The 56,769-nt window shown below is 71.2% G+C and carries 56 protein-coding genes and 5 tRNA genes (2 of these 61 running past the window's edge); 11 read left to right on the top strand and 50 right to left on the bottom strand.

Translation table 11 applies throughout. From position 1 onward, the window contains the following. From BA175_RS07125 to BA175_RS07185, 13 genes are all read right to left on the bottom strand, one after another. Positions 1-19, bottom strand: partial view of a YraN family protein gene (locus BA175_RS07125; RefSeq protein ID WP_069170455.1) — the start only. Its footprint begins 341 nt before the window's first position; the window shows 19 of its 360 coding nt (coding positions 1-19); its start codon is at positions 17-19; its stop codon lies beyond the left edge, outside the window. Between the two features lie 305 nt (positions 20-324). Beyond that, positions 325-633, bottom strand: a complete 309-nt coding sequence (locus tag BA175_RS07130; protein WP_003965949.1) for a DUF2469 domain-containing protein — start codon at positions 631-633, stop codon at positions 325-327. Between the two features lie 63 nt (positions 634-696). Further along, positions 697-1,185 carry an NUDIX hydrolase gene (locus tag BA175_RS07135; RefSeq protein ID WP_069170456.1) on the bottom strand — a complete coding sequence of 163 codons (489 nt, stop codon included), beginning with the start codon at positions 1,183-1,185 and terminating at the stop codon, positions 697-699. Next, a complete protein-coding gene (lepB, locus tag BA175_RS07140; RefSeq protein ID WP_069170457.1) occupies positions 1,175-1,969 on the bottom strand; it encodes a signal peptidase I in 795 nt (264 codons plus the stop codon). Before lepB (BA175_RS07140) ends, BA175_RS07135 begins: the two co-directional genes overlap by 11 nt. A 50-nt stretch (positions 1,970-2,019) precedes the next feature. Further along, positions 2,020-2,943, bottom strand: coding sequence for a signal peptidase I (gene lepB, locus BA175_RS07145; RefSeq protein WP_069170458.1), 924 nt, complete (start codon positions 2,941-2,943; stop codon positions 2,020-2,022). Beyond that, entirely contained in the window at positions 2,861-3,919 is a 1,059-nt protein-coding gene (gene lepB, locus BA175_RS07150) for a signal peptidase I (protein WP_069170459.1), read from the bottom strand. The genes lepB (BA175_RS07145) and lepB (BA175_RS07150) overlap by 83 nt, the downstream gene beginning before the upstream one ends. Then, complete coding sequence (lepB, locus tag BA175_RS07155) at positions 3,912-4,682, bottom strand: signal peptidase I (RefSeq protein ID WP_069170460.1); 771 nt, start codon at positions 4,680-4,682, stop codon at positions 3,912-3,914. Before lepB (BA175_RS07155) ends, lepB (BA175_RS07150) begins: the two co-directional genes overlap by 8 nt. 45 nt (positions 4,683-4,727) lie before the next feature. Continuing rightward, positions 4,728-5,078: a 50S ribosomal protein L19 gene (gene rplS, locus BA175_RS07160; protein ID WP_069170461.1), complete on the bottom strand. Its 351-nt coding sequence runs from the start codon at positions 5,076-5,078 to the stop codon at positions 4,728-4,730. A 124-nt stretch (positions 5,079-5,202) separates the two neighbouring features. After that, on the bottom strand, positions 5,203-6,024 hold the full coding sequence (gene trmD, locus BA175_RS07165) for a tRNA (guanosine(37)-N1)-methyltransferase TrmD (protein ID WP_069170462.1): 822 nt from the start codon (positions 6,022-6,024) through the stop codon (positions 5,203-5,205). Beyond that, entirely contained in the window at positions 6,024-6,671 is a 648-nt protein-coding gene (gene rimM, locus BA175_RS07170) for a ribosome maturation factor RimM (protein ID WP_069170463.1), read from the bottom strand. The genes trmD and rimM overlap by 1 nt, the downstream gene beginning before the upstream one ends. 105 nt (positions 6,672-6,776) lie before the next feature. Then, positions 6,777-7,016 (bottom strand): RNA-binding protein, encoded by a 240-nt coding sequence (locus BA175_RS07175; RefSeq protein WP_014153811.1) that lies wholly within the window; start codon positions 7,014-7,016, stop codon positions 6,777-6,779. Positions 7,017-7,018: 2 nt separating this feature from the next. Then, positions 7,019-7,459 (bottom strand): 30S ribosomal protein S16, encoded by a 441-nt coding sequence (rpsP, locus tag BA175_RS07180; RefSeq protein WP_069170464.1) that lies wholly within the window; start codon positions 7,457-7,459, stop codon positions 7,019-7,021. 155 nt (positions 7,460-7,614) lie between these two features. After that, positions 7,615-8,208: a hypothetical protein gene (locus BA175_RS07185; RefSeq protein ID WP_069170465.1), complete on the bottom strand. Its 594-nt coding sequence runs from the start codon at positions 8,206-8,208 to the stop codon at positions 7,615-7,617. Between the two features lie 552 nt (positions 8,209-8,760). On the opposite strand from BA175_RS07185, the gene BA175_RS07190 reads away from it, so the two are divergent. Then, positions 8,761-9,630 carry a methyltransferase domain-containing protein gene (locus BA175_RS07190; RefSeq protein WP_069170466.1) on the top strand — a complete coding sequence of 290 codons (870 nt, stop codon included), beginning with the start codon at positions 8,761-8,763 and terminating at the stop codon, positions 9,628-9,630. Between the two features lie 107 nt (positions 9,631-9,737). On the opposite strand, the gene ffh is transcribed toward BA175_RS07190, so the two are convergent. The 5 genes from ffh to nsdA form a co-directional block, all read right to left on the bottom strand. Then, positions 9,738-11,288, bottom strand: a complete 1,551-nt coding sequence (ffh, locus tag BA175_RS07195) for a signal recognition particle protein (RefSeq protein WP_069170467.1) — start codon at positions 11,286-11,288, stop codon at positions 9,738-9,740. A 229-nt stretch (positions 11,289-11,517) separates the two neighbouring features. Further along, complete coding sequence (locus BA175_RS07200; RefSeq protein ID WP_069170468.1) at positions 11,518-13,968, bottom strand: [protein-PII] uridylyltransferase; 2,451 nt, start codon at positions 13,966-13,968, stop codon at positions 11,518-11,520. Positions 13,969-14,023: 55 nt separating this feature from the next. Beyond that, entirely contained in the window at positions 14,024-14,362 is a 339-nt protein-coding gene (locus BA175_RS07205) for a P-II family nitrogen regulator (protein WP_069170469.1), read from the bottom strand. Further along, on the bottom strand, positions 14,359-15,705 hold the full coding sequence (locus BA175_RS07210) for an ammonium transporter (RefSeq protein ID WP_069170470.1): 1,347 nt from the start codon (positions 15,703-15,705) through the stop codon (positions 14,359-14,361). Before BA175_RS07210 ends, BA175_RS07205 begins: the two co-directional genes overlap by 4 nt. Positions 15,706-16,054: 349 nt before the next feature. Further along, entirely contained in the window at positions 16,055-17,530 is a 1,476-nt protein-coding gene (gene nsdA, locus BA175_RS07215) for a transcriptional repressor NsdA (protein WP_069170471.1), read from the bottom strand. 461 nt (positions 17,531-17,991) lie between these two features. Between nsdA and BA175_RS07220 the strand changes: the two genes are divergently transcribed. Then, the gene (locus BA175_RS07220) at positions 17,992-18,639 is read left to right on the top strand and encodes a bifunctional DNA primase/polymerase (protein ID WP_069170472.1); all 648 of its coding nucleotides are present in this window, start codon (positions 17,992-17,994) and stop codon (positions 18,637-18,639) included. 74 nt (positions 18,640-18,713) lie between these two features. Here the strand turns inward: BA175_RS07220 and ftsY are convergent, their stop codons facing one another. From ftsY to BA175_RS29335, 5 genes are all read right to left on the bottom strand, one after another. Beyond that, on the bottom strand, positions 18,714-19,919 hold the full coding sequence (gene ftsY / locus BA175_RS07225) for a signal recognition particle-docking protein FtsY (RefSeq protein WP_069170473.1): 1,206 nt from the start codon (positions 19,917-19,919) through the stop codon (positions 18,714-18,716). A 391-nt stretch (positions 19,920-20,310) separates the two neighbouring features. Further along, positions 20,311-21,729, bottom strand: a complete 1,419-nt coding sequence (locus BA175_RS07230; protein ID WP_069170474.1) for a sugar porter family MFS transporter — start codon at positions 21,727-21,729, stop codon at positions 20,311-20,313. A 260-nt stretch (positions 21,730-21,989) separates the two neighbouring features. After that, the gene (locus tag BA175_RS07235; RefSeq protein ID WP_069170475.1) at positions 21,990-25,757 is read right to left on the bottom strand and encodes an AAA family ATPase; all 3,768 of its coding nucleotides are present in this window, start codon (positions 25,755-25,757) and stop codon (positions 21,990-21,992) included. 281 nt (positions 25,758-26,038) lie between these two features. Then, positions 26,039-26,251: a hypothetical protein gene (locus BA175_RS07240; protein WP_069170476.1), complete on the bottom strand. Its 213-nt coding sequence runs from the start codon at positions 26,249-26,251 to the stop codon at positions 26,039-26,041. Positions 26,252-26,688: 437 nt separating this feature from the next. Then, positions 26,689-26,970 carry an acylphosphatase gene (locus tag BA175_RS29335; RefSeq protein WP_079159436.1) on the bottom strand — a complete coding sequence of 94 codons (282 nt, stop codon included), beginning with the start codon at positions 26,968-26,970 and terminating at the stop codon, positions 26,689-26,691. 154 nt (positions 26,971-27,124) lie between these two features. On the opposite strand from BA175_RS29335, the gene BA175_RS07245 reads away from it, so the two are divergent. Further along, the gene (locus BA175_RS07245) at positions 27,125-28,072 is read left to right on the top strand and encodes a CAP domain-containing protein (protein ID WP_069170477.1); all 948 of its coding nucleotides are present in this window, start codon (positions 27,125-27,127) and stop codon (positions 28,070-28,072) included. A 196-nt stretch (positions 28,073-28,268) separates the two neighbouring features. Further along, entirely contained in the window at positions 28,269-28,676 is a 408-nt protein-coding gene (locus tag BA175_RS07250; RefSeq protein ID WP_069170478.1) for a winged helix-turn-helix transcriptional regulator, read from the top strand. Between the two features lie 34 nt (positions 28,677-28,710). Here BA175_RS07250 and mutM read toward each other — a convergent pair whose 3' ends face one another. The 9 genes from mutM to BA175_RS07295 form a co-directional block, all read right to left on the bottom strand. Further along, positions 28,711-29,568, bottom strand: coding sequence for a bifunctional DNA-formamidopyrimidine glycosylase/DNA-(apurinic or apyrimidinic site) lyase (gene mutM / locus BA175_RS07255; RefSeq protein WP_069170479.1), 858 nt, complete (start codon positions 29,566-29,568; stop codon positions 28,711-28,713). Between the two features lie 78 nt (positions 29,569-29,646). Next, complete coding sequence (gene rnc / locus BA175_RS07260) at positions 29,647-30,471, bottom strand: ribonuclease III (RefSeq protein WP_069170480.1); 825 nt, start codon at positions 30,469-30,471, stop codon at positions 29,647-29,649. A 19-nt stretch (positions 30,472-30,490) separates the two neighbouring features. Continuing rightward, a complete protein-coding gene (gene rpmF / locus BA175_RS07265; RefSeq protein ID WP_003965982.1) occupies positions 30,491-30,664 on the bottom strand; it encodes a 50S ribosomal protein L32 in 174 nt (57 codons plus the stop codon). 2 nt (positions 30,665-30,666) lie between these two features. Next, complete coding sequence (locus tag BA175_RS07270) at positions 30,667-31,275, bottom strand: YceD family protein (protein WP_069171991.1); 609 nt, start codon at positions 31,273-31,275, stop codon at positions 30,667-30,669. 203 nt (positions 31,276-31,478) lie between these two features. Continuing rightward, a complete protein-coding gene (locus BA175_RS07275) occupies positions 31,479-32,615 on the bottom strand; it encodes a cell division initiation protein (RefSeq protein WP_069170481.1) in 1,137 nt (378 codons plus the stop codon). Positions 32,616-32,712: 97 nt separating this feature from the next. After that, positions 32,713-33,192, bottom strand: a complete 480-nt coding sequence (gene coaD / locus BA175_RS07280) for a pantetheine-phosphate adenylyltransferase (protein WP_217493218.1) — start codon at positions 33,190-33,192, stop codon at positions 32,713-32,715. A 26-nt stretch (positions 33,193-33,218) separates the two neighbouring features. Beyond that, positions 33,219-33,803 (bottom strand): 16S rRNA (guanine(966)-N(2))-methyltransferase RsmD, encoded by a 585-nt coding sequence (rsmD, locus tag BA175_RS07285; RefSeq protein ID WP_069170483.1) that lies wholly within the window; start codon positions 33,801-33,803, stop codon positions 33,219-33,221. Between the two features lie 87 nt (positions 33,804-33,890). Then, entirely contained in the window at positions 33,891-36,143 is a 2,253-nt protein-coding gene (gene recG / locus BA175_RS07290) for an ATP-dependent DNA helicase RecG (RefSeq protein ID WP_069170484.1), read from the bottom strand. A gap of 52 nt (positions 36,144-36,195) precedes the next feature. Continuing rightward, positions 36,196-37,821, bottom strand: a complete 1,626-nt coding sequence (locus BA175_RS07295; protein ID WP_069170485.1) for a DAK2 domain-containing protein — start codon at positions 37,819-37,821, stop codon at positions 36,196-36,198. Positions 37,822-38,078: 257 nt separating this feature from the next. Here BA175_RS07295 and rpmB point away from each other — a divergent pair, with 257 nt between their 5' ends. Then, complete coding sequence (gene rpmB / locus BA175_RS07300) at positions 38,079-38,264, top strand: 50S ribosomal protein L28 (protein ID WP_003965989.1); 186 nt, start codon at positions 38,079-38,081, stop codon at positions 38,262-38,264. A 112-nt stretch (positions 38,265-38,376) separates the two neighbouring features. Here the strand turns inward: rpmB and thiD are convergent, their stop codons facing one another. Both thiD and BA175_RS07310 read right to left on the bottom strand, forming a co-directional pair. Further along, positions 38,377-39,195: a bifunctional hydroxymethylpyrimidine kinase/phosphomethylpyrimidine kinase gene (gene thiD, locus BA175_RS07305; protein ID WP_069171992.1), complete on the bottom strand. Its 819-nt coding sequence runs from the start codon at positions 39,193-39,195 to the stop codon at positions 38,377-38,379. A 10-nt stretch (positions 39,196-39,205) separates the two neighbouring features. Next, a complete protein-coding gene (locus BA175_RS07310) occupies positions 39,206-40,177 on the bottom strand; it encodes a thiamine-phosphate kinase (RefSeq protein ID WP_069170486.1) in 972 nt (323 codons plus the stop codon). A 317-nt stretch (positions 40,178-40,494) separates the two neighbouring features. Between BA175_RS07310 and BA175_RS07315 the strand changes: the two genes are divergently transcribed. Continuing rightward, a complete protein-coding gene (locus BA175_RS07315) occupies positions 40,495-40,728 on the top strand; it encodes an Lrp/AsnC family transcriptional regulator (protein ID WP_069170487.1) in 234 nt (77 codons plus the stop codon). Positions 40,729-40,748: 20 nt separating this feature from the next. Beyond that, complete coding sequence (locus BA175_RS07320; protein ID WP_069170488.1) at positions 40,749-41,237, top strand: DUF3515 domain-containing protein; 489 nt, start codon at positions 40,749-40,751, stop codon at positions 41,235-41,237. A 164-nt stretch (positions 41,238-41,401) separates the two neighbouring features. Here BA175_RS07320 and BA175_RS07325 read toward each other — a convergent pair whose 3' ends face one another. The 3 genes from BA175_RS07325 to BA175_RS07335 are packed head-to-tail and all read right to left on the bottom strand — an operon-like array spanning position 41,402 to position 44,386. Continuing rightward, entirely contained in the window at positions 41,402-42,592 is a 1,191-nt protein-coding gene (locus BA175_RS07325; RefSeq protein WP_069170489.1) for a D-alanine--D-alanine ligase family protein, read from the bottom strand. A gap of 34 nt (positions 42,593-42,626) precedes the next feature. Then, on the bottom strand, positions 42,627-43,637 hold the full coding sequence (locus tag BA175_RS07330; RefSeq protein WP_069170490.1) for an NAD(P)H-dependent glycerol-3-phosphate dehydrogenase: 1,011 nt from the start codon (positions 43,635-43,637) through the stop codon (positions 42,627-42,629). After that, positions 43,634-44,386: a lysophospholipid acyltransferase family protein gene (locus BA175_RS07335; protein ID WP_069170491.1), complete on the bottom strand. Its 753-nt coding sequence runs from the start codon at positions 44,384-44,386 to the stop codon at positions 43,634-43,636. Before BA175_RS07335 ends, BA175_RS07330 begins: the two co-directional genes overlap by 4 nt. A gap of 139 nt (positions 44,387-44,525) precedes the next feature. Between BA175_RS07335 and cofC the strand changes: the two genes are divergently transcribed. Continuing rightward, positions 44,526-45,230, top strand: coding sequence for a 2-phospho-L-lactate guanylyltransferase (gene cofC / locus BA175_RS07340; RefSeq protein ID WP_069171993.1), 705 nt, complete (start codon positions 44,526-44,528; stop codon positions 45,228-45,230). A 174-nt stretch (positions 45,231-45,404) separates the two neighbouring features. Continuing rightward, entirely contained in the window at positions 45,405-45,608 is a 204-nt protein-coding gene (locus BA175_RS07345) for a hypothetical protein (protein ID WP_069170492.1), read from the top strand. Between the two features lie 80 nt (positions 45,609-45,688). On the opposite strand, the gene BA175_RS07350 is transcribed toward BA175_RS07345, so the two are convergent. The 4 genes from BA175_RS07350 to leuC form a co-directional block, all read right to left on the bottom strand. Beyond that, entirely contained in the window at positions 45,689-46,342 is a 654-nt protein-coding gene (locus BA175_RS07350) for an HU family DNA-binding protein (protein ID WP_069170493.1), read from the bottom strand. A 143-nt stretch (positions 46,343-46,485) separates the two neighbouring features. Next, positions 46,486-46,713 carry a hypothetical protein gene (locus BA175_RS07355; protein ID WP_069170494.1) on the bottom strand — a complete coding sequence of 76 codons (228 nt, stop codon included), beginning with the start codon at positions 46,711-46,713 and terminating at the stop codon, positions 46,486-46,488. A gap of 104 nt (positions 46,714-46,817) precedes the next feature. Beyond that, entirely contained in the window at positions 46,818-47,426 is a 609-nt protein-coding gene (gene leuD, locus BA175_RS07360) for a 3-isopropylmalate dehydratase small subunit (protein WP_069170495.1), read from the bottom strand. Between the two features lie 2 nt (positions 47,427-47,428). Continuing rightward, positions 47,429-48,856, bottom strand: coding sequence for a 3-isopropylmalate dehydratase large subunit (gene leuC, locus BA175_RS07365; RefSeq protein WP_069170496.1), 1,428 nt, complete (start codon positions 48,854-48,856; stop codon positions 47,429-47,431). Between the two features lie 175 nt (positions 48,857-49,031). On the opposite strand from leuC, the gene ndgR reads away from it, so the two are divergent. Further along, positions 49,032-49,748 (top strand): IclR family transcriptional regulator NdgR, encoded by a 717-nt coding sequence (gene ndgR / locus BA175_RS07370; protein ID WP_030928691.1) that lies wholly within the window; start codon positions 49,032-49,034, stop codon positions 49,746-49,748. 170 nt (positions 49,749-49,918) lie between these two features. On the opposite strand, the gene BA175_RS07375 is transcribed toward ndgR, so the two are convergent. From BA175_RS07375 to BA175_RS07415, 9 genes are all read right to left on the bottom strand, one after another. Then, positions 49,919-49,991 (bottom strand) — tRNA-Glu (locus BA175_RS07375). An 18-nt stretch (positions 49,992-50,009) separates the two neighbouring features. Beyond that, a tRNA-Gln gene (locus BA175_RS07380) sits at positions 50,010-50,081 on the bottom strand. 12 nt (positions 50,082-50,093) lie between these two features. Beyond that, a tRNA-Glu gene (locus BA175_RS07385) sits at positions 50,094-50,166 on the bottom strand. An 85-nt stretch (positions 50,167-50,251) separates the two neighbouring features. After that, positions 50,252-50,324: transfer RNA gene (locus BA175_RS07390), tRNA-Glu, on the bottom strand. Positions 50,325-50,342: 18 nt separating this feature from the next. Continuing rightward, positions 50,343-50,414, bottom strand: a tRNA-Gln gene (locus BA175_RS07395). Positions 50,415-50,498: 84 nt separating this feature from the next. Further along, entirely contained in the window at positions 50,499-51,218 is a 720-nt protein-coding gene (locus BA175_RS07400) for an HAD family hydrolase (protein ID WP_069171994.1), read from the bottom strand. A 136-nt stretch (positions 51,219-51,354) separates the two neighbouring features. Continuing rightward, positions 51,355-52,827, bottom strand: a complete 1,473-nt coding sequence (gltX, locus tag BA175_RS07405; protein WP_069170497.1) for a glutamate--tRNA ligase — start codon at positions 52,825-52,827, stop codon at positions 51,355-51,357. After that, positions 52,820-53,596, bottom strand: a complete 777-nt coding sequence (locus tag BA175_RS07410) for a fumarylacetoacetate hydrolase family protein (protein WP_069170498.1) — start codon at positions 53,594-53,596, stop codon at positions 52,820-52,822. Before BA175_RS07410 ends, gltX begins: the two co-directional genes overlap by 8 nt. A gap of 232 nt (positions 53,597-53,828) precedes the next feature. Then, positions 53,829-54,011, bottom strand: a complete 183-nt coding sequence (locus tag BA175_RS07415) for a hypothetical protein (protein ID WP_069171995.1) — start codon at positions 54,009-54,011, stop codon at positions 53,829-53,831. 608 nt (positions 54,012-54,619) lie between these two features. Here BA175_RS07415 and BA175_RS07420 point away from each other — a divergent pair. Then, positions 54,620-56,769: the 5' portion of a sensor histidine kinase gene (locus tag BA175_RS07420; protein WP_069170499.1), read on the top strand. Its footprint extends 1,708 nt past the window's final position; 2,150 of the gene's 3,858 nt are visible here — the first part of the coding sequence; it begins with the start codon at positions 54,620-54,622; its stop codon lies beyond the right edge, outside the window.

Raw genomic sequence — 56,769 nt, forward strand, 5'->3', positions numbered from 1 at the left:
GTGCCCCCCGTGCGTTCATATCGGCACCACCTCCGGCACCGACTCTGACGCGACCTGCCCGATCTGTTGGATCTTGGTGGACAACCCCGCCGTTGTGGATATCCCGGCCACCCGGACGAGTGAAAACGGACCAGAACGGCACCACGGATGCACGGTTCAGCCGGCAGGACGACAGGGCCGCCGAGTGGAAGGGCGGCCGAGCGAGACAGCCGGTAGGTAGGTAGGTAGGTAGGTAGGTAGGGCGGGCGGGCGGTAGATCGGTACAGCCGGTGAGGCGGTACAGCCGGTGAGGCGGTACAGCCGGTGAGGCGGTACAGCCTCCGATCAGCCGCCCGGCAGCTCGAGGTCGCTCTTGTTGAGCTCCTCGATATTCACGTCCTTGAACGTGAGGACGCGGACCTGCTTGACGAACCTGGCGGGCCGGTACATGTCCCAGACCCACGCGTCCGCCATGGAGACTTCGAAAAAGACCTCGCCCTGGACCGAGTGCACCTGCATCTCGTAGTCGTTGGTGAGGTAGAAGCGCCGTTCGGTCTCGATCACGTATTTGAACAGACCGACGACATCGCGGTACTCCCGGTAGAGCTTCAGCTCCATCTCGGTCTCGTACTTCTCGAGGTCCTCGGCGCTCATGGCATGTTCCCCTTCAGCCGTGCGTCCCCCTATTGTGCGCCAGCCTCACACACCCCTGACCGATTAGACGATTTCCGGGGCGAGAACCAGCGGAACGTGCGGGGGACCCTCGTCCAGCAGCGTGCGCACCAGCTCGGCGAGCCTGGTCGGATACACCGTCTCACGCGTCGCGGAGAGTTCGGCGGAGGTCCACCACCTCAGACCGGCGACGCTGCGCCGCTCCAGTTCGGTGAGGCCCCTCTGGTCGGTGGCCGTCTGTGTCGTGCGGGCCAGGAAGTACCACTCGTCCTGGTCCCAGCGCCGCCCGTCGAAGGGGAAGGAGCAGACGCGCGTCCACAGCACCGGGCCGAGGGCGACGTCCGTGATCCCGGTCTCCTCGGCGAGCTCGCGCAGCGCCGCCTCTTCCCGGCTCTCCTCACCCTCCAGGCCTCCGCCCGGTGTGAACCACCAGGTCGTCGCCGGATTCCGGGGTTCGAAGCCGTTCAGCAGCAGAACCCGGTCATCGGGGTCCAGGAGCACGATCCGCGCGACCCTCCGCGTCTCAGTGAGCACCGGTGGACACCCCCGGCCGCTTCTTCCCGCGTGCCGACCGGGCCGTGAGCGGTCCGAGGGCGGCTCCGCCCAGGATGAGCAGCAGGCCCACCCCCACCGCGCCGAGCTGCAGCGGCAGCGGACCGCTGGAGGACACCCCGCCGGGCAGGGCGGCGAAGGCCGCGGGCCGGTCGATCATGCCGTTCACCGGCCAGGCCACCGCGTCGACCCGGGCCTCGACGGCGCTGCGCGGCACCGAGCCCTGCCCCGGATCCGTGAGGTGGACCCGGGAGTCGAGCGATTCGCCGCGGTCGTCCCCGAGCAGGAAGAGCTGCCCCTCGGGCACCTCCGCCGTGAAGTCCTGGCTCGAGGCCGGGCTGCGCTTGCCGGCTGTCTTCCCGTCGCCGGCCGTGCCGGTGTCCCCACCACCCCACACCCGCAGATACGGTTCCGCGACGGGGGTGCCGTTGATCGTGAGACGGCCTTCGCGGTCGCAGCAGGCGACCTTGTCGCCGCCCACGCCGACGACCCTCTTCACCATCGGCACGTCGCCCCAGGCCTTGTCCGTGAAGACGACCACGTCACCGCGGCGCACCTCGTCGCCGTCCACCCGCTCCGCGAGCACCCGGTCCCCGGCGTTCACCGTCGGCGTCATCGACCCGGTCGGCACGGCGTACGCCTTGTACACCACCGCTCCCCAGGCGAAGCCGCCGAGGAAGAGCACACAGCCGAGGGCCACGGCCAGGTTCGACAACGTGGTGCCGAGCCGGCCGCGGCCCTCTCCCGTACGTCCTGTTCCGCTCATCCCAGCGCTCCCCCATCGGAGATCGACAATCGCTGATCCGAGTGGGCACCCTACCCGGCGGTACGCCCGCCGGTCAGCCTCCGGCGACGCATGAGCACGAGGGGAAGCGCTCCGGCCGCACCGAGTACGGCCGGCACGGCGGCGGCGGCCGCGTTCAGGCCCGGCTGGTCGAAGGTGCTCGGGATCGGCAGGGTCGCCCAGCGGTTCACCGGCCAGGCGATGACGACGGCCCGGCCGACCACCTCGTCCGTGGAGACGGTGCCGTGCCCCGGAAGTTCCTGGTGGTACCGGGAGTCCAGGGAGTTCTGGCGGTGGTCGCCCATCACCCAGATCCGCCCCTGGGGGACGTGGATCGGCCCGAAGGGCTGGTCGTCGCACGCGCTGTTGCCCTCGAAGATGAAGGACTTGTCGTCCAGCGCCTTGCCGTTGACCGTCACGGGGCCGTTCTTCTTGCACTCCACGGTGTCGCCACCCACCGCGATGACCCGCTTGATCAGGTCCTTCTCCTCCGCGGAGGGCATCAGCCCGATGAAGCTCAGAAACTTCTGCACCGCGTTGGGCTCCGGCGTCGCGGTGTCCTCGAGCCAGCCTCCCGGGTCGTGGAAGACGACGACCTCGCCGCGCTCCGGCTCCGAGCCGAACCACGGCGTCAGCTTGTCCACCAGCACCCGGTCGCCCCGCTGCAGCGTGTTCTGCATGGAGTCCGAGGGGATCGAGAACGCCTGGACCAGGAAGGTCTTGATCAGCAGCGCGAGTACGAGCGCGATACCGATGAGGAGCGGCAGTTCCTTCCAGAACGAACGCGGCCTCCGCTGGGCGGAACCGGCGTCTCCCGAGGGGTCGCCGCCCGGGTCGTCACCGGGCGGGACAGCACCGCCCGCGGAGCCGCCGTCACCCGCCGCCGCCTGCGGATCCCCGCCGTTCGAAGGCCGGTCCTCGGGCTCGTCGTGTCCGGATCGTGCGCCGACCGCCAAATCCCCCACATCCACTCCTCACTCCGTGCCACTGCCCACGCCGGAACCGGCGCAGGCCCACCACTCCCATAACGAGCGGGAGTTCCGCAGGGGTCGGGAGCAGGACCGATCCGTTGCGATCCTGGGAGGACACACTATTCGACGGGTCGGGGGCCGCCGTCGTCCCGGCGCGCCCGTCGGGCACCGATGCGAAGGTCGCGGGCTCCTCCAGCCTGCGCCAGTGGGCGAACGGCCAGGCGATGAGGACGGCCCGGCCCACGACCTCGTCCTGGGAGACCGTGCCGTTGCCCGGGTCGTCGAGGTGGAAGCGCGAGTCGGCGGAATTGGACCGGTGGTCGCCCATGACGAAGAGCCGGCCCGGCGGAACCTTTACCTCGAATTGGAGAGTGGACGGTCCGCTGTCCGGATGCAGGTACGGCTCGTCGAGCGCCGTGCCGTTGACCGTGACCCTGCCGTCCGCACCGCAGCACTTCACGGTGTCGCCCCCGACGGCCACCACGCGCTTGATCAGATCCTGTTCGTCGTCGGAGGGCAGCAGACCGATGAAGGTCAGCAGCTGCTCGGCCTGCGCGATGCCGGCCGGCGGCTTGCCCGTGGGGGCTTCCTCCTTGGGCAGCCAGCCGCCGGGGTCCTTGAAGACGACGACGTCACCCCGCTGAGGTTCGGAGCCGAACCACGGCGTCAGCTTGTCCACCAGTACGCGGTCCCCGATCCGGATGGTCTGCTCCATCGATCCGGAAGGGATCACGAAGGCCTGGACCAGGAAGGTCTTGAGCACCAGCGCGATCACCAGGGCCACCAGGACGAGGAGGGGAATCTCACTGAGCGCGGACCGGCGCCGGCGGCGCTTCACCTTGCGGGCCAGCTTGCGGCGCTCGGCCCTGGTCGGCAGCGATCGGGCGGAGGTGGGCCGCGTTCCGTCGGACAGCGGCAGGTCCGCCTCCGGCCCTCCGCGTCTGCGGCCCCGGTTACCCATGCCCGGCGCCCGTGTGCCGCACGGCGGCGAAGGCGTCGGTCCCGGCGAGGCCGCCGAGCCTGCCGAGCGGCCAGCCGAGCCAGTCGACCCGCCCGATCACCCGGTCGACGGGCACCATGCCGCCGCCGGGCTGCCCCAGGTGGTCGCGGGAGTCCCGGGACCTGCTCCGGTGATCGCCCATCATCCACAGCGTGCCCTGAGGGACCACGATGTCGAAGGGCACGTCGGACGGCCTGTCACCCGGGTACAGATAGTCCTCGTCCAGCGGGCTGCCGTTCACCTCGAGCCTCCCCCGCCGGTCGCAGCAGACCACCCGGTCGCCCCCCACGCCCACCACCCGCTTCACGAAGTCGGTCTCGGCGGCCTCGGTCAGCCCGAGGGAGGCGGCCGCCCCGCGCAGCAGGGCGGTGACGGGGTTCTCCGCAGGGGGCTCCCGCACGAAGGAGCCTGTGCCGTCGAAGACGACCACGTCACCGCGTTCCGGCTCGGAGCCGAAACGGTACGCCAGTTTGTTGACGAGTACACGGTCCCCGACCCGCAGCGTGGGTTCCATCGAGCCACTGGGAATGAGGAAGGGCTGCAGCACGAACGCGCTGAAGAGCAGCAGGGTGACCGTGGTGAGCGCGCCGAGGGAGGCGGCGCGCCCCCAGGACATCGAGGCGGTGATCCGGCCCGGGAGATGCGTGGAGCGCGACCCCTCCTCCTGTCCCTCGGGGGGGCCGGAGGAGCGATCGCGCTCCGTGTGCTGTGCTTCCGTGTCCATCGGGGCCGCATCCTATCCGGCCGCGCTGTGGACGCCGGAGGTGAATCAGCGGTCGCGCTTCTCCTTGATCTTCGCGGCCTTGCCGCGCAGCTCACGGAGGAAGTACAGCTTGGCGCGACGGACGTCACCGCGGGTGACGAGCTCGATCTTCTCGAAGATCGGGCTGTGCACCGGGAAGGTGCGCTCGACGCCGACGCTGAAGGAGACCTTGCGGACCGTGAAGGTCTCGCTGACGCCCGAGCCCTGACGGCGGATGACGATGCCCTTGAACTGCTGGATACGGGAGCGGTTGCCCTCGATCACGCGCACGTGGACGTTGACCGTGTCACCGGGGCGGAACGCCGGAAGGTCGGTACGGAGCGAGGCGGCGTTGACGCCATCGAGCAGGGAAGTCATGTTGTCTGCTTTCTTCGCCGATGCCACAGGTCATCGACGGGAGAGAGTGAGGTTCGGATGCTGATCACCTCGGGCGGGCGGCTTTCCCCCTGTGGCAGGGGCGCACACCGGACGTACAGCGGGCCTATTCTTCCACGGCCTCGGGCCTGCGCCAAAATCGCCCGCCGGGCTCCGGCGACCAGCCGAGGATGGAGAGGATCTCGCGGTCCTTCTTGTCGAAGCCGGCCGCTTCGCAACGCTCGATGAGATCGGGCCTGTGGAGGGCGGTACGGCGGAAGGCCTCGTCCCGGCGCCAGCGGGCGATACGGCCGTGATGGCCGCTGAGCAGCACGTCCGGGACACCGCGACCGCGCCACCGGGGCGGCTTCGTGTAGACGGGGCCCTCCAGCAGGTCGGCCATGGCTCCGGGCGCGAAGGAGTCGTCCCGGTGCGACTCGGCGTTACCCAGGACTCCGGGCAGCAGCCTGGCCACGGCCTCGGTGATCACCAGGCAGGCGGCTTCCCCTCCCGCCAGGACGTAATCCCCGATCGACACCTCCACGACGGGCATCCTGGTGGCGTACTCGTCCATCACGCGGCGGTCGATGCCCTCGTACCTGGCGGGGGCGAAGATCAGCCACGGCCGCTCGGACAGCGCGACGGCCAGCTCCTGGGTGAAGGGCCGCCCGCTGGGTGTCGGCACCACGAGGACCGGGGCGTGCGCGCCGGCCTCGTAACCGTCGGCCAGGACGTCGTCCAGCGCCTCACCCCAGGGCTCGGTCTTCATGACCATGCCGGGGCCGCCTCCGTACGGGGTGTCGTCCACGGTGTTGTGCCGGTCGTACGTCCAGTCCCGCAGGTCGTGGACGTGCACGTCGAGGCGGCCGCCGGCGCGCGCCTTGCCGACGAGCGAGACGTTGAGCGGTTCCAGGTACTCGGGGAAGATCGTGACGACGTCGAGCCGCATCACGCGTCACCCTTCCCGGCCACGCCGGAGGCGCCCCCCGGCTCCGGGCCCGCGGGGTCCCCCGGCGCCTCGTCGTCCGCCCCGCCGGGAGGTGTGTCCTCGCTCTCCGCGTCACGCGCGGAGGCGACCACGGCCTCGCTCTCGTCGATCAGACCGGGCGGCGGGGTGATGACGGCCCGCTGCTCCTCGAGGTCGATCTCGGTGACGATCTCCTCGACGAAGGGGATCATCACCTCGCTGCCGTCCGGACGCTCCACGATGAACAGGTCCTGGGAGGGCAGGTGGGTGATCTCCGTGATCCGGCCGATCTCCGTGCCGTCCGCGAGCACCACGTCGAGGTCCATCAGCTGGTGGTCGTAGAACTCGTCGGGGTCCTCGGGCAGTTCGGCCGGGTCCACCTCGGCGATCAGCAGGGTGTTGCGGAGTGCCTCGGCGGCCGTACGGTCGCGTACTCCCTCGAACCGCAGCAGCAGCCTGCCGCTGTGCACCCGCCCCGTCTCGATCGTCAGGGGTCCGGTCTCCGGCGGTTCCGTGGCCAGGACGGCCCCGGGCCCGAGCCGGAGTTCGGGCTCGTCGGTGCGCACCTCGACGGTGACCTCGCCCTTGATGCCGTGGGCGCGACCGATCCGCGCCACTACCAACTGCACGCTGTTCTCCCGTTGATCATGTACTGAGGAGGCGGTGATGTACGGACGACAAAGGCCGGGGACGGCTCGAAAGCCCTCCCCGGCCCCGGCCGGTGTTCAACTCTTTCAGCGAACCTGGTCCACATCGACGAGGTCGACACGGATACCACGTCCGCCGATGGCACCCACGACGGTACGCAGGGCGCGCGCGGTGCGGCCGTTACGGCCGATCACCTTGCCGAGGTCGTCGGGGTGGACCCGGACCTCCAGCACCCGTCCACGGCGCAGGTCACGCGAGGCGACCTGCACATCGTCGGGGTTGTCGACGATGCCCTTCACGAGGTGCTCAAGAGCCTCCTCGAGCATGCTCAGGCCTCGGTCGACTCGGTGGACGCGGCAGCGTCGGCCGCCTCGTCCGCCTTCTTGTCCGACTTCTTGGCCTTCTGGGTGATGGCCTCACCCTTGGCCTCGTCGCCGTCCGTGTTCAGGGCCTCGAACAGGGCACGCTTGTCGGCCTTGGGCTCCGGCTGCAGCAGCGGCGCGGGGGCCGGGAGACCCTTGTGGGCCTGCCAGTCACCGGTGAGCTTCAGGATCGCGAGAACCGGCTCGGTCGGCTGGGCGCCGACGGACAGCCAGTACTGCGCACGCTCCGAGTTGACCTCGATGCGCGAGGGGTTCTGCACCGGGTGGTACAGGCCGATCTCCTCGATGGCCCGGCCGTCACGGCGGGTACGGGAGTCGGCGACGACGATGCGGTAGTGAGGCGAACGGATCTTGCCCAGACGCTTCAGCTTGATCTTGACTGCCACGGAAGTGGTGTCTCCTGGTCTCTGACGTGGTTGGGCACAAAAGATGCCACGTGGGGTTGCGGTACTCGGGTGCCCGATGGACGCGTCAGCCGGAGGAGAGAGGGGTCCTGTGCGACTGTCGAGTACAGCTGACCATTGTGCCACACCACTTCGGGTCACCCCACCGCGACCGCCCCTTCGGGGATCCGGAAGGGTTTGCCGCACCCGCCGCACACGATCGGCGCCTGGGCGAGGACCGACGGGACGACCCGGACGTTGCGCCCGCAGTCGCAGACGGCCTTCACCCGCACACCCCCTCCGGAGGAGCCGTGCCGGGCGGCGGGGCCGCGGAAGGAGCGCTTGGTGTCCGCGGCGGTGGCCACGGTGTGCGCCTTGAGCGCGCGCTGCAGCCGTTCCGCGGTCGGGCGGTATCTGCGCCTGGCCTCGGGATTCAGGGTCACCAGCGAGAATCCGCTGCTGGGGTGGGGCTCCTCGGCGTGATCGAGCCCCAGCTCCTCGGCGATCGCGAGGAAGCGTCGGTTGTGGTAGCGGCCGGCCCGGGAGGTGTCCCGCACACCTCGCGCGGCGGCGATGCCGTGGACTGCCTCGTGGAGCAGTCGTTCGAAGGAGAGCTCGGCGCCACAGGCGGACGAGGATTCTCCGATCAGGGACTCTGGCGCGGCAAGATCGGGCAGCTCGGGGTGGTACCGCTGAATGTCGGCCCACGCCTGTGCCAGCTCTGCGGCAAGTACAGGTGGTGTCGTGCTCACGTCGTGACAACGAGCCTGACTGCTCCGGTGTTCCTATTCCGGGGCATCCCAAATAATTTGCACGTACCAGTCAGTTGCCGTTGATACGTCCGGACGAGGGCGGGTGACCAGATCTGCGGAGAAGTCACACAGCTCGCACCAAGCCGGTACGTAGCGTGCTGTACGCAGCTGGGGGTCCGTGGCGTACACACGAGGGCGTAGGGGCCCCGTCGGCCGACCCTCCACGACCTCCTGTGCCGACCCTACCCGGCGCGCGGGGCCGGCCCGGACGCCCCCGCCCGCCCGGGCCGGCGAGGCTCTCGACGTGCTGCCTCCCGCGTGCCGGGTCAGACTGTGAGGAAGCGAGCAGCAGGCGCGCCGGCCCCGGCCCCGCCGTGCCGACCGGAGCCGGGGGCGCACGACCGGAGCACACGGGCACCGCCGTCCGACCCATCCACCCCCTGGACGGGACCGCCGAGGCGGGGTTCTCTGGCATACGGGGGTCGCGGCCGCACACACCAGGGGGACGGAACTCGGGCACGACCGAACTCTCGGCGGATTGGGGCGCATTCCATGACACCAACGCTCGTCCGGCACCGTAGGTACGCGGACTCGTCCGCCCCGGAGGACGCCGGGACCCGTGCCCGCGACTGGGCCGAGATCCAGGAGCGCATGCTGGCACCGCTGTACGAAGCCGTGTTCGACCGGCTCGAAGTGGGGACCGGCACCCGGATGCTCTCCCTCGGCTGCGGTTCCGGGCTCGCCCTGCTGATCGCGGCCTCGCGAGGGGCGCGCGTCACCGGCGTCGACACCGACCGCGAACGGCTCGCCCTGGCACGCGAGCGCCTGCTGTCCGACCCACGGCACGAGCCGGGTCCGGGCGGTACGCGGGCGCGCGCGAGGCTCGTCGAGGGTGCACCCGCGGCGGCCACGCCGGCCGGACAGGCGCCGTACAACCTGCTCACCGTCTTCCACCCGATCGGCTGCGCGACCGGTGACTCCGACGGACTCGCGCCCGCCCTGGCCTCCGCCGTCCCGCTGGCCGTGCGCGGAGCGACCGTGGTGCTGACGGGGTGGGGTCCGCCGGAGCGCTGCGCCACCGCCCCGGTACTCCGGGTGGCGAGCCGGCTCGCCGAGGCGGCGCCCACGCCGCGTTCGGGGAACGGCTGGCGGCCGGCCCTGCGCGACGACCTGGAGGAGGTGGCGGCGCGGGCCGGGCTGAAGCCGGACGGCTCCGGCCGGGTGTCCTGCCCCTTCGGATACGCGGACGTGGACAGCGCGGTGCGCGGTCTGCTCTCGACCGGGCTGTTCGAGGCGGCGATCCGGGCGACGGACCGTTCCCAGGTCGAGAAGGAGGTGGCGGAGGCGCTCCATCCGCACCTGCGGCCCGACGGCACGGTCTGGATGCCCAACGTCTTCCGCTACCTGGTGTGCGTCACGTAGGGACCCGAAGCGCGGCCGCGTAGCCGGCCCGTGCGAGGTGGACCCGTGGGGACGGTGAGGGGGCACCCCGCCGGGCGGGGTGCCCCCTCACTGCCGGGCGACCCCGGTCAGCCCATGAACTTCTTGAACTCGTCCGGCAGTTCGAAGTTCTTGTCCTCCTGGGCGGGGAGACCGAAGGCACCGCCCTGCGCCGCCGCCTGTTCGCGGCGGGCCGCGGCGGCCTGCTCCTCCGCCTTGCGCTTCATCGGGTTGCCGCTCTTGCGCTTGCCCTTGGCCTGTTTGACCTGCTTCTTCTGCCGGCCGGGACCGCCACCCATGCCCGGCATCCCCGGCATCCCGGGCATGCCGCCGCCCTGGGCCATCTTCGACATCATCTTGCGGGCCTCGAAGAACCGCTCGACGAGGTTCTTGACGGCGGAGACGTCGACTCCGGAACCCTTGGCGATACGGGCCCGGCGCGAACCGTTGATGATCGTCGGCTCGGCCCGTTCCTTCGGGGTCATCGACTTGATGATCGCCGCGGTGCGGTCCACGTCGCGCTCGTCGATGTTGTTGATCTGGTCCTTGATCTGCCCCATGCCCGGCAGCATCCCGAGCAGCTTGGAGATGGAGCCCATCTTCCTGACCTGCTCCATCTGCGCCAGGAAGTCGTCGAGCGTGAAGTCCTTGCCCTTGCTCGACGCCAGCTTGGAGGCCATTTTGGCGGCCTCTTCCTGGCTGAACGTCTTCTCCGCCTGTTCGATCAGGGTGAGCAGGTCACCCATGTCGAGGATGCGGGAGGCCATGCGGTCGGGGTGGAAGGCGTCGAAGTCCTCGAGCTTCTCACCGTTCGACGCGAACATGATCTGCTTGCCCGTGACGTGGGCGATGGAGAGGGCGGCACCACCGCGGGCGTCGCCGTCGAGCTTGGAGAGGACCACGCCGTCGAAGCCGACGCCGTCACGGAAGGCCTCGGCGGTGTTGACCGCGTCCTGGCCGATCATCGCGTCGACGACGAAGAGGATCTCGTCGGGGCTGACGGCGTCACGGATGTCCGCGGCCTGCCGCATCAGCTCCTCGTCGATGCCGAGGCGGCCGGCGGTGTCGACGATCACGATGTCGTGGACCTTGGCCTTGGCGAACTCGACGGAGTCCTGCGCGACCTTGACCGGGTCCCCCACACCGTTGCCCGGCTCCGGCGCGTACACCGCCACACCCGCGCGGTCGGCGACGACGCTCAGCTGGTTGACGGCGTTGGGGCGCTGGAGGTCACAGGCGACGAGCAGCGGGGAGTGGCCCTGGCCCTTGAGCCAGAGGCCCAGCTTTCCGGCGAGGGTGGTCTTGCCCGCACCCTGCAGACCCGCGAGCATGATCACGGTCGGCGGGTTCTTCGCGAACCTCAGCCGCCGGGTCTCGCCGCCGAGGATGCCGACGAGCTCCTCGTTGACGATCTTGACGACCTGCTGGGCGGGGTTCAGCGCCTGGGAGACCTCGACGCCGCGCGCCCGCTCCTTGACGTTGGCGATGAACGCACGGACGACGGGCAGGGCGACATCGGCTTCGAGCAGGGCGATACGGATCTCACGAGCCGTGGCGTCGATGTCCGCCTCGGACAAGCGGCCCTTGCCCCTGAGGTTCTTGAAAGTCGCGCTAAGGCGGTCGGAGAGAGTATCGAACACGGCGCTCGTCGGTCCTCAGGGTCGGGGTCGGGTGATTCGTTCCTAGAGTATCCGGCCCGGGCGGACGACAGCCTCGCCGGTCTTGCCCGACCGGCGAGGCTGTCGATCCCGCACGCGCACGGGGACACGTGTCCCCTCCCGGCGCGGACGCCGTGGACGCCGGAACATCCCGGGACCAGGGGACCTGCCGCACCCCGCTCGACGGCCGCGGACGTCGCTCGTCACGCCCTCATCGCAGAGCGTCCTCCAGCGTCCTCGCCAGCGCTGCCGCGTCGGCGGCGGACAGCACGGTGCCGTCCTGACGTGTGACGTAGACCGTGTCCACGGCGTTCGCCCCGAGGGTCGAGACGTGGGCGCTGCGGACCCGTACCGCGCTCTGTTCCAGGGCCCTGCCGATCCGGTGCAGCAGCCCCGGCGCGTCCTGGGCACGCACCTCGATCACCGTGGCGAGCCGCGAGCCCGTCGGCACGACGGTCACCCGTGGGGGCGGAGCCTTCCACCCACGCCGGCGCGGATAGGCGGCCTCCCGTTCGGCGAGCCTGGCCCGGATGTCCAGCGTGCCGTCCAGGGCGCGTACGAGGTCGGAGCGGAGCCGGGCGGCCTCCGGGAGGGAGCCGTACGCGGCCGCGACCCGCCAGCTGAGGACGAGCAGCCCGGCCGATCCACCCAGTTCGGTGGGGAGGTCCACGGCCCGCAGGTCGGCGGCTCGGACGGTGAGCCGGTGCAGGGCGAGCACCCCGGCCGCCGCGGGCAGCACTCCGGGGCGGTCGGGCAGGGCGATGTGGAGCTCGACGCCGACGGGTTCCGGTTCACCACCCTCGGAGGCGGGTTCCGGCCGGGTGTGCAGGGCGAGGACGGGCTCACCGGTGCGCAGGGCCTCGACGGCCAGGCGTTCCTGTTCGGCGCTGGGGGCGAGCGGCTCCGGTTCGGCGGGTTCCTCACCGGCCAGCAGCGCGGCGACGCGCTCGACGAGGTCGGTGACGAGGGAAGCGCGCCAGGAACTCCAGGCGGCGGGCCCGGTGGCCAGGGCGTCGGCCTCGGTGAGGGCGTGCAGGAGCTCCAGGGTGGAGGCGCTGCCCACGGCGGCGGCGACGGAGCGCACGGTGGCGGGGTCGTCGAGATCGCGCCGGGTGGCGGTCTCGACGAGCAGCAGGTGGTGGCGTACGAGAGTGGCCACGACACCCACGTCCTGCTGGTCGAAGCCGATACGGGCGGCCACGTCCCGGGCGATGACCTCTCCGGCGACGGAGTGGTCCCCCGGCCGGCCCTTCCCGATGTCGTGGAGCAGGGCCGCGACCAGGAGGAGGTCGGGGCGGCCGACACGGCGGGTGAGGGAGGAGGCCCGTACGGCCGTCTCGACGAGGTGGCGGTCGACGGTCCAGGTGTGGACGGGGTTGTGCTGGGGGCGGCAGCGGACCCGCTCCCAGTCGGGCAGCAGCCGGGTGACGATCCCCTCGGCCTCCAGGGCCTCCCACACCGCGACGGTGGCCTCGCCCGCCCCGAGCAGGGTGATGAGCTCCTCGCGGGCCTCGGCGGGCCACGGCACGGGCAGCGGCCGGGCCGCCGTCCGGAGGTGGCGTACGGAGTGCCGGGAGAGCGGCAGTCCCGACTCGGCCGCCGCCGCGGCGGCCCGGAGGGTCAGGACCGGGTCGCGTTCCGGGCGTGCCGTGCGGGCGAGAACGACCTCGCCGTCGGCTTCGACGACGCCGTCGGCGAGCGGGGTGCGTTCCGGGGCGGCCTTGGCACCGCCGAGCAGGGTCCGCAGCCTGGGCCGTGCGGAGCGGGTGCGCAGGACCCGGTTGACCTCGCGCCAGGTGACGTCGGTGGCGTACGAGACGGTCCGGGCGGCCTCGTACACCTGGCGCAGCAGGGCGTCGGAGTCGTGGAGGCCGAGGCTCCGGGCGACCTGTTCCTGTTCCTGGAGGGCGAGGCGGTCGGTGGCCCGGCCGGTGGCGAGGTGGAGGGCGTCGCGGACGTCCAGGAGGGTGCGGCGCGCTTCGGCGAGGCCTTCGCGCGGGGCGTCGGCGACCCAGGAGGCGGCGACGGCCCGCAGGGCGGTGGCGTCCCGGAGGCCGCCGCGGGCCTCCTTCAGGTCGGGTTCCAGCAGGAACTGGAGCTCGCCCATGCGTGCGGCCCGTTCACGGCAGAGTGCGTCGAGGGCGGGGAGGCGCCGGGGGGCCTGGTTGCGCCAGTCGGCGAGGACGGCGGTGCGGAGTCCGGCGACGAGCCCGAGGTCCCCGGCGACGGGCCGGGCGTCGAGGAGCCCGAGGTGGACCTTGAGGTCCTCCCCCGCGGTCGCGCGCGCCTCGGCGGGGGTGCGCACGGAGTGGTCGAGTGCCAGGCCCAGGTCCCAGACCGGGTACCAGATCCGGTCGGCGAGTGCCGCGACGGCCGCGGCGCCGGCGCCGCCGTCGTGCAGAAGGACGAGGTCGAGGTCGCTGCGCGGGGAGAGCTCGCCGCGCCCGTACCCGCCGACGGCGACGAGGGCGGCGCCCCGGACGCCCGTCGCCTCGGCGGCGGAGGAGAACAGTGCGCTCAGCCAGTCGTCGGTGAGGCGGGCGAGGGCCGCACGGCGCGGCGGCCCGGACCGCGTCCTCTCCTGGAGAAGGCGCAGCCGGGCCGCCGCGTAGCCGCTGGGTCCCGAGTCCTCGGATTCGGTGGTCACTCCGGTGCTCGTCACCCGGCTGCCTTTCCGTCTGTTCGGCCGGCGCCGTGGCCGGCGCCGGATCCGTCGGTCAGAGTGCGTCGGGGCCGCGTTCGCCGGTCCGTACACGGACCGCGGTCTCGACCGGGACGCTCCAGACCTTTCCGTCCCCGATCTTGCCCGTACGGGCCGCCTTGACGACGACGTCGATGAGCTGTTCGGCGTCCTCGTCCTCCACGAGGACCTCGATGCGGATCTTCGGTACCAGGTCGACGGTGTACTCGGCTCCGCGGTAGACCTCGGTGTGGCCGCGCTGACGCCCGTAGCCGCTGGCCTCGGTGACCGTGAGGCCCTGGACGCCGAAGGCCTGGAGCGCCTCCTTGATCTCGTCCAGCCTGTGCGGCTTCACGACTGCGGTGATGAGCTTCATGCGTCCACCTTCTTGTTCGTCGGGGCTGCCGTCGTACCGGGCGCCGTGGTGCGGGGGGCCGAGCCGCCGCCCGCGCCGCTGAAGTCGTACGCGGTCTCGGCGTGCTCGACCTGGTCGATGCCGGAGACCTCGTCGTCCTCGCTGACCCGCATCCCGATCGTCCGGTCGAGGAGGAGGGCGAGGAGGGCGGAGACGACGAGGGAGTAGGCGAGTACCGCGAAGACTCCCACGGCCTGCTTGCCGAGCTGTTCGAGGCCGCCGCCGTAGAAGAGGCCCTTGGCGTCGGACTGCACACCACCGGTGGCGAAGAAGCCGATGAGGAGGGAGCCGAGGACGCCGCCGACGAGGTGGACGCCGACGACGTCCAGGGAGTCGTCGTAGCCGAACCGGTACTTCAGGCCGACGGCCATGGCGCACACGACACCGGCGACGACGCCGATCGCGAGGGCGCCGAGCGGGCTGACCGCGCCGCCGGCCGGAGTGATGGCGACGAGGCCGGCGACGGCGCCGGAGGCGGCGCCCAGGGTGGTGAAGGAGCCGTGCCGCATCTTCTCGTAGGCGAGCCAGCCCAGGACGGCCGCACCGGCGGCGACCTGGGTGTTGAGGAACATGACCGCGCCGACCCCGTCGTCGTTGCCGAGCCACGAGCCCGCGTTGAAGCCGAACCAGCCGAACCACAGGAGGGCGGCGCCGAGCATGACGAGCGGCAGGCTGTGCGGCCGCATCGGGTCCTTCTTGAAGCCGACCCGCTTGCCGATGACGAGGATCACACCGAGTGCGGCGGCACCGGCGTTGATGTGGACGGCCGTCCCTCCGGCGAAGTCGATGACACCCAGCTCGAAGAGCCAGCCGCCGGCGCCCCAGACCCAGTGGGCGACCGGGAAGTAGACGACGGTGACCCACAGGGTGATGAACAGGGCCCAGGAGGTGAACTTGACCCGGTCGGCGAGGGCGCCGCTGATGAGGGCGGGGGTGAGCACGGCGAACATCAGCTGGAAGACCGCGAAGACGTAGACGGGGATGGTGTAGCCGTCCCACAGCTCGGTGACACCGATGCCGCCGAGGCCCACGAAGTCGGAACTCCAGCCGACGAGGGAGCCGACGTCGGTGCCGAAGGCGAGACTGAATCCGTAGAGCACCCACAGGACCGTGACGATCCCGAGGCTGACGAAGCTCATCATCAGCATGTTCAGGGTGCTCTTGACGCGGACCATGCCTCCGTAGAAGAAGGCGAGACCGGGGGTCATGAGCATCACCAGCGCGGTGCAGATGAGCATGAACCCTGTGTTGGCGGCAGACAGCTCGGGGGCGTCTGCGGCAAGCGTCGTGATGCCTGGGGGCATCGGCGTCTCCTCGTCGTCGGTGCGGCCACGTGCGGGGTGCGGGGACCACTGGGAAAAGGTGCGGGCCGGTTATGCGCCATGAGATTGGCGCAGCGCGGTTTCCACGGATGCCGCACGGTGTTTCACCGCAGTGACGAAGGGAGCGGGCGTGTTACGTCCGAATGAACCCGGGGTGGCGGACCCGGTGTACCGCCTGCCGCGCCGCACGCGCCGCATACGGTGCGGTGCGGGACTCCCGGGGCCCCGGGAGGAACAGGAACCGGCCACGGCAGCCGTCCGCTGACCTGGCGATGGGGGAGCCGGGTCGGGGTGTACGGGACGCTGTCGTGGCCGGTGGTCCGGGACGGGGTCAGACCGCTTCGGCGGTCTCCGGGAGCTGTTCGGTGAGCAGATCGGTGAGCCGGGCCACCTCGGGGACGTCGCCGAAGTCCCTGGCCGCGGTGGAGACGGTCTTGCGCAGCCGGGTGTTGACCCGTTCGGACCGGACCCTCCTGGCGATCTTCAGCGCCTGGGCGGCCCGCACGGCGGACTCCTCGGGTTCCCGCTTGAGGAGGTGCACGGTGGCCATGCCGATCAGGTTGAGGGCGTAGGACCTCTGGTGCTCGGCGTCCTCGCCGAACAGCTCCACGGCGCGGGCCATGACGGGTTCGGCGAGCGAGGCGTACGTGGGACTGCGGCCGGCCACATAGGCCAGGTCCCGGTAGGAGTGGGCGTTCTCGCCGTGCAGTTCGGCGTCGGAGAAGAAGCGGATCCAGTCGGGCTCCTCCTCGTCGTCGAGGACGGCGTCGGCGAAGGTGTCCTCGGCCATCCGGACGGCCCGCTTGCACTTGCTCGGCCGGCCCATGTTGGCGTACGCCCGGGCCTCCATCGCATACAGCATGGCCTGGGTGCGTCCCGTGGCGCAGTCCCGGCTTCCGTACTGCGCGAGGTGGATGAGTTCGAGAGCGTCGTCGGGCCGTCCGAGGTGGATCATCTGACGGCTCATGCTCGACAGGATGTACGACCCCAGCGGTTTGTCGCCGGCCTCCTTGGAGGCGTGCAGGGCGAGCACGAAGTACTTCTGCGCAGTGGGCTGGAGGCCCACGTCGTAACTCATCCAGCCGGCCAGTTCGGCCAGCTCGGCGGCGCAGCGGAAGAGCCGTCTGGCGGTCGCCTCGGGGTGCGGCTCCTGCAACAGGTCCGTGACCTCGTGGAGTTGACCGACGACGGCCTTGCGGCGCAGACCCCCGCCGCACTGGGCGTCCCACTGCCGGAACATCGCCGTGGTGGACTCCAGCAGATCCAGCTCGGGCGGCGAGAGGCGTGAGGGCCGGCCGGTGGTGGAGGCGGGTTCCGGGCCGGCCGGCGCCGAGGGGGGGACGGGCACCAGCCAGCGCTGCATCGGCTCGACGAGGGCGGGACCCGCCGCCAGGGTCAGGGAGCTGCCGAGGAATCCGCGCCGGGCGAGCATCAGGTCGCTGCGGGAGAACTCGCTGAGCAGGGCGACCGTCTGCGGGCCGGCCCAGGGCAGGTCGACGCCGGCGACCGAGGGCGACCGGTGGGCGGCCCGGAGTCCGAGGTCCTCCACGGCCACCACGGCGCCGAAGCGCTCGGAGAAGAGCTCGGAGAGGATGCGCGGGATCGGCTCTCGGGGCTGTTCGCCGTCGAGCCAGCGCCGCACCCGGGACGTGTCGGTGCTGATGTGGTGGGCACCCATCTGGCGCGCTCGGCGGTTCACCTGGCGGGCGAGCTCGCCCTTCGACCAGCCGCTGCGGACGAACCACGATCCCAGCTGCCCGTTGGGGCGCTTTCCGGCATTCGCCTCGCCTGCGCCGCTGCCACCCACTGGAACGCCCCCATCCGCCGAAACCTGTCGCCGCGAACCTCTACCAGAATGCTGTGCGTCGGTGCCGTCCGTACGGCGATCGCTGCCATCGAACAGGAAGTCGAATTGCCCGGGGCATACCCATGAACGCACATGCAATTGCAGCCTCGGATACCGACAGTAATCCACCGATCACCACGACAGCGAGGTCGGGTACGGAAACGCCACCATTCGCCACCCCTTCGGATGAACGCGCCGCACCACGTCCACGATTCACTTGACAGAGCGCGATCAGTGGCGAGCGGATCGAAGCATTCAGGGGCGCGTGGCGGATGGTCGTCGCGCGCCCGCCGTGCATCTGCGGGACATCCTGAGGGCGCACGCCCTTGAGTGCCACGCCGCGCTGCCGCAATCGCCGGCGTCGAGGACGTCAGGGACTCCGGGGTCGTAACCACCGGTGAGTCGGACCCGTTGGAGGGGGCATGGGCTTCACGATCGGCGGCATCCACGAGAGGCGGGCGGGCTCGCGTCGCCGCGGCCGGACGGCCGGGGCCACGGCGGTGGCCGAGTACTCCGGGCTCTGGGGCTGGGCGGTGGCCCCGGGCGCCCGGGCCGCGTCCGGCGCCTGCTCGTGCGGCGACACCGCGTGCCCCGCTCCCGGGGCGCATCCGCTGGGCTTCGCCCCCGAGGTTCCGGCGGGCGCACCCTTCCGGGTCGCCGCCGATGTCTGGGCGCAAGTGCCCGGCGCCTCGATCCTGCTGCCCGTGGGACGGACCTTCGACGTACTCGACGTCGCCGAGGGAGCCGGGCGGCGCGCCCTGGCCCGGATGGAGCGGATGGGACTGCCGCTGGGGCCGGTGACGGTGACGCCTGACGGACGGGCCCAGTTCTTCGTCGCGCCGGGGGCCGCGGCCGGGCTGCCCGGGCTGCTCTACCGGATGGGCTGGGACGACGCGGACCTGGATCTGCGGGCCCTGGGCCGGGGGTCCCACATCACGGCGCCCCCGTCGGACCTGGGCGGCCTCGGACCGGTCGGCTGGCTGCGCGAGCCGGTGCGGGAAACGGCCGTCACTCCCCCGCAGGCGCGCCTGTTGCTGGGCACCCTGGCGTACATATGCCACCGCTGGTGAACGCCGAAGGGCGGTGACTCCCCCCGTGTCCGGGGAGGGCGCACCGCCCTTCGGGCGTCACGGCGGGTACGGGATCAGTCGCCGATCAGGGCGTCGACGAAGGCACCCGGCTCGAACGGGGCCAGATCGTCCGGCCCCTCGCCGAGGCCGATGAGCTTCACCGGCACGCCGAGCTCGCGCTGGACGGCGATGACGATGCCGCCCTTGGCGGTGCCGTCCAGCTTGGTGAGGACGATGCCGCTGATGTCGACGACCTCCGCGAAGACCCGCGCCTGCACCAGGCCGTTCTGGCCGGTCGTGGCGTCGAGGACGAGCAGGATCTCGTCGAGCGGCCCGTGCTTCTCCACGACCCTCTTGACCTTGCCGAGCTCGTCCATGAGACCCGTCTTGGTGTGCAGCCGGCCCGCCGTGTCGATGAGCACCACGTCGGCGCCCTCGGCGATGCCCTCCTTCACGGCGTCGAAGGCGATCGACGCCGGATCGCCGCCCTCGGGGCCGCGGACCGTACGGGCGCCGACGCGCTCGCCCCAGGTCTGGAGCTGGTCGGCGGCGGCGGCACGGAAGGTGTCGGCCGCGCCGAGCACGACGCTTCGGCCGTCCGCGACGAGCACCCGGGCGAGCTTGCCCGTGGTGGTGGTCTTGCCGGTGCCGTTGACACCGACGACCATCACGACGCCCGGCGTCTCCTCGCCTCCCTCCGTCCTGACGGTGCGGTCGAAGTCGGGGCCCAGCAGGGTGACGAGCTCCTCGCGCAGCAGCGCGCGGAGCCCTTCGGGCGTACGGGTGCCGAGGACACGGACCCGCTCACGGAGCCGCTCCACCAGCTCCTGGGTCGGAGCGACGCCGACGTCGGCGGTGAGGAGTGTGTCCTCGATCTCCTCCCAGGTGTCCTCGTCGAGGTTGTCGCGGGACAGGAGCGTGAGCAGCCCCTTGCCCAGGGAGTTCTGCGAACGGGCGAGCCGGGCGCGGAGCCGTACCAGACGGCCCGCGGTGGGCTCGGGCACTTCGAGCGCGGGGATCTCCGGCTCGACGACCACCGGGGCTTCCTCGACGGGGACCTCGGTGCCGGGGAGACCGACCTCCTCGATGGTGCGCCGCGCTTCGTCGCGCGGCGCCTCGGGTTCCTCGCCGACGCGTGGTTCGGCGGGGGGAGTGATGGTCGGCGTGCTCGACGGTGCCGAGGGCGGCAGCTGCTTCTTCTTGCGGCTGCTGACCACGAGCCCGCTGATCAGGCCGACCGCGACCAGGGCGATGACTACAGCAAGGATGACGATGTCCATAACGCGTCCAGTATCGGCCACGGCCGCGGTCGGGGCGCGGTTGCGGAGAAGGTACGACGGCCCCTGGATGTGTTATGCACCGTTTGGGGGAGGGCCACGCCGCGCCGCGCTCTGGGGCCCGATGCCCGACGGCGAGCGCACCGGCCGGGGCCGCGCGCCCTTCCCCGGGGTGTGTCCCGGCGCTTCCGGACGTCCTTCGGCCGGCGCGGCGACCGCTCCCCCGGCGCCCTGCCGGTGTACGTGCTCCCTCGGGCCTCCGGCCGCCCCCGGCGCCCTGTTCCCGGACAGCCCCGGTCCGGCACCGGCGCCCGCCGGGAACAGCACACCGCCCCGGTCCGGCGCGGGGCCGGACCGGGGCGGTGGCCGGTGCCGAGGAGAGGGACAGCGGGGATCAGCCCATCTCCTCCAGCGCCTTGCCCTTGGTCTCCTTCACGAACTTGAGCACGAAGGGGATCGACAGCACGGCGAAGCAGGTGTAGATGATGTACGTGCCCGAGAGGTTCCACTCGGCCAGGCTCGGGAAGCTCGCCGTGATCGCCCAGTTGGCGATCCACTGCGCCGAGGCGGCGACTCCGAGGGCTGCGGCGCGGATGCGGTTGGGGAACATCTCGCCGAGGAAGACCCAGACCACGACCCCCCACGAGAGCGCGAAGAAGAGCACGAACACGTGGGCGGCGATCAGCGCGACGGTGCCCTCGGCGGTCGGCAGTTTGCCGTCGACCAGGTCCGCGGAGAAGGCCCAGGCCTCGAACGCCAGCGCGATGGCCATACCGGTGGATCCGACGAGCGCGAGCGGCCGCCGACCCACCCGGTCGACCAGGATCATCGCGATCACGGTGCCGATGATGTTGATGATCGACGTGGTGAACGAGTAGAAGAACGAGGCGGAGGGGTCGATGCCGACCGACTGCCAGAGCGTCGCCGAGTAGTAGAACGCCACATTGATGCCGACGAGCTGCTGGAACACCGAGAGGCCGATACCGATCCAGACGATCGGCAGGAAGCCGAAGCGGCTCCCGAGCAGGTCGCTGAACTTCGACTTGTGCTCGCGGCGCATGGCCGTCTCGATCTCGAGGACGCGCGCGTCGAGATCGACGTTCTTGCCCTCGACCTCTGCAAGGATCTTGCGGGCACGCTCCTTCTTCCCCACGGAGATCAGGAAGCGGGGCGACTCGGGGATCGCGAACGACAGGAGTCCGTACAGGACGGCGGGGACGACCATCACACCGAGCATCCACTGCCAGGCCTCGAAGCCCGCGATCTTGCCGCGCTGGTCGCCGTCGGCGATCTGCAGGATGCCGTAGTTGACCAGCTGCGAGATGGCGATACCGACGACGATCGCGGCCTGCTGGAAGGAGCCCAGCCGGCCGCGGTAGGCGGGTGGCGAGACCTCGGCGATGTAGGCCGGGCCGATGACGGAGGCCATGCCGATGGCGAAGCCGCCGATGATGCGCCACATGGCGAGGTCCCACAGCGCGAACGGCAGCGCGGAACCGACGGCGCTGATGGTGAAGAGCACCGAGGCGATCTGCATGCAGCGGATGCGGCCGATCCGGTCCGCGATGCGCCCCGCCGTGGCCGCTCCGATCGCACAGCCGATGAGAGCGATGGCGATGACCTGGGCCAGCGTCCCCGAGCCGATGTCGTAACGGTGACGGATCGCCTCGACGGCGCCGTTGATCACGGAGCTGTCGTAGCCGAAGAGGAAGCCGCCCATCGCTGCGGCTGCCGTGATGAAGATGACATGGCCGAGATGGTCCGGGTGCGCCTGTCTGGCTCCGGAATCCGGTCCACGCTCTGTGCTGGTCACATGAATCTCCTGATGCCTGGCCGCAACGTCAGGCGTGGGGGGTGAGCCTTCCCAGTGGCGCACAACTTGCAGCCGACCACCACTTGAAGACAAAAACAACGTTTCCGAGAGTATGCGTTCAAGTTTCGTAGTCAATACCGGGGTGAGGCCCTTGGTTACCCACACGTACCCCGAGGTTCCCGCGTGGCGCATTGAAGGCTTGTAGATTTGGTGAAGACCGTGTGACCGGGACCACCGCGACGACCGTACGGCCGGGCGCCTCAGCGCAGTCGCTGGCTGATCACCTTGGAGACCCCGTCGCCCTGCATGGAGACTCCGTACAGCGCGTCCGCGACCTCCATCGTGCGCTTCTGGTGGGTGATCACGATGAGCTGGGAGCTCTCCTGGAGTTCCTCCATGATCCGGATCAGCCGCTGCAGATTGGTGTCGTCGAGCGCCGCCTCGACCTCGTCCATGACGTAGAAGGGGCTCGGCCTCGCCTTGAAGATGGAGACAAGGAGGGCCACGGCCGTCAGGGACCGTTCGCCGCCCGACAGGAGCGAGAGCCGCTTGACCTTCTTGCCCGGCGGCCTGGCCTCGACGTCCAGACCGGTCGTCAGCATGTTGTCCGGATCGGTGAGGACGAGACGCCCCTCGCCTCCGGGGAAGAGCCGCGAGAAGACCCCTTCGAACTCGCGCGCGGTGTCGCGGAACGCCTCCGTGAACACCTGCTCGACCCGCTCGTCGACCTCCTTGATCACCTGCATCAGATCGGCCCGCGTCTTCTTCAGGTCTTCAAGCTGCTCGGAGAGGAACTTGTGCCGCTCCTCCAACGCCGAGAACTCCTCGAGGGCGAGCGGATTCACCTTCCCGAGTCGCTGGTACGCCCGTTCGGCCGCCTTCAGCCGTTTCTCCTGCTCACTCCTGACGAACGGCCTCGGCTGATTGCGGGGGTGGCCCGGATCCTGCGGAAGCTCCTCGCCCTCGGCCGCCGGGGACGGCGGCACCGGCCGGTCGGGGCCGTACTCGGCGGCCAGACCGGCCGGCTCCACGCCGAACTCCTCCAGTGCCTTCGTCTCCAGCTGCTCCACGCGCAGCCGCTTCTCGGCCCCGAGCACCTCGCCCCGGTGCACCGAGTCGGTGAGCCGGTCGAGGTCCGTCTTGAGGTCACGGCCCCGGCCGCGTTCGGCGGCCAGCTCCCTTTCCCGCTCGGCCTTGGCCGCCTCCGCCGTGGCCCGCTCCTGCTGCGCCCGCAGGACGGACACCTCGACGTGCGCCAGCAGCTGGCGGGCGCCGGACGCCACCGCCGTGGCGACCTCGGCCTCGTGGCGCAGCCGGGCGCGGCGCTGCTCGGCACGGGCGCGGGCCTCGCGCTCGGCCCTGGCCCCGCGGTCCAGGGCGTCGGCCCGTCCGGAGAGGCCCTTGACCCGCTCCTCGTGGGTGCGGACCTGGAGACGGGCCTCCATCTCGGTCTGGCGGGCATTGGCCCCGTCCGCGGCGAGCCGGTCCCGTACGGAGGTGTCCGGTTCCTCCTCCACCGGGGTCTCCTGCGCGACGAGCAGCCGCTCCGCGAGCTCCTCGGCCTCGGCGGTGGCCCGTTCCAGCGCTTCCTGGGCACGGGCCGCGGACGCGGCCGACCGCTCGGCCTCCCCCGCGGCGCCGCGGGCCTGGCCGGCCAGTCTGCCGAGCTGCTGGGCCACGCCCGACTTCTCCCGGTCGGCGGCCCGGCGCCGCTCCCCCAGCTCCTCCACCTCGGCGGCCGCCCGGTCGCGCAGGACGGCCGCCCGGTGCTGGGACGAGGCGAGTTCCTCGCACCGCACGGCGAGGTCGGCCAGCTCCGCGGCGGCCTCGTCGACGGAGGCCTGCACCTCCAGCAGGCTGGGCGCCCCGGCCGAGCCGCCGTACGCGACGTGGGAGCCCAGTACGTCGCCCTCGGCCGTCACCGCGGTCAGCCCCGGGTGCGCCGCCACCAGGTCCTCGGCGTCCTCCAGCGTCCCCACGACCACCATGTCACGCACCAGCCGCCGCACGGCCGCCATGAGTTCGGCCGGCCCCTGCACCAGGGCGGCGACGGCCGGCGCGGCGGCGCCCTCCGCGGGGACCCGGCCGGTCGCCGGGGGCACCTCCTCCCCCGTCCGGGCCGCCGGAAGTGCGTGAGACGCCCCGGCCGCCGGCCCGTCACCGGCGGTCGGCCCGGAGACGGGTGCCTCACGGGCGGCCGGTCCGGACGCGGATGCCTCCCCCGACAGCGGTCCGCCGCCGGACGCGTGCACCGGGGCGGCGGGCGAGGTGGTCCGGTCGACGCCCGGGCCGGGGACCTGCCCGGCTCCCCCTCCCGCCGGCAGCAGGGCCGCCCGCCCGCCGTCCTCCTTGCGCAGCAGGCGGATCGCGTCCGCCGCCGTCGCCGGGTCCGTCACCGCGACGGCGTCGGCGGCCGCCCCCAGTGCCGCAGCCACCGCGACCTCGTACCCGGCGGTGACCGTGAGCAGTTCCGCCGCCGGCCCGAGAAGTCCCGGGAGCCGGTCGCCCGCACCGAGCAGTGCGCCCGTGCCGTCCTTACGGCGCAGTCCCAGGGCGAGCGCCTCGTGCCGGGCCGCGACCGCCGCGCGCTTGCGCTCCGCAGCGGTGGCCGCGTCCCGCGCGCCGTCGAGGGCCCTCTCCGCCCGGGCGAGTTCCCGCTTGGCTGCCTCGTGCCGCTCGGCCAGTTCCACGTCGTCCGCGTCCAGGCCCTCGACCTCGGCCTTGAGTTGCTCGTACTCCTCCTGCGCGGCCACCGCCCGTTCCTGGGCGGCGTCCCGGGACGCCGCCAGCCGGTCGATCTCGGCCTGCGCCGAACCGGCCCGGCTGCGGGCGGCGTTGACTTGGCCGTTGAGCCGGGCGAGGCCCTCGCGCCGGTCGGCGATGGCCCGGGCGGCGTCCCTGAGCCTGCGCTCCTCGGCCGCCAGCTCCCGCTCCAGTTCGGCCCGGTGGGCGGTGGTGTCCTCCAGGGCGTGCTCCGCCGCTTCGAGGGCCGCCTCCAGTTCCGCCTCCTGCTCGCGGATCCGGGCGGCCTCGCGCTCCATGTCCTCGGGGTCCCGCCCACGCCGCTCCTCCTCCTGCGGCGCGGTGGCGCTCTTCACGCGTGCGTCGGCGAGCGAGACCGTGCCGCGTACCCGCTCGGCCAGCTGCGACAGTTCGTACCAGGTCTGCTGGGCCCGCTCGAGGCGCGGAGACAGCCGCCGGACCTCGTCCTCCAGGCCCGCCTCACGGGCGAGTGCCGCCTTGAGTTCGCCCTCCGCCACTTCCCTGCGCTGTTTGAGGGCGGCCTCGTCGGCGATCTCACCGCGCAGCGCCTCACGGAGGCGCACCAGGTCGTCGGCGAGGAGGCGGAGCCGCGCGTCGCGGAGATCGGCCTGGATGACGGCTGCCCTGCGGGCCACGGCGGCCTGCCGGCCGAGCGGTTTGAGCTGGCGCCTCAGTTCGTCGGTCAGGTCCTGGACCCGGGCGAGGTTGGCCCCCATCGCCTCCAGCTTCCGCAGCGCCTTCTCCTTGCGCTTGCGGTGCTTGAGCACGCCGGCGGCCTCTTCGATGAAGGCGCGGCGCCCCATGGGATCGGCGTGCAGGACGGAGTCCAGCCGGCCCTGTCCGACGATGACGTGCATCTCGCGGCCGATACCGGAGTCGGAAAGGAGTTCCTGGATGTCGAGCAGCCGGCAGGTGTCGCCGTTGATCTGGTATTCACTGCCGCCGTTGCGGAACATGATCCGGGTGATCGTCACTTCGGCGTACTCGATGGGCAGCGCACCGTCGGAATTGTCGATGGTCAACGACACTTCCGCGCGTCCCAGCGGTGGCCTGCCGGTGGTACCGGCGAAGATCACGTCTTCCATCTTGCCGCCGCGCAGGGATTTCGCCCCCTGCTCACCCATGACCCAGGAGAGAGCGTCCACCACATTGGATTTGCCGGAGCCGTTCGGCCCGACCACGCAGGTGATCCCCGGTTCGAAGCGCAGGGTCGTGGCGGAGGCGAATGATTTGAAACCACGCAGGGTCAGGGCCTTGAGGTGCACGCCGCCGGACTCTACCTTTCCCTCTCGGTTTCGCCGGCGAAGGCGCAGGGCACATCAGACGGTAGGCGAGGAGCGAGACATCGGGGGGCAGGCCGGGGGAATGAAAAAAGGGACGCCGAAGCGTCCCTTGTCCATCGTGCAGAGTCGGCGTGACGGATCGCATGCGGACGGGCAGGACGAGCATTCCTCGGCGCCCGGGCGACGACCCGTGACGAAGACATTCCGGTGGTGATCTCGAGCGAGTCGCACGAGCTGCCTGACCGGCCCTGCCGGGCGGGCGGTCAGGTCAGCGCGGGCTCCGCCTGGGGTACGTCGATGTCGATGCTGTCGAGCAGCGACTCCTGGTGCTGTGCGGCGGCGCTGAGCGCGTCCTTCTCGTCCTGGATCCGGGCAAGCTCGGACTCAAGATCCTTGACACGCTGCTGAAGCCGTCGCATCTCGGCGAGGAGTCGCGGGTCGGAACCGCCGACGTAACCGAGAAGCGCCTTTGCCATGATGGATGGTCCTCCACACTGAGTGACCGACCGATGCGGTGTGGGTCGTGAGGGAATCGCACCCGCGGTGCTCGGCAGTGGTCGGTCGTCACTGCGGTTCTGCTGTCAACCAGCACTGCCGAACAGCCAAGGTGCGCGGGGATTTCAGCGTCTCACCAAAAAGTTTGACGGTCAACACGATCACACCCCGTGAGGCGGGTGTCCCGGGGGCGCACGCCTGGACGATCATGCGGCGCGGCTCTCCTGCGGGACCCCGAGGGGTGTGGAGATCTTCGTCAATGCCGCAGCCTCGCATGACATCCACTTCTTGGCAACCATGCTCCTTCGCCGGATGCTTTCGCAGGTCATTTCGGGTGCGCGCTTCCCTGCACCCCGCTCTCCCGCCCCTCGTCCCCCGCCGGATCCGCAGTGGATCGGCAGCGCCGCCACCGACCCGATCAGCGGATCGCGAATCCTTCATAACCACCCCGGGGCGTGTCCCAGATCTCAGTCACTCCGTCCACCTGGCCGGGCGTGTCGCCGGTGGCGAGCCAATCGAGCAGACGGTGGCAATTCTCACGCGGCCCTTCCGCGACGACCTGGACACGGCCGTCGTCGAGATTGAGGGCGAAGCCGGTAAGACTTCCGATCTCCAAAGCATGTGCCCTGGTGAACCAGCGGAACCCTACTTGCTGTACTCGGCCGCGTACCCAGACGACAAGCCGTGCGTCTTCGTTCATGCCCGAACGCTAACCGGCCAATTGATCGAGCAGCACGTCGCCCGAATACGCCATGGCGTACAGTCCCGTCGCAATAGCTCACCTGATCGGGTGAGCCGGACGGTGGACACGGTGTCGTCGTAGCGGCGCTCCGAGCACGAGGAAGGCACAGCGCATGGGACGCCATCGACGCGCAGGCGCAGCCCCCGCAGCTGAGCAGCAGACCGCGGGCGCTGCCGAAGGACGCCGCGGTTCCCGCCGGAAGAGGCGGAGCGCAGTGCCCCTGCGCACCGGCCTGCTCGGGGTCTCCGCGGCCGTGGCCGTCGGCGCCGTAGCCGTCACGTCGGGTCTGCTGCCGGGTGGCGACACCTACAGCATCAGCGGTGGCTCCTCCCCGGACCAGGTCCGCACGGGCGGCGCTCCCGACCTGCTGACCCAGGGTGGCTCCTCCGCAGACCCCACCGACCGCGCGTCCGCCCAGGCCGGAAGGGGTACGGGCCGTTCCGGGGCGTCGAAGTCCCCCTCCGCGTCCCCGGACGGCAAGCCTTCGGCCACCGCGTCGAAGCAGGCCTCCCGGCAGACGGAGAAGCCGGCCGCCACGAGGAAGCCGGCCCCGGCCGGGTCGCCGGAGCGGACCGCGGCACCGTCCGCGGAAGCGAAGAAGAGTGCGCCCCCGGCCTCGAAGGCCCCGGCCGCGCCCAGGACCACCCCCGCCTCGTCGAGCCGCGCGCCCTCCTCGCCGGCCGCTGCCTCCGCGCAGGACGCCGTGCTCGCCCTCGTCAACGAGGAGCGCTCCAAGGTCGGCTGCCGACCGGTCACCGCCAGCGCGTCCCTGACCGCCCTGGCTCAGACCTTCAGCGAGGACATGGCCGCGCGCGCCTTCTTCGACCACACCGACCCGGACGGCGCCACCCCCTGGGACCGCGCGGCGAAGGCCGGCGTGACAGGTCTCGGCGGCGAGAACATAGCCCGCGGCCAGGCCGACGCCCAGGCCGTGATGGACGCCTGGATGAACAGCGACGGCCATCGCGCAAACATTCTCAACTGCGATTACACGACCCTGGGGGTCGGTGTGCACTTCGGCTCCGGCGGCCCCTGGTGGACGCAGGACTTCGGCTTCTGAGAAGCCGGGCGGTGCGGCTCGCCCGGCCGGACGCGGCGGGAGTGCGGTCGGGAGGGGCAAGGCCGACCGGGCTCGAACCGGCGTGCTCCCTCATGCCGTGAAGGCGCGACGCCCACTGCCCTACGGCCGTGCCCCGCGCATCCTGCGGCGCTGCGCTCTCCGTGGGTGAGCGCTGCGCGGGCGTAAGCTGGGCCCCATGGGCGAGGCGGAGACGAACGGTGTGACGGACGGCTACGGCGTCTCCCCTTTCGACGTCTTCTCCCGGCAGTGCCCGTCGCGCGGGACCCTGGAGCACGTCACGGGCCGCTGGGGCGGTCTCACCCTGGGGGCCCTCTTCGAGAGCGGCCTCCGCTTCAACGAGCTGCGCCGCCGCGTGGACGGCGTCAGCGAGAAGATGCTCTCCCAGACCCTGCACGCGCTGGAGCGCGACGGCCTGGTGCTCCGGGAAGCTCGTCCCACCAATCCGCCGCGCGTCGACTACGAGCTGACCGGCCTCGGGCGCGAGGTGGCCGGCAGGCTGCTGGACCTCATCCAGCTCGTGGAGGGCCGGATGCCCGAGGTGCTCGACGCCCGCGGCCGGTACGACGCCGCCCGCGAGGCCTGACCCCGCGCCGGCCCGGTACGGCGGTTCCCGCCTTTCAGACCGCCCGCGGCGGGCGCTGGCAGCGGGGGCAGAAATAGCTGGACCGGTTCATCCACGGCCGGCGGCGCATCGGCGTACCGCAGCGGCGGCAGGGCTCGTCCTCACGGCCGTACGCGTCGAGTGACCGGTCGAAGTAACCGGATTCACCGTTCACGTTGACGTACAGGCTGTCGAAGCTGGTGCCGCCCTGGTCGAGGGCCTCGCGCATCACGTCCCGGACATGGCCGAGCAGCCCGGCGGTCACGGGGCGGGTCAGCGTCGCCGTCGGCCGTTCGTAGTGCAGCCTGCTGCGCCAGAGCGCCTCGTCCGCATAGATGTTGCCCACCCCGCTGATCAGGGACTGGTCGAGCAGGGCGCGCTTGATCGTCGTACGGCGCAGGCGCAGTGCCGTGTGGAACGCAGTGTCGTCGAAGGCCGGATCCAGGGGGTCGCGGGCGATGTGCGCGATGACGTCGGGCAGCCCCTCGGGGGTGTTGTCGTGGAGCGAGAGCCCCCCGAAGGTGCGCTGGTCGACGAAGCGCAGCTCCGTGCCGAGGACGTCGTCGAAACGGAACCTGATGCGCAGGTGCTTCTCGTCCGGCGCCGCCGACGGCCGCACGAGCAGCTGGCCGCTCATGCCGAGGTGGCCGAGCATCGAGAACTCCGCGTCGTCGAGGGGGACCCAGAGGTACTTGCCGCGGCGCATCGCCGTACCGAAGCGCAGGCCGCGGAGCCGGGCCGCGAAATCCACACCGCCCGCGAGGTGCCGGCGGACGGCACGCGGGTGCAGCACCTCGACCTCGTCGACGGTGCGCCCGGCGACCCAGCGCTCCAGGCCCCGTCGTACGACCTCGACCTCGGGCAGTTCCGGCACGGTGAACACTCCTTCGGGACGGGAAGACACAGCGAGAGCCCCCCGGTGCACCAGGCACCGAGGGGCTCCCCGAAACGCTCAGGCCGGAGCGGCGTCCGTGTGGGGCGCCGGGGCGGCAGAGGTGTCGGCGGCCCCTGCCTCCGCGGCGGTCTTCGCCGCCGCCTCCCGCGCCTCAGCGGCGGCGCTGATCTCGCGCCAGGCGGATTCCGCCGCCTGCTGCTCCGCTTCCTTCTTGCTACGGCCGGTGCCGGTGCCGTACGAGACACCACCGACGCGAGCGGCAGCAGTAAAGGTCTTCTCGTGGTCGGGGCCGGTCTCCGTGACGAGGTACTCGGGGACTCCGAGGCTCTCGCTCGCGGTGAGCTCCTGGAGACTGGTCTTCCAGTCCAGGCCGGCTCCGAGGTTCGAGGACCTGTCGATCAGCGGGTCGAAGAGCCGGTGAACCAGCTCCGAGGCCGCGTCGAGGCCCTGATCGAGATAGACGGCGCCGATCACCGCTTCCAGGGTGTCGGCGAGGATGGAAGCCTTGTCCCGGCCCCCCGTGCCCTCTTCACCGCGGCCGAGCCGGATGAAGGAGCCGAGTTCGAGGCCGCGGCCCACTTCCGCAAGTGCACGCGAGTTGACCACCGCGGCCCGCAACTTGGCCAGCTGGCCTTCGGGCAGGTCGGGGTGGGTGCGGTACAGCGTGTCCGTGACCACCAGGCCGAGCACCGAATCCCCGAGGAATTCGAGCCGTTCGTTGGTGGGCAGACCGCCGTTCTCGTACGCGTACGAACGGTGGGTCAGCGCACGCACCAGAAGGGCGGACTCGAGGTGATACCCGAGCCGCCCTTCCAGAAGCGTGTGGGACGAGGCTGTGTTGACGTTGTCTGCCTGCTTCTTGGCGCTGGACAACTCAGACATCGGGCCTCTCACCAGCCGCTCAGACCTCGAGGACCTGGCGCTTGTTGTAGGTGCCGCAGCTCGGGCACGCAATGTGCTGGAGCTTCGGCTCCTGGCAACGCTCGCACGAAACCAGGGTGGGGACCGCAGCCTTCCACTGCGACCGGCGGTGGCGCGTGTTGCTGCGCGACATCTTCCGCTTCGGAACAGCCACGGCTACTTCTCCTGCTTCTCGTCGACGCCCGGTTCGGCGCCGCCCATGTTGTCCTTCTCGCCGTCCTGAACGGTCTCGGCGAGTCCTTGCAGTGCCGCCCAACGGATGTCGACGGCATCGTGGTGGTGGCCGGGATTCTCGTCCAGCCTGATTCCGCACTCGGAACACAGACCGGCACAGGTCTCCTTGCACACCGGCTGCAGCGGCAGTGCGAGCACCACCGCGTCGCGCAGCACAGGCTCGAGGTCGAACAAGCCGTCCTCGAGAAAGAACCTGTCCTCGTCGTCCTCGGCGTCGTCGACCGGGTCCGCGGTCCTGCTGCGGTTCCGGTCATCGGCGTCAGGGTACGAGAACATCTCCTGGAAGTCCGCTTCCACATCGAGGCGCAGCGGCTCCAGACACCTTACGCACTCCCCCTCGGCCGTCGCACGGGCGGTACCCGTGACGAGTACCCCTTCCATGACCGATTCGAGGCGGAGGTCCAGCGCCAGGGGCGCGTGCTCCGGCACACCGATGACCCCGTCGATACCGAGGTCCTTCGGTGCCTCGACCGAGCGGGTCAGCCGCTTCAGGGCACCAGGACGCCGACCCAGCTCCCGCGTATCGAACACGAGGGGGTTGCGGTGGTCGAGGTGGCCGTTCAGGGCTTCTCCTGCTTTCGGATCATGTGCGGGGTGGGGCTTCGGGGAGGGCCGCCCCGGTCCGGAGAGGATGCGGGCAGCCGGGATCGCGGACATACGCGCGACCGAAGAGCCAGGATACTGGACGTACCGCCCAGCTCCCAATCCGGTCCGTCCGCCGCCCGGCCCGGGTGTCAGCGGCCCTGTTCGTACCGGCGGAGCTGCTCCAGATCGATCATGCTCGTGTCGAACAGGCTGGTCTCGTCGAGCGCGCTCTCCCCCTGCTGCGCGGGCGCCTGGGCCTGCTGCGGCCAGCCGTGGTCCTGATGCTGGTGGGCGTCGTAACCGCCGTGCTGCGGGCCGGGGTCGTAACCGCCCTGCTGCTGGTAGGCGGCGTACGGGTCGGGCTGCTGCTGGTAGACGGGGTAGGGGTCCGTCTGCTGGAGCGGCTGGTCCTGGTAGGCGTAGGTCTGCGCGTACTGCGGCTCGGGCTGCGCCTGGGCGGGGAAGCCGGTCGGCGAGGGGTCCTGGTAGTCGGCCGCCGGCGCGTAGTCCGGCTGTGCGGGCTCGGTGTACTGCGGCTGCGGCGCCGGGGTGGCGAGCTCCGCGAGACCCGCCCAGTGGTCCTCGTCACTGGTGTGCAGTGCGGCGCCCCCGGCCTCCTGCGCCGCCATGTGCGCCCCGAGCTCGTCGGTGGCCACCCGGCCGTGCAGCTTCTGCCGGCCGCGGCCGACGGCCTCCAGCGTCTTGGCCAGCACGGCCTCGAAGGCGCCCAGCTTCGTGTCGACGTAGTCGTCCGCGCGCCGCCTGAGCGTCTCGGGGTCCGAGCTGCGCTCGGGCGCCTCCGCGAAGTCCGGGTCCTCGTAGCCCTGCTCGTCGAGCCCCTCGCCGCGGCCCAGGAGCTTCTCCCGGCCGCGGTCCACGGAGCCGATGGTCTTGGTGAGGACGACCTCGAAGTTGGCGAGCTTGCTGTCGACGTACTCGTCGGCCTCGGCCCGGACCTCGTCGGCCTCCCGGCGGGCCTCGGACAGGATCCGGTCGGCCTCCGCCTGGGAGCGCCGGGCGATCTCGGTGCCGGAGATCAGGGAGCCGCGCTCGGCGCGGGCCGACTCGATGATCCGCTCGGCCTCCTGCCGGGCCTGCTCGACGAGCTGCTCCCGGCCGCCGATCAGCTCCTCGGCGTGGGCGAGGGAACCGGGCAGGGCCTCGCGCACCTCCTCGAGCAGCGCGAGCAGCTCGGCGCGGTTGACCACGCAGGAGGCCGACATGGGCATGGAGCGGGCGTTCCCGACCGTTTCGACGATCTCGTCGAGCTTCTTCTGCACGTCCACCGTGTGCTCGCCACTCTCTGCTGCTGTTGGAGACGGACGGGACGACTGTAAGGCCAGTCGCCTCCCGTCCGACACCTGGTGACGGGCGGTCAGCCCGTCACGCGCGGCGGAGCCGTTCCACCAGGGCGTCGTGGACCGCGGGGGGCAGCAGGTGCGAGACGTCGCCGCCCCAGGTGGCGACCTCCTTGACCAGGGAGGACGACAGGAAGCTGTAGGTGGGGTTGGTCGGCACGAAGAGCGTCTCGACCCCCGAGAGCCCGTTGTTCATCTGGGCCATCTGCAGTTCGTAGTCGAAGTCGCTGACGGCGCGCAGGCCCTTCACGATCGCGGGGATGTCACGCTGTTTGCAGAAGTCGACCAGCAGACCGTGGAAGGACTCGACCTGGACGTTGCCGAAGTCGGCGGTGACCTCGCGGATCAGCTCGATCCGCTCCTCCACCGTGAACAGCCCCTTCTTGGACTGGTTGATCATCACCGCGACGTGCACGACGTCGTACAGCTTCGAGGCTCGGCCAATGATGTCGAGATGTCCGTTGGTGATGGGGTCGAACGACCCCGGACAGACGGCGCGGCGCAACGTGGTTCCCTCGCTCTCCGGTGCGGTCATCGTGCGTCGTCGCACGTGGAAGCGGCGCGACCGTACCAAAGCGTTCCCTCGCCGTAACGACGGGCCCGCAGTGGCTCGAATCCCGGCGGCCAGCTGAACTCTCCGCCTCGTGTGCTCCGTTCCACCGTGACGAGGGCTTCGCCGGAGAGCCACCCCTGAGCACGGAGTGTGAGCAGGATCTCGCCAAGATCGCCATCGGTGACGGCGTACGGCGGATCGAGGAACACCACGTCGTACGGCGTCTCCGGTGCCGGACCTGTCACGATCTGTTCGGCTCTGCCGGCCCGGACCTCGGCTCCCGGCAGGCCCAGGGTGCGGACGTTGTCACGGACGACGCGGACGGCCCTGGCGTCGGCCTCGACCAGCAGCGCGTGGGCCGCCCCGCGCGAGAGTGCCTCCAGGCCCACCGCGCCGGAGCCGGCGTACAGATCGGCGACACGGATGCCGTCGAGCGTGCCCAGGAGCGCCTCCCACGTGGAGAACAGGCCCTCGCGTGCCCGGTCGGAGGTGGGGCGGGTGCCGGTGCCGGGCGGGACGGCCAGGCGGCGGCCGCCGGCCTCACCTGCGATCACGCGGGTCATGGGTGTCTGGTTCCTCGGGTCGCGGGCGGCGCGCAGGACGGGACGCGCGCCTGCTCCCACGATATGGCGTCGGGGCGGACGGGGGCCTCACCCCTTGTCGAGGTACTCCTCACGCTCCTTGTCCAGCAGGGCGTCCAGCGCGGTGCGCAGTTCCGGCAGCCCGCCGAGGTCCGGGTCGGCCGCGACGACGCGGACGGCCTCCTCGCGGGCCGCCGCGATGACCTCCTCGTCGTCGATGACGCTGAGGACCCGCAGGGACGAGCGGACACCGGACTGGGCCTGGCCGAGGACATCGCCCTCGCGGCGCTGTTCGAGGTCGATCCGGGAGAGCTCGAAGCCGTCGAGGGTGGCGGCGACCGCAGAGAGCCGGGCCCTGGCGGGACTCGCCTCGTGGGCCTCGCTGACCAGCAGGCAGAGGCCGGGGGCCGAGCCGCGCCCGACCCGTCCGCGCAGCTGGTGCAGCTGGGAGACGCCGAAGCGGTCGGCATCCATGATGACCATCGCGGTGGCGTTGGGGACGTTGACCCCGACCTCGATGACGGTGGTGGCGACCAGCACGTCGACCTCGCCGGCGGCGAACCGGCGCATCACGGCGTCCTTGTCGTCGGGGTGCATCCTGCCGTGGAGCACCTCGATCCGCAGACCTGCCAGCGGCCCCCGGGAGAGCTGGTCCGCGATCTCCAGGACCGCGAGCGGCGGGCGCTTCTCGGCGTCGTCCTCGGGGGCCGCCTGCTTCTTCTTCCCCTTCTTCCCCTCCGCCTCGTCGGCGTCGTCGCCGATACGGGGGCACACCACGTACGCCTGGTGGCCGTTCTCGGTCTCCTCGCGGACGCGCTCCCAGGCGCGGCTGAGGAAGTGGGGTTTGTCCTTGGCCGGGACCACATGGCTGGCGATGGGCGAACGGCCGGCCGGCAACTGGTCCAGGACGGAGGTCTCCAGGTCGCCGAAGACCGTCATCGCGACCGTACGGGGGATGGGGGTGGCGGTCATCACGAGGAGGTGAGGCGGCTGCTTCCCCTTCGAGCGCAGGGCGTCGCGCTGCTCCACGCCGAAGCGGTGCTGTTCGTCGACGACGACGAGGCCGAGGTCGTGGAACTTCACCTTGTCCTCGATCAGCGCGTGGGTGCCGATGACGATGCCGGCCTCTCCGGTGGCCAGGTCGAGCAGTGCCTGACGGCGGGCCGCGGTGCCCATGGAGCCGGTCAGCAGGACGACCTTGGTGCCCCGGGCCGAGCCGCCGCCCGGCGGGCGCCCCTCGTCGAGCGGCGCTTCGCTCCACAGTCCCCAGTTCCCGGCCAGCTCGCCCATCATCTCGGTGACGGAACGGTGGTGCTGCTGGGCGAGGACCTCGGTGGGGGCGAGCAGCGCGGTCTGCCCGCCGGTGTCGACGACGCGGAGCATGGCGCGCAGGGCGACCAGGGTCTTGCCGGAGCCCACCTCGCCCTGGAGCAGCCGGTGCATGGGGTGCTCGGTCGCGAGGTCGCCGAAGATCTCCTCGGTGACCTTCTGCTGACCCGCGGTGAGGGTGAAGGGGAGTCCGGCGTCGAAGGAGTCGAGGAGGCCGTCGGCGACGGCTCCCCGGGCGACCGCCGGGAGCTGCTTGTCCGCGTACCGGCGGCGGGCGAGGGCCACCTGGAGGACGAAGGCCTCGTCCCACCGCAGCCGCTCGCGCGCGGCGGCGATGTCCGCCTTGGTGTGCGGGCGGTGGATCTTGAGCAGGGCCTCGGGCAGCGGGACGAACCCGCGTCCTTCGCGCAGGGACGCCGGCAGCGGGTCCACGGCCTCCCCCGCACTCGGCAGGACGGTGTCGACGGCCTTGGCGATACGCCAGGAGTCGAGCTGCTTGCAGGCCGGGTAGATCGGCAGGAGCTGCCCGGCGAAGGCGCCCACGGCCTCGGTCGCCTCGTCCTCGTCATGGGCGTCGAGGAGTTGGTACGTGGGGTGGGCGAGCTGCATCCTGCGGTTGAAGACGGAGACCTTGCCGGCGAACATCGCGCGCCGCCCGGGGAGGAGCTCCTTGTGGGGCTTGTGGACGCCGTGTCCGAAGAAGACCAGCTGGAGCCTGCCGCTGCCGTCGGTGAGAGTGACTTCGAGGCGTTTGCCGCGGCCGTTGTTGAACATCATGATCCGCGCGTCGGCGACCTGGGCGACGACCGTCACGTGCTCGTCCAGCGGGAGCTCGGCGAGCGCCGTGAGCCGGCCGCGCTCCTCGTAGCGCCGCGGGTAGTGGTGCAGCAGGTCACCGACGGTGTGCAGGTCGAGGTGTTCGGCCATCACCTTCGCGGTGGCTCCGCCGAGCAGCTTCTTCAGGGGTTCGTCGAAAGCGGACACGCGGTCCATTGCACACCACACCACTGACAGATGTCGCGGGACGCCGCACCGCGAAGGGGCGTCACTCGACGCCGATCAGCAGGGGTGCTGTCGGGTGGCCGCCCCGGTAGACCACCGTGTCGACGGCCAGGTGACCGTCGCGGACGTGTGCGCACAGGGCGTCGGCGACGGTGTCGGGGACGTCCTCGCCGAGGACGAGGGTGACGAGTTCGCCGCCCGCCGACAGCATCCGGTCCAGGACCGTGCGGGCGGTGCCGGGGACGTCCTCGCCGATCACGGCGACGTCCCCGTCGATCAGGCCGAGGACGTCACCGGCCTGGCAGACGCCGGCCGTGGTCCACGACTGCCGTTCGGCGACGGCCAGTTCGGCGTACCGGGTGGCGCCCGCCGCCGCCGTCATGGCGACGACGTCCTCGTCGAAGCTGCGGTCCGGTTCGTGGACGGCGAGCGCGGCGAGCCCCTGGACGGCGGCGCGAGTGGGTACGAGGGCCACGCGGACGCCTTCGGACCTGGCCTGCTCGGCGGCCGCGGCGGCGGTGTGGCGCAGCCGGGCGTCGTTGGGCAGCAGCACCACCTCGCGGGCGTGGGCCCGGCGGATCGCGTCGACCAGCTCCCCGCTCGCGGGCGGCTCTCCCGGGCGCGCCAGCACGGCGGTGGCCCCCGCCTCCGCGCAGAGGCCCGAGAGCCCGTCGCCGGGGACGACCACGACGACCGCGCGCTGAGCCGGCTCCTGGCGGGTCCTGACGCGGTCGGCGGCGAAGTGGGTGATCCGGATGCGGTAGGGCCGGCCGGCCTCGACCCCGGCCTCGACGGCCGCCCCGGCGTCGTCGACGTGGACGTGGACGTTCCACAGGCCGTCGCCGCCGACCACCACGAGGGACTCCCCCAGGGCGTCGAGCCGGCCGCGCAGCCGGGCGACGGCGTCGTCCCCGGCCTCCAGCAGGTAGATCACCTCGAAGGCGGGGCCGCCCTCCGGGTCCGGTTCGGCGCAGTTCCCGGTCAGGAGCAGCGTGTCCGGGTCCGCCGTCCTCACCGCCCGCGCGGGGGCCCGGCCGCCGACCGCCTCCAGCAGCGCCCCGAGGACGGCCACCAGGCCCTGCCCGCCGGCGTCCACGACGCCCGCGCGCCCGAGGACGGCGAGCCGGGCGGGGGTCGCGGCCAGCGCGTTGAGCGCCCCCTCGTAGGCGGCTTCGAGCACCTCTGCGAGGTCCGTGGCCGGGGCGGTGGCCGCCGCGGCTTCGGCGGACGCGGTGGCCACGGTCAGTACGGTGCCCTCGACGGGGTGGGCGACGGCCTGCCGGGCGGCGGCGGCCGCCTCGGTCAGCGCCCTGCGCAGGTGGTCCGCGTCGCCGCCCTCGGCGAGCACGCCGGCCATGCCGCGCAGCAACTGGGCGAGGATGGTCCCGGAGTTGCCGCGAGCGCCGATCAGCGCCCCGTGCGCCATGGCGCGTACGGCGTCGGCGCGGGCGGGCGAGGTGCTGCCGGTCTCGTGGGCGGCGAAGACGGCCTCGACGGCCGCCGCCGCCGACTCGACGGTCAGGTAGAGGTTGGTACCGGTGTCCCCGTCGGCGACCGGGAAGACGTTGATCGCGTCGATCGCCCGGCGCTCGCGGCCCAGTGTCTCCAGGGCCAGGGAGCACCAGGTGCGCACCGCGACGGCGTCCACATCGTCGGGGGGCTGCGGCACCGTCGGTCCTCCTTGGGGCGGCCGTGGGGGGGCGGGCTGCACCGCAGGGTAGTCCTGCGGGGAGCGTCCGCCGGGGACAGGGGCGGGACAGCCGGCCCGGCAACCCGTGGTAGTTTCGTATCTCCGGAGCAGGCGTTGTATGCTGCTTCGGTTGCCCGGCGAGAGTCGGGCCATTCCTCCGGTACCGCCACTTCAGTAAAATGATTCCGGCGCGCCGGAATTCACTGTAAGTGCATCTGAAGTCTTTGGAGTGACCCGTGGCTGCCAACTGCGACGTTTGCGGCAAGGGGCCGAGCTTCGGCAACAGCATTTCGCACTCGCACCGCCGTACGTCCCGTCGCTGGAATCCCAACATCCAGCGCGTGCGTGCCGTGGTCGGTCGGACGCCGAAGCGGCTCAACGTCTGCACCTCGTGCATCAAGGCCGGCAAGGTCGCGCGCTGACGTCCCCGTCGTAGCGCAGCCTTCCGGTTGCCCAAAAGGCCGGTCCATCTCGGTGGACCGGCCTTTTGCTGCGCTCCGGAGCAGGTGTGACCCGGCCGGGGGGCGGTGCGCGTCAGCCGGCCGCCGTACGGGTGCGGGCCGCCCACCCGTGGTCGACGGGGCCGATGCCGCCGCCCAGCGCGAACCCCGCCCGGATCGCGCCGGTGACGTACGCCTTGGCGCCCCGTACGGCGGTGGGCACGTCCTGGCCCCGGGCGAGCCCGCACGCGATCGCGGACGCCAGGGTGCACCCCGTGCCGTGGGTGTGCCGGTTGCCGTGCCGGGGTGCGCGCAGCCAGTGTTCCTCGCTGCCGTCCGTCAGGAGGTCCACGGCCTCGCCCGGCAGGTGACCGCCCTTGACGACCACCCAGCGCGGCCCGTAGGAGAGCATCGCGGCGGCGGCGCGCCGCATCCCCTGTTCGTCGGTGACCTCGACACCGGTGAGCTGGGCCACCTCGTCGAGGTTCGGGGTGGCCACCGTCGCACGGGGCAGCAGTGCGGTGCGTACGGAGTCCAGTGCCTCGGCCGCGAGCAGCGCGTCGCCGTGCTTGGAGACTCCCACCGGATCCACGACGACGGGGGCGTCCGTCTCCGCGAGGAGCGCGGCGACGGTCCCGACGAGCGCGGCCGAGGACAGCATGCCGGTCTTCACGGCCTGGACGCCGATGTCGTCGACGACGCTGCGGTACTGGGCACGCACGGCCTCCACCGGGAGGTCCCAGGCCCCCTGCACGCCCAGCGAGTTCTGGGCCGTCACCGCGGTCAGCACGCTCATCCCGTGCGCGCCGAGGGCGAGCATCGTCTTCAGGTCCGCCTGGATCCCCGCACCGCCGCCGGAATCGGATCCGGCGACGGTGAGCACGCGGGGCGGTACAGCGGTGGTTGCGGTCATGACCGGCAATCTACTGGGCGTCCTCTATCGACCCGAAGTGGTCCCAGCCGCCCTTGCTCGTCCACGGCGCCCCGTCGACGGTGACCTGCGGCAGGGCCGACGGGTTGAGGACCTCGCCGATCACCTTCCAGCGGGCCGGGAGCTTCACGTCCGGCGGGAACGTGGCCACGATCGCGTGGTCCTCCCCCCCGGTGAGCACCCACTGCAGCGGGTCGACGCCGACGGCCTGCCCGATGTCGGACATCTGCGAGGGGATGTCGATCAGCCCCGAGCGCAGATCGATGCGGACCTTGCTGGCCTCCGCGATGTGCCCGAGATCGGCGACGAGCCCGTCACTGACGTCGGTCATCGCGGTGGCACCGAGCCCCGCGGCCGCGGGGCCCGCGTGGTAGGGCGGTTCGGGCCGCCGATGGGCCTCCACGAAGGCGCGCGGCGAGCGGAAGCCCCGGGACAGCACGGCGAACCCGGCGGCCGACCAGCCGAGCCAGCCGGTGACGGCCACCACGTCACCGGGCCGGGCGCCGGCCCGGGTGACGGGCTCGTGGTTGCGCAGGTCGCCGAGCGCGGTGATCGAGACGGTGATGGTGTCACCGCCCACGACGTCTCCGCCGACGACGGCCGCTCCGGCGACCTGGCACTCGTCCCGCAGCCCGTCCATGAGCTCGGTGGCCCAGGTGACGGGGAGATCGGCGGGTACGACCAGGCCCAGGAGCAGCGCGGTCGGTACGGCGCCCATGGCCGCGATGTCCGCGAGGTTCTGCGCGGCCGCCTTGCGCCCGACGTCGTACGCCGTCGACCAGTCGCGGCGGAAGTGCCGCCCTTCCAGCAGGATGTCCGTACTGGCCACGACCCTGCGGTCGGGGGCGGCCACGACCGCGGCGTCGTCGCCGGGTCCCAGTCGCACCGCCGGAGTGGTGGTGAGCCGGGACGTGAGCTCTCTGATGAGCCCGAACTCCCCCAACTCGCCCACGGTTCCCTTCACCGAGTCTCACCTCTCATCTATCGCACCGGACAGGTGTCCGGGCTGCTTCGGCGGCCGGTTGTCCGGGCCGTGGACGGGCTGGTGACGGGTGCCGGCAGCCCCACGGCGTACGGGCATCGTCCCTCTTCCGCTCCGGCGGGCTCGCGGTCGCGGGCCCTCGCCGCTGTCGGTAACGTCAGGAGATACGTCAACTTCTGTGGTGCGTACGCCACACCGTCGGCGTCAACCGGCCCGCAGGTCTCCCCGCGGCCCGCGGCGACGCGATACCGTGGCGTCCCTTTCCCCCACATGATCCTCGTGGCCGCCCTGGAGGTTCCGTGGTACAGGCGTACATCCTCATCCAGACCGAGGTGGGCAAGGCGTCGTTCGTCGCCGAGACCATCGCGAAACTCCCGGGAGTGATCCAGGCGGAAGACGTCACAGGCCCCTACGACGTGATCGTGCGCGCGCAGGCCGACACGGTCGACGCCCTCGGTCGCATGGTGGTCGCCAAGGTCCAGCAGGTGGACGGCATCACCCGAACCCTGACCTGCCCGATCGTCCACCTCTGACCCCCGTCTACGCTGGGCCGGTGACGTACAGCTGCCGCCGGTTCCGCCGCTCCGTACTGCTCGGTCCGTCCGCCGCTCTGGCCGTCCTGGCCGCGGCGGGCTGCTCCGCGGGGGACGCGGCTCCCTCGGTCGCGGTCCCCACGCCCTCGCCGGAGGAAGCCGCGTACTGCGAGGCGCTGCACAAGGAGCTGCCCAGGACCGTCACCGGCCTGGAGCGGAGTGATCCCGGACCGGAGTCGGTACTGACCGCCGGCTGGGGGGACGGGGCGATCGTACTGCGCTGCGGGGTCCCCCGGCCCACGAAGATGGATGACGCCCAGTCCAAGGCGGTCGACGCGGACGGCGTCAACTGGCTGCTGGAGCAGCGGGGTGACGCCGGCCCCCGGTTCACGACGACGTACCGCAAGGCATACGTCGAGGTCACGCTCTCGACGGCGTACGCCCACGACATCACCCCGCTGTCGGCGTTCGCCGCACCTGTCAGGAAGACGGTCCCCGACAGCCTCTGAGGCCTGCCCGTCGCGTCCGCCCCCGGCAGGCGTCGTCCGGTGCGTGCGGGCGCGTGGCGGGCGTCGTCCCCGTACGCGGACGTCCCCGGCCACGTTCCCGATGCCCCCGCGAGGTCCCGCCCCGGCCGGGGCGGGACCTCGCGGGGCACCCGCCCCGGCACGGATCAGCGCAGCCCGGTGGAGCGGTTGAGCGCCGCCTGGATGAGCCGGTCCACCAGCTCCGCGTAGTCCACGCCGCTCTCCTGCCACATGCGGGGGAACATGGAGATCGGAGTGAAGCCCGGCATGGTGTTGATCTCGTTGATGACGAAGTCGCCGTCCTCGGTGAGGAAGAAGTCGGCGCGCACCAGGCCTTCGCAGGACGTGGCGTCGAAGGCCTCGACGGCGAGCCGCCGCACCTCGGCGGTCTGCTCCTCGGTCAGGGGCGCGGGCACCAGCCCGGCCGCCGAGTCGATGTACTTGGCCTCGAAGTCGTAGAAGTCGTGGGCGGTGACCGGAGGAATCTCGGCGGGGACACTCGCGCGGGGCCCGTCCTCGAACTCCAGCACGCCGCACTCGATCTCACGGCCGCGCAGCAGGGACTCCACCAGGAACTTGGGGTCGTGCCGACGGGCCTCCTCGATCGCCTCGTCGAGGCCGGAGGGGTCGTCGACCTTGCTGATACCCACGGAGGAGCCGCCGCGGGCGGGCTTCACGAACAGGGGCCAGCCGTGTTCGGCGGCGAACTCCATGAGGCGCTTGCGTGCCGCGGGCCGGTCCGACTCCCACTCGCGGGGGCGGACGACCTCGTACGGGCCGACCGGCAGCCCGAAGGAGGTGAACACCCGCTTCATGTACTCCTTGTCCTGGCCGACCGCCGAGGCGAGGACGCCCGCGCCGACGTAAGGGACACCGGAGAGCTCCAGGAGGCCCTGCAGCGTGCCGTCCTCGCCGTACGGCCCGTGCAGCACGGGGAAGACGACGTCGACCTCGCCGAGCTCCCTCGGCAGCGCCCCCGGCTCGCTGACGAGGACGTGGCGGTTGCCGGGGTCGACGGAGAGCGTCACGGATCCGTTCGCGGACTCGGCCAGCTGGTCCACGTCGGGCACCTGCCGGTCCGCGATCGCCATGCGGGCCGGATCGTCGGCCGTGAGGACCCACCGCCCGTCCCTGGTGATACCGATCGGCAGGACGTCGTACTTCGTCCGGTCGACGGCCCTCATGACGGCGCCGGCCGTGACGACGGAGATGCCGTGTTCGGAGCTCCGGCCGCCGAAGACGACGGCCACACGCGGCTTCCGGCGCTGCTCGGGGCGCGCGGAGCTCTCGGAGCTCTCGGGGCTCTCAGGGCTCTGGGGGAGGTTCTGGCTGCTCATATCGCGTCGAGCGTACCTGCTGGTAGGGCTCGAGTCAGCGTCGCTCGGGCTTGGCGCTGCGCGACATCAGCTCCTTGACCGCGACGACCGGCGACTTGCCCTCGTGGACGATTCCGACGACCGTCTCGGTGATCGGCATGTCGACCCCGTGCCTGCGCGCCAGATCGAGCACGGATTCGCAGGACTTGACGCCCTCGGCGGTCTGGTTGGTGACGGCGACGGTCTCCTGGAGCGTCATCCCGCGGCCGAGGTTGGTGCCGAAGGTGTGGTTGCGCGACAGCGGCGAGGAGCAGGTCGCCACCAGGTCACCCAGCCCCGCGAGTCCGGAGAACGTCAGCGGGTCGGCGCCCATGGCGAGGCCCAGCCGGGTGGTCTCGGCGAGGCCGCGGGTGATGAGCGAGCCCTTGGCGTTGTCGCCGAGGCCCATGCCGTCGGCGATGCCCACGGCGAGGCCGATCACGTTCTTCACCGCGCCGCCGAGCTCGCAGCCGACCACGTCGGTGTTGGTGTAGGGACGGAAGTACGGGGTGTGGCAGGCGGCCTGGAGACGCCGGGCGACGGCCTCGTCGGCGCAGGCCACGACGGCGGCCGCGGGCCGGCGTTCGGCGATCTCCTTGGCGAGGTTGGGCCCGGTGACGACGGCGATGCGGTCGGCTGTGGCCCCGGTGACGTCCTCGACGACCTCGCTCATCCGCTTCGCGGTGCCGAGTTCGACCCCCTTCATCAGGGAGACGAGGACCGTGCCCGCCTCCAGGTGCGGTGTCCAGTCGGCGAGGTTGGCGCGCAGGGTCTGCGAGGGCACGGCCAGGACCGCGAAGTCGGCGCCCCGCAGGGCCTCCGCCGCGTCGGTGGTGGCCCGGACCGAGGCGGGGAGCTGAATTCCCGGCAGGTAGCCGGGGTTGGTGTGCGTCGTGTTGACCGCCTCGGCGACTTCGGCGCGACGGCCCCAGAGGGTGACCTCGCAGCCCGCGTCGGCGAGGATCACGCCGAAGGCCGTACCCCATGAGCCGGTTCCGAAGACGGCCGCTTTGCCGGGGTGCGTCACGTGGATCCCTTTCCCTGTGCCTTGCGCCGCTGCTGCGCACGGGCCTTACGGTGATCGTAGAGCTCGGCCGGGGCCTTCTCGCCGCGCAGGTCCTCCAGCTCGGCCGTGACGGCCGCCATGATCGCCTCGGTCGCCTGACGCAGCACCTCGGGGGTCTGCTCCAGACCGTAGAAGCGGGAGAGGTCGACCGGCGGCCCGGCCTGCACCGAGAGGGTCTTGCGGGGGAACAGCCGGAGCCGCTTCTCCTTGGCGTAGGGCGGCATCGCGTGGTTGGCGCCCCACTGGGCGACGGGGATGACGGGGGCCTTGGTCATCAACGCGACCCGGGCGGCGCCGGTCTTGCCGGCCATCGGCCACATGTCGGGGTCACGGGTAAGGGTGCCCTCGGGGTAGAAGGCGACGCATTCGCCCCGTTCGATGGCGGCGACGGCGGCGCGGAAGGCATCGAGCGCGTCGGTCGTCTCACGGTAGACGGGGATCTGCCCGGTGCCGCGCAGGATCATTCCGACGAAGGGCGTCCTGAAGAGTCCGGCCTTCGCGAGAAGCCTCGGCACCCGGCCGGTGTTGTACTGGAAGTGTCCGTACGACAGCGGGTCGAGGTAGGAGTTGTGATTGACGGCGGTGATGAATCCGCCCTCGGCCGGAATGTGTTCCATCCCCCGCCAGTCGCGCTTGAACAGAACCACCAGGGGTGGTTTTGCGATGGCTGCCGCCAGGCGGTACCAGAAGCCGATTCTGCGGCGGGACACTCGGACGCCTTCCTCTAGGAGCTGGTCTGCTGCCGGGCCGACGGCGGTGACGTGCCGCCCCGGGACCCTCTCGTGTGGAGAACACCGTACGCCTCACCGGTGGGGGCGGACCTCCGGGTCGTCCCACCGGCAGGCGAGAATAACGGCCGCGGAAGTCCGGACGCGTACGGAGAGGGAGATCGCCACGAACACCGACCCGACCGGCCCCTGGTCCCTGGTCGTCCCGCTCAAACCGCTCGCACGGGCCAAGAGCAGGCTGGGGCGTACGACGGGCGAGGAGCTGCGCCCGCGCCTCGCCCTGGCGTTCGCCCTCGACACGGTGTCGGCGGCGCTGTCCTGCCCGGCGGTACGTGATGTGGTGGTCGTCACGGACGATCCCGTGGCCGGCCCGGCGCTGGCCGCGCTCGGGGCTCGCACGGTGGCGGACTCGCCGGCGGCCGGGCTCGACGCGGCTCTGGAGCACGGCGCGCGGTCGGTGCTCTCGCAACGGCCCGCCGCGGCGGTGGCCGCGCTCAACGCCGACCTCCCCGCACTGCGTCCCGGTGAATTGGCGCGGGTACTCGATTTCGCTTCCGCATTCCCCCGCGCATTCGTCAGCGACGCACAGGGAATCGGCACGACATTTCTGTCGGCGATGCCCGGAGTGGAATTGCGGCCGTCGTTCGGCGGGCCGTCCCGGGCCCGGCACCTCGCCTCGGGCGCGGGAGAGATCGCGGCTCCCGGCCTCGATTCCGTGCGCAGGGACGTGGACACGGGCGACGACCTGCGCGTGGCCCTGGCGCTGGGCGTGGGGCGGTTCACCGCCGATCTGACGGCCTCCGCCGTCCCGGTCGCCGACCGCTGAGGGCTGTCCCGCGCTTCCCGGCGGGCGCGCGACGACAGCTACGGCACCTCGCCGCGTTGCCAAGACGTCCCCCTGCGGCACGTATGCGGACGCACCTCCGCCCTGCCATGCCCCGCGTCCGGCGCCGCGCACCGGTCCACCGGGAAGTGCGGGACAACCCGTAGGCTGCGGTACATGCAGGCGACCTCGTACACGTACGACCCAGGGACCCGGACCGGCAGTGTGCTCCTCGACGACGGCACCCCGGTGGACTTCGACGCCCCCGCCTTCGACGCGGGCGGCCTGCGGCTGCTGCGGCCGGGGCAGCGGGTACGGATCGAGACCGAGGGCGAGGGCGCCTCGCTGCGCATCACCCTGGTGACCCTCCAGACGCTCTGAGCGGCTCCTGACAGCCCGCGGGCCGGGCTCCCCGAGGGGAGCCCGGCCCGGTGCGTAGGAGAAGCGAGCGGCGCCCGGTCTCACTTCTTGCGTGCGGTGGCCTTCTTGGCCGCGGTGGTGCGTGCCGTGGTCTTCTTCGCGGGCGCCTTCTTCGCCGTGGTCTTCTTGGCGGGCGCGGTCTTGGCGGCGACGGTCTTCTTCGCCGTGGCCTTCTTCGCCGGGGCGGTCTTCTTCGCCGCCGGGGTGGCCTTCTTCGCCGCCGCAGAGGTCTTCTTCGCGGTGGCCTGCTTGGCGGCGGGCGCGGTCTTCTTCGCCGCGGCCGTGCTCTTGCGCGCCGTGGCCTTCTTGGCGGTGGCCTTCTTCGCGGCCGCCTTCGCCGTCGTACGGGTGGAAGAACCGCCCGACAGGCTGCCCTTGGGCGCCTTCTTGACGGACACCTCGCCCCCCTTGGGAAGCTTCTTGGAGCCGCTCACCAGGTCCTTGAAGCCCTGTCCCGCACGGAAACGCGGCACGGACGTCTTCTTGACCCGTACGCGCTCGCCCGTCTGCGGGTTGCGGGCGTACCGGGCGGGGCGGTCGACCTTCTCGAACGAGCCGAAGCCGGTGACCGAGACACGATCCCCCGCGACAACCGCACGGACGATCGCGTCGAGCACCACATCGACGGCGTCAGCGGCCTGCTGACGGCCACCGACCTTGTCGGCAATCGCTTCTACGAGCTGCGCCTTGTTCACGTCTTCCCCTTCGGAGACATTGCCGGAACCATACCGTTCAGGCCTTTTCGCACGTTAGGCAGATATATACCGCAAATCAAACACGAAACGGGCTAATCACCCTAGTGCCGCAACGAAGTCGACCGCCGCGCTGTTCCGCGGAGTCAGTCACCTTCGGGGAATCGGCCCTCATCGAGGTCCTTCATCAACCGGTCCAGACGCCTTGCCGCGCCAGGGAGATCGTGCTTAGCCGCGGCCGTGACGACCATCAGCTTCCGGGAGAGCGCCATCCGTACGTCCTCCGGGACTTGCAGTGCACGCACCTTCGCGTGCGCTTCCTTCAGTCGGTCGGCGACGATGCCGTAGAGCTCGAGTTGGCTGTCGCGTCCCATGCACCGATTGTGCCATCTGGGGCGAGTTGTCGCCCGAGGGGGTCTCAACAAGCGACTGCGCCCCCTGCCGGCAGGCAGAGGGCGCAGTGCGGGAAAAGCGCTGCTCAGGCGTCGATCGTGCGCGGTTTGTGGGACGGCCTGGCCGCCTCGTACGTTGCGATGTCCGCTTCGTTCTGAAGGGTGAGGCTGATGTCGTCGAGGCCGTTCAGCAGTCGCCAGCGGGCGTTCTCGTCGAGCTCGAAGGCGGCTGTCAGCGTGGATCCGTCGGGGGCGTCGGCCAGGACCTGGCGCTTCTCCAGGTCGACGGTGATCTCGGCCGTCGGGTCGGCCTCCGTGATCTCCCACAGCCGGTCGACGACCGCCTGGTCGAGGACGACGGTCAACAGGCCGTTCTTCAGCGAGTTGCCGCGGAAGATGTCGGCGAACCTCGAGGAGATGACGGTCCTGAAGCCGTAGTTCTGCAGGGCCCAGACCGCGTGCTCGCGGGAGGAGCCCGTACCGAAGTCGGGGCCGGCCACCAGGACCGAGGCGCCCTCGCGCTCGGGGCGGTTGAGGACGAAGTCCCCGTCCTTGCGCCAGGCCTCGAACAGACCGTCCTCGAAGCCGTCGCGGGTGACCTTCTTCAGCCAGTGCGCGGGGATGATCTGGTCGGTGTCGACGTTGCTGCGGCGCAACGGGACGGCCCGGCCGGTGTGTGCGGTGAATGCTTCCATGGCTATCGGACTCCGGCAGGCGTACGGGCTTCGGACAGGTCGGCGGGCGAGGCCAGACGGCCCAGCACGGCGGTGGCGGCGGCGACCTGCGGTGAGACGAGGTGGGTGCGGCCGCCCTTGCCCTGCCTGCCCTCGAAGTTGCGGTTCGAGGTGGAGGCGGAGCGCTCGCCGGGGGCCAGCTGGTCGGGGTTCATGCCGAGGCACATCGAGCAGCCCGCGTGCCGCCATTCGGCGCCGGCGGCGGTGAAGACCTTGTCCAGGCCCTCCTCCACGGCCTGCAGGGCCACCCGGACGGATCCGGGGACGACCAGCATCCGTACGCCGTCGGCGACTTTGCGGCCCTCGATGACCGAGGCGGCGTTGCGCAGGTCCTCGATGCGGCCGTTGGTGCACGAACCTACGAAGACGGTGTCCACGCTGATCGCGCGCAGCGGCTGCCCGGCAGTCAACCCCATGTACTCCAGGGCCTTTTCGGCGGCGTGACGCTCCGAGGCGTCCTCGTACGAAGCCGGGTCGGGGACACTGGCCGACAGGGGCGCGCCCTGACCGGGGTTGGTGCCCCAGGTGACGAACGGCGCAAGTTCCGCGGCGTCGATGACGACCTCGGCGTCGAAGACGGCGTCGTCGTCGGTGCGCAGCGTCTTCCAGTACGCGACGGCGGCGTCCCAGTCCTCACCCGTGGGGGCGTGGTCGCGGCCCCGCAGGTAGTCGAAGGTGGTGGCGTCCGGGGCGATCATGCCCGCGCGGGCGCCCGCCTCGATCGACATGTTGCAGATGGTCATCCGGGCCTCCATCGAGAGCTTCTCGATGGCGGATCCGCGGTATTCGATGATGTAGCCCTGGCCGCCGCCGGTGCCGATCCGGGCGATGATCGCCAGGATCAGGTCCTTGGCGGTGACGCTGTCGGGGAGTTCACCCTCGACGGTGATCGCCATCGTCCTGGGGCGGGCCATCGGCAGGGTCTGGGTGGCCAGGACGTGCTCGACCTGACTGGTGCCGATCCCGAAGGCCAGCGCACCGAACGCGCCGTGGGTGGAGGTGTGGGAGTCACCGCAGACGACCGTGGTGCCGGGCTGGGTCAGGCCGAGCTGGGGGCCCACCACGTGCACGACGCCCTGCTCGACGTCGCCGAGCGGGTGCAGCCGGACGCCGAAATCCGCGCAGTTCTTGCGCAGGGTCTCCAGCTGGGCGCGCGAGACCGGGTCGGCGATCGGCTTGTCGATGTCGAGGGTCGGGGTGTTGTGGTCCTCGGTGGCGATGGTGAGGTCGAGGCGCCGCACCGGCCGGCCGGCCTGACGCAGGCCGTCGAACGCCTGCGGGCTGGTCACCTCGTGCAGCAGGTGCAGATCGATGAAGAGAAGGTCGGGCTCGCCCTCCGCGCGCCGGACGACGTGATCGTCCCAGACCTTCTCCGCGAGTGTCCTACCCATCGCTTTCCCTCCGGCCGGCGTCCTCGCCGGCCCAACTAGAGATTTCGGTGCGCCACCGTCCGGACCCCCGAGCGGGGCGGCGACTACGAGCCGTGGTGGGGCCGCCCGTACAGGTTCGCAACTTCCGGGGAAAATTGAACTTGCGTTTCACAGAGTGAGACGCGAGTATCGTCGTATGGACAACTCTAGCGGCGTCGGCGTTCTCGACAAGGCAGCTCTGGTATTGAGCGCCCTGGAGTCCGGTCCGGCCACCCTCGCCGGGCTGGTCGCGGCGACAGGGCTCGCACGGCCCACGGCACATCGGCTGGCCGTGGCACTCGAACACCACCGCATGGTGGCGAGGGACATGCAGGGCCGTTTCATTCTCGGCCCCCGGCTGGCGGAGCTCGCGGCCGCGGCCGGCGAGGACCGCCTCCTGGCGACGGCCGGGCCGGTGCTCACGCATCTGCGCGACATCACGGGCGAGAGCGCGCAGCTCTACCGCAGGCAGGGTGACATGCGGATCTGCGTGGCCGCCGCGGAGCGGCTGTCCGGACTGCGGGACACCGTGCCGGTGGGCTCCACGCTCACGATGAAGGCGGGCTCCTCCGCGCAGATCCTGATGGCCTGGGAGGAACCGGAGCGCCTGCACCGGGGCCTGCAGGGCGCCCGCTTCACGGCGACGGCGCTGTCGGGGGTGCGGCGCCGGGGCTGGGCCCAGTCGATCGGTGAGCGCGAGCCCGGTGTGGCCTCGGTCTCGGCTCCGGTCCGCGGACCGTCGAACCGCGTGGTCGCCGCCGTCTCCGTCTCCGGGCCGATCGAGCGGCTCACCCGGCATCCCGGCCGGATGCACGCCCAGGCGGTCATCGACTCGGCCGCCCGGCTGAGCGAGGCACTGCGCCGCAACGGCTGACATCCGCACCGCTCCTTCCGGCCGCCCCAGCGTCGTGGCGGCCCCAAGTCATCCGCGTCACAACGGAGATGAGCGGGAGCCCGCCTCACGGAGCCCTGCGGACGCGCCGGTCAACCGACACGAAGAAGGCCCTCCACCGAGGTGAAGGGCCTTTCCGTACTACCGTGTTGTACCCCCGACCGGATTCGAACCGGCGCTACTGCCGTGAGAGGGCAGCGTGCTAGGCCGCTACACAACGGGGGCTTGTCCTACGGTCTTGCGCTGGGCTACCAGGACTCGAACCTAGAATGACGGTACCAGAAACCGTAGTGTTGCCAATTACACCATAGCCCATGGTGATTCACGTACCCCCGACCGGATTCGAACCGGCGCTACTGCCGTGAGAGGGCAGCGTGCTAGGCCGCTACACAACGGGGGCCCTAGCGATCCTCATCCGGTGTGAGCCGGATGATGTCTCCGCGGGAGCATGGGTGCGACCCTGACGTTCTCGCGGGATGGATCTGTACCCCCGACCGGATTCGAACCGGCGCTACTGCCGTGAGAGGGCAGCGTGCTAGGCCGCTACACAACGGGGGCTTGTACTTCGATCTTGCGCTGGGCTACCAGGACTCGAACCTAGAATGACGGTACCAGAAACCGTAGTGTTGCCAATTACACCATAGCCCACTGAAACGCAACCCCTGAGGGTCTTGTCCCTGTCGCGCTTCCCGACCGGATCTTCCGGCCCGCTCGGGCGGCGCAGGAAGAACATTACCTGAAGGTGTCCGGCGCTCCAAAACGGGTATCGCCCGCCAGCAGGCCGGGAAGCTCGTCGAGCCCGGTGATCCGGACCAGCTCGGGCCGGCCGCCGAGCCCTTCCCGGTCCAGCCAGATTCCGGTGAGCCCCGCGGCCACGGCGCCACCCGCGTCGATGTCGGGCTCGTTGCCGACGTACGCCACCTCGTGCGGGTGCAGGGCAAGCGCCCGGCACGCGGCGTGGAAGGCCGCCGCCTCCGGCTTGGAGACCCCCAGCTCCACGGCGCACACGACCGCCTCGAAGCGGTCCCGCACACCGAGCGCCCGCAGCTTGCGGTCCTGGTTGTGGATGCTGGAGTTCGACAGGACGGCATGCCGGAAGCTTCCTGCCAGCCGGTCCAGGACCGGCACGGTGTCGGGGAAGAGCTGCCAGGCAGCCTCGTAGTGGGCGGCATGCCGGCCGAACCAGCTGTCCGCCTCCCCGTCGCTCAGCCACCGCCCCAGGAATGCCCGTACGCGCTCCCGCCGCTGCCCCGGGAAGTCGATCTCACCGGCCGCGAAGCGCGCCCATTGCACGTCCGTGACCGCTTTCCAGGCGTCCAGGGCCTGCTGCGTGGACGCGTACCCCTCGGGCAGACCCTCGGTCTCCAGATGCTTGCGCATCCCGACGCGGTCGGCCCCCGAGTAGTCGAAGATCGTGTCGTCGATGTCCCAGAGGACGGCGCGGATGGCCATGCTCCCGAACGTACCGCTCATCCCCGCCGTCCGCCGCACAGTGCCGGAACTCCGCCGCGGACGGGCACCGTCCCGTCCGGAAAACACCGGTGGGCGGTCACGGGACGCACCCGTGACCGCCCACCCGGGGCAGGGACTACGCGGCCAGCCTGGCCAGCGCGGCGTCGATGCGGGCGATGGTCTTCTCGCGGCCCAGGATCTCCAGGGACTCGAAGAGCGGCAGGCCGACCGTACGGCCGGTGACGGCCACGCGGACCGGGGCCTGCGCCTTGCCGAGCTTCAGGCCGTGCTGCTCGCCGGCGGCCAGGACGGCGGACTTGAGTGCCTCGGCGTTCCACTCGGCGGCGATCAACTCGGCGCGGGCCGTCACGAGGAGGGCGTCGGAGCCCTCCTTCATGGCCTTGTTCCAGGACGCCTCGTCCTCGACGGGCTCGTCCAGGAAGAGGAAGTCGACGTTGGCCGTGATGTCGGAGAGGACCGTCACACGGGTCTGGGCGTGCGGGGCGATCTCGGCGAACTGCGCCGCGTCGAACGCCTCGGGGGCCCAGGGGGCGAACGGAGCCTTCAGCCACGGACCGCATGCCTCGGTGAACGCCTTCACGTCCATCGCGCGCAGGTGCTCGGCGTTGATGTGCTCGCACTTCTTCAGGTCGAAGCGCGCCGGGTTGGCGTTGACGTCGGCGATGTCGAACGCGGCGACCAGCTCGTCGCGGGTGAAGATGTCGCGGTCCTCGGCGATCGACCAGCCCAGCAGCGAGAGGTAGTTGAGCAGTCCCTCGGGCAGGAACCCGCGCTCGCGGTAGAGGTTGAGCGAGGCCTGCGGGTCGCGCTTGGAGAGCTTCTTGTTGCCCTCCCCCATGACGTAGGGGAGGTGACCGAAGGCGGGGGTGTCCTTGGCGATGCCCAGCTCGATGAGTGCCCGGTACAGCGCGATCTGGCGCGGGGTGGAGGAGAGCAGGTCCTCGCCGCGCAGGACGTGGGTGATCTCCATCAGCGCGTCGTCGACCGGGTTGACCAGTGTGTAGAGCGGGGCCCCGTTGGCGCGGACGATGCCGTAGTCCGGCACGTTCTCCGGCTGGACGGTGATGTCGCCGCGGACCAGGTCGGTGAAGGTGATCGCCTCGTCGGGCATCCGGAACCGGATGATCGGGGTACGGCCCTCGGCCTCGTACGCGGCCTTCCGCTCGTCGCTCAGGTCGCGGCAGTGGCCGTCGTACCCGGAGGGCCTGCCGGCCGCGCGGGCGGCGTCACGGCGGGTGTCGAGCTCCTCGGTGGTGCAGTAGCAGGGGTAGGCGTACCCGCCGGCCAGCAGCTTGCCGGCGACGTCCTTGTAGAGGTCCATCCGCTGCGACTGGCGGTACGGCGCGTGCGGGCCGCCGGTCTCGGGGCCCTCGTCCCAGTCCAGGCCGAGCCACCGCATCGACTCCAGCAGCTGGTCGTAGGACTCCTCGGAGTCGCGGGCCGCGTCGGTGTCCTCGATGCGGAAGACGAGGGTGCCCTGGTGGTGCCGGGCGAAGGCCCAGTTGAAGAGGGCCGTCCGGACCAGGCCCACGTGGGGGTTGCCGGTCGGGGAGGGACAGAAACGTACGCGGACAGGTGCGTTAACCACGCTTGATCACCTTGTTGGTGAGAGTGCCGATGCCTTCGATGGTGACGGCGACCTCGTCGCCGACGTGCAGAGGTCCGACCCCTGCGGGGGTCCCGGTGAGGATCACGTCGCCCGGGAGCAGCGTCATGGCCTCGGTGATGTGGACGACCAGGTCCTCGACGGTCCGGACCATGTCGCTCGTGCGTCCGAGCTGGCGCTGCTCGCCGTTGACCGTGGCCTGGATCGCCAGGTCGGAGGGGTCGACGTCCGTCTCCACCCAGGGCCCCAGGGGGCAGGAGCTGTCGAAGCCCTTCGCCCGGGCCCACTGGTTCTCGCGGCGCTGGACGTCGCGGGCGGTGACGTCGTTGGCGCAGGTGTAACCGAAGATGACGTCCTTGACGCGCTCACGCGGGACCTCACGGCACATGCGGCCGATGACCACGGCCAGCTCCGCCTCGTGGTGCAGCTCCTCGGAGAAGGAGGGGTACTCGATGGCGTCGCCGGAGCCGATCACGGAGGTGGTGGGCTTGAAGAAGGCGACCGGCACATCCGGGACCTCGTTGCCGAGTTCGGCGGCGTGTTCCGCGTAGTTGCGGCCGATGGCCACGACCTTGTTGGGGAGCACGGGCGGCAGCAGCCGGACCTTCTTCAGCGGGACCTTGGTCCCGGAGAGTTCGAAGTCGGCGTACGGGATGCCCTTGATGATGTCGAGGACGAGGCTGTCGGGGCTGTCGCCCTCGACCGCGCCGAAGGCGACATTGCCGTCGATGGAGAACCTGGCGATGCGCACGGGATGCTGTCGCCCCTCACTTACTGGCTGGCTGAAGACTGACGCTCCAGGCTATCGCCTCGCCCGGCGCGGTTCCCCCTGGCGGGAGCGCCGTCCTGCGCCTGCGGCCGGGGCACAACGGGAAGCCCTGGCAGCGGGGCCACCAGGGCTTGGTGCCGGGGGACACGGGGGCGCCCCGGCGCGGGGGCGACGCGGGAGGACGCCGTGCGGGTGAGTGCGCCGGCCCGGGGTGTCAGTCGCCGGCCGTGGCGGGGGCTTCCATGAGGATGGTGCGGCGGGGGTTGGCCGTCTGGGTGGGCAGGTCGACCGCGTGCTCCGGCCGCTCCGGCGTGCGCAGCGACTCGGCGTCCTTGAGGTGCGCCAGCGTGGTGCGCCGGGGGTTGGCAATAGCGCGGAACATCATCGTCGTCTTCATCTGCCGTTCGGACCCTTGTCGCCGGGGCGCCGCCCGGAGGGGGCGCCGGTTGTCGGTTTCGCTATCCCTGTAAAGCGCCAGGCTAAACATCCGATTCCCCCTCGGAGCCGGGATGAGACGGCGATCATGATGTGAGTTTGCTCACGAAGTTGTCGACAAATCACCCATAGCGGGCGATTGACGGGGTGAGCCAAAACGGACAATGCGTCAGTGAATCTCTCATTCCGCTGCCGATCATGTCGACTGGGACACCCCGGAGCGCCAGGGAGCACGCCCTTAATCATCCGGTTTACCCCGGAACGCGACCCACCGCTTGTTACGCAGCCATCACACCGTGTCATCCAGGTCACAGCCCGGTACGTGGGCCTTGTTGGAGATCCGCCACTGTGCTGGAATTCCACGCACCGCCGCGGGTTCAGACCCGGCGCGCAGGGGCGCAACGCAGCGCCGAGTGAGCGGCGGGAGGGGGAAGTACGCCGGTCACTCACGACCACCATGGGGCGCGTCCAGCGCCCCGAGACGCCGACACCGTCCCGCCCGCACCAGCGGGAGGGGCGCCTGGTCCAGAGGTTGCGACGCTAGTGCAGGGACGTTTCAAGAGGGATGGCATGGGGTCTCCCCAGCCCCGCCAGGGCCGAGGGGATGCTCCGGCGGATCAGGAGCCGCGCGGCGGGAACGACCGCGGTTCCTCGCCCCAGCATGCCCAGACCCCCGGGCAGTCCACGGCCGGCGAGGGCGGCGACCGGGCCCAGCGCCCGGGAGCGGCGGGCGGAGGTGCCGACGCGGCGCCGTCCCTCAAGCCCGTCGGACCCCCCAGCACCGGCTCCCGCATGGCCCTGCGCAACTGGCGCATCAGCACGCGTCTGGTCTCCCTGCTCGCCCTGCCGGTGGTCGCGGCGACCACGCTGGGCGGACTGCGCATCAACGAGTCCATGAACGACATGGACCAGCTCGAGCACATGCAGCTGCTCACCGAGATGACCAAGCAGGCGACCGCGCTGGCCAACGCGCTCCAGGAGGAGCGCGACAGTTCGGCCGGCCCCCTGTCCAACGGCGGCAAGGCGACCGACTTCGAGGTCTCCGAACCCCGGAAGCGGACCGACCGGGCCAAGGACGCCTTCTTCGAGGCCACCGACGAGATCGGCAACAGCCCCGGCGACGCGGCCCTGGACAGCATCCACGCGAGCGTCAGCCAGATCGGCAACCAGCTCGGCGACATCACCAGCATCCGCAAGGACGCCTACGCCGAGAACGCGCCCAGCCTCAACACGATCGACCGGTACAGCCAGCTGATCACCTCGCTGCTGAGCCTTTCGCAGGACATGGCGCAGGCGACCAGCAACCCGGACATGATCAAGCGGACCCGTGCGCTGGCGGCCTTCTCCTCCTCCAAGGAGTACGCGTCGATCCAGCGCGCGGTCATCGCGGCGGCCCTGCCCGGCGGTGGCAGCACCAAGACGGACCTCGACGAGAACGAGCAGGCCTTCGGCCGCAACGCGCTCACCAAGGAAGACCTGGCGCGCAAGACGTTCGAGACGACGTACGAGACCACCGGCAACAGCTCGGCGGAGCTCATCGCCCCGCTGGAGAACGGCAACCCCGAGATCACGGCTGCCGACATGTACGCGAAGAAGGTGCTCGACAGCCCGCTGGGCATGGAGGGCAGCAAGACCCGCTCGTACAAGGACTGGTACGACCAGGCCTCCAACGAGATCCAGGCCATGAAGACCATCGAGTCGACCCTGCTGGGTCAGATGGACAGCAAGGCCCGTGAGCTGCGTGAGGAGTCGCAGCGCGACGCCATCCTCAACGGTGCCGTCATCCTCGTCGTCCTCGGCGTCTCACTGGTCGGCGCCTTCGTCGTGGCGCGGTCCATGATCCGCTCCCTGCGGCGGCTCCAGGACACCGCGACCCGGGTGGCCCAGGACCGGCTGCCCGAGCTCGTCAAGCAGCTCTCCGAGACGGACCCGCAGGACGTCGACACCTCCGTGGAGTCGGTCGGTGTGCACTCCCGGGACGAGATCGGCAAGGTGGCCGCGGCCTTCGACGACGTGCACCGCGAGGCGGTCCGTCTGGCCGCCGAGCAGGCGCTGCTGCGAGGCAACGTCAACGCGATGTTCACCAACCTCTCGCGCCGCAGCCAGGGCCTCATCCAGCGCCAGCTCTCGCTCATCTCCGAACTCGAGTCCCGCGAGGCCGACCCGGACCAGCTGTCCTCGCTCTTCAAGCTCGACCACCTCGCGACCCGTATGCGCCGTAACGGCGAGAACCTCCTCGTCCTCGCGGGCGAGGAGCCCGGCCGCCGCTGGACGCGGCCCGTGCCGCTCGTCGACGTCCTCCGTGCCGCCGCCTCCGAGGTGGAGCAGTACGAGCGCATCGAACTGGCCGCGGTGCCCGCCACCGAAGTGGCCGGCCGCGTCGTCAACGACCTCGTGCACCTGCTCGCCGAGCTGCTGGAGAACGCCACGTCGTTCTCCTCGCCGCAGACGAAGGTCCGGGTCACCGGCCACGCGCTGCCCGACGGGCGGGTGCTCGTCGAGATCCACGACACCGGCATCGGCCTCTCCCCGGAGGACCTGGCCGCGATCAACGAGCGGCTCGCCTCGCCGCCCACCGTGGACGTCTCGGTCTCCCGCCGCATGGGCCTGTTCGTGGTCGGCCGGCTGTCGCTGCGTCACGGCATCCGGATCCAGCTGCGCCCCTCCGACTCCGGCGGTACGACCGCGCTGGTCATGCTGCCCATGGAGGTCGCGCACGG

The sequence above is a fragment of the Streptomyces griseus genome (genome assembly GCF_001715295.1).
Lineage (GTDB): Bacteria > Actinomycetota > Actinomycetes > Streptomycetales > Streptomycetaceae > Streptomyces > Streptomyces griseus_G.

Excerpts from the sequence above, each read along its gene's own strand:
- BA175_RS07130 (WP_003965949.1), bottom strand. The coding sequence starts at position 633 with ATGAGCGCCGAGGACCTCGAGAAGTACGAGACCGAGATGGAGCTGAAG.
- lepB (WP_069170457.1), bottom strand. The coding sequence starts at position 1,969 with ATGAGCGGAACAGGACGTACGGGAGAGGGCCGCGGCCGGCTCGGCACC.
- lepB (WP_069170459.1), bottom strand. The coding sequence starts at position 3,919 with ATGGGTAACCGGGGCCGCAGACGCGGAGGGCCGGAGGCGGACCTGCCG.
- lepB (WP_069170460.1), bottom strand. The coding sequence starts at position 4,682 with ATGGACACGGAAGCACAGCACACGGAGCGCGATCGCTCCTCCGGCCCC.
- rplS (WP_069170461.1), bottom strand. The coding sequence starts at position 5,078 with ATGACTTCCCTGCTCGATGGCGTCAACGCCGCCTCGCTCCGTACCGAC.
- trmD (WP_069170462.1), bottom strand. The coding sequence starts at position 6,024 with ATGCGGCTCGACGTCGTCACGATCTTCCCCGAGTACCTGGAACCGCTC.
- BA175_RS07175 (WP_014153811.1), bottom strand. The coding sequence starts at position 7,016 with ATGCTCGAGGAGGCTCTTGAGCACCTCGTGAAGGGCATCGTCGACAAC.
- BA175_RS07190 (WP_069170466.1), top strand. The coding sequence starts at position 8,761 with ATGACACCAACGCTCGTCCGGCACCGTAGGTACGCGGACTCGTCCGCC.
- BA175_RS07205 (WP_069170469.1), bottom strand. The coding sequence starts at position 14,362 with ATGAAGCTCATCACCGCAGTCGTGAAGCCGCACAGGCTGGACGAGATC.
- BA175_RS07210 (WP_069170470.1), bottom strand. The coding sequence starts at position 15,705 with ATGCCCCCAGGCATCACGACGCTTGCCGCAGACGCCCCCGAGCTGTCT.
- BA175_RS07220 (WP_069170472.1), top strand. The coding sequence starts at position 17,992 with ATGGGCTTCACGATCGGCGGCATCCACGAGAGGCGGGCGGGCTCGCGT.
- ftsY (WP_069170473.1), bottom strand. The coding sequence starts at position 19,919 with ATGGACATCGTCATCCTTGCTGTAGTCATCGCCCTGGTCGCGGTCGGC.
- BA175_RS07240 (WP_069170476.1), bottom strand. The coding sequence starts at position 26,251 with ATGGCAAAGGCGCTTCTCGGTTACGTCGGCGGTTCCGACCCGCGACTC.
- BA175_RS29335 (WP_079159436.1), bottom strand. The coding sequence starts at position 26,970 with ATGAACGAAGACGCACGGCTTGTCGTCTGGGTACGCGGCCGAGTACAG.
- BA175_RS07245 (WP_069170477.1), top strand. The coding sequence starts at position 27,125 with ATGGGACGCCATCGACGCGCAGGCGCAGCCCCCGCAGCTGAGCAGCAG.
- BA175_RS07250 (WP_069170478.1), top strand. The coding sequence starts at position 28,269 with ATGGGCGAGGCGGAGACGAACGGTGTGACGGACGGCTACGGCGTCTCC.
- rnc (WP_069170480.1), bottom strand. The coding sequence starts at position 30,471 with ATGTCTGAGTTGTCCAGCGCCAAGAAGCAGGCAGACAACGTCAACACA.
- rsmD (WP_069170483.1), bottom strand. The coding sequence starts at position 33,803 with ATGACCCGCGTGATCGCAGGTGAGGCCGGCGGCCGCCGCCTGGCCGTC.
- recG (WP_069170484.1), bottom strand. The coding sequence starts at position 36,143 with ATGGACCGCGTGTCCGCTTTCGACGAACCCCTGAAGAAGCTGCTCGGC.
- thiD (WP_069171992.1), bottom strand. The coding sequence starts at position 39,195 with ATGACCGCAACCACCGCTGTACCGCCCCGCGTGCTCACCGTCGCCGGA.
- BA175_RS07325 (WP_069170489.1), bottom strand. The coding sequence starts at position 42,592 with ATGAGCAGCCAGAACCTCCCCCAGAGCCCTGAGAGCCCCGAGAGCTCC.
- BA175_RS07345 (WP_069170492.1), top strand. The coding sequence starts at position 45,405 with ATGCAGGCGACCTCGTACACGTACGACCCAGGGACCCGGACCGGCAGT.
- BA175_RS07355 (WP_069170494.1), bottom strand. The coding sequence starts at position 46,713 with ATGGGACGCGACAGCCAACTCGAGCTCTACGGCATCGTCGCCGACCGA.
- leuD (WP_069170495.1), bottom strand. The coding sequence starts at position 47,426 with ATGGAAGCATTCACCGCACACACCGGCCGGGCCGTCCCGTTGCGCCGC.
- leuC (WP_069170496.1), bottom strand. The coding sequence starts at position 48,856 with ATGGGTAGGACACTCGCGGAGAAGGTCTGGGACGATCACGTCGTCCGG.
- ndgR (WP_030928691.1), top strand. The coding sequence starts at position 49,032 with ATGGACAACTCTAGCGGCGTCGGCGTTCTCGACAAGGCAGCTCTGGTA.
- BA175_RS07400 (WP_069171994.1), bottom strand. The coding sequence starts at position 51,218 with ATGGCCATCCGCGCCGTCCTCTGGGACATCGACGACACGATCTTCGAC.
- BA175_RS07415 (WP_069171995.1), bottom strand. The coding sequence starts at position 54,011 with ATGAAGACGACGATGATGTTCCGCGCTATTGCCAACCCCCGGCGCACC.